This window comes from Arthrobacter sp. Marseille-P9274 (genome assembly GCF_946892675.1).
In the GTDB taxonomy this organism is placed as follows: Bacteria; Actinomycetota; Actinomycetes; order Actinomycetales; family Micrococcaceae; genus Crystallibacter.
The window spans coordinates 1,773,163-1,829,352 of the sequence record NZ_CAMPOV010000001.1 but is presented as its reverse complement, the minus strand read 5'-3'; the positions used below and the strand labels follow the sequence as shown (position 1 = coordinate 1,829,352).

Here is a 56,190-nt window from a genome sequence, read left to right as displayed (position 1 = left end):
GCCGCGTGTCAACGCCGCCCGGGACGCCTGGTACCGGCTCTCCTCCACCCGCGAACGGTTCCGCTCGCTGGGCAGCCTGGCCAACGAGCGGCGCCGGCTGCTGGGCCGTGAGGACACCGGGCCGGAGCCGGGGCGGGACCCCGAGCATTTGGAACAGCAGGCGGCCGCCGTCCGCGAGGAGCAGGCAGAACTCGAGTTCGAGCTCGAAGAACGCCGGATGGCCCTCGACGATGCCGTTGAAGCGCGGGCCGGTGCCGAAGACGCGGCCGCCGCAGAGGAACATCGGCTGACGGCGATCCTGCGCGCCGCGGCGGACCGGCGGGAGGGACTGGCCAAGCTCGCCGGCGCGGTTGGCGCGGCCCGCTCCCGGGTGGAGGCGGCGGAGGCAGAACTCGGCCGCCTGCGGGGATCCATCACCGAGGGCGAGGAGCGGCGGCGCAAGGCGCAGGCCGAGTTCAGCGCCCTTGAGTCGCAGGTAGCCGGTGCCGAGGCCGGCGAAGAGGGGCTGGATGCCGAGTATGAGGACGCCGCGGCGGTAGTGGATGGGCTCGACGTCGAGCTGGAGGCACTGGCGGCCGAGGAACGGGAAGCGGAGCGGGCCCGGGATGCGATGGCCGCGCGCAAGGAGGCGCTGGAGGTCGGCCTCGACCGCCGGGACGGCCGCTCGGCCCTGCTGGCCTCGGACGCCCCTGGCCTCCTCGCACCGCTGGCGGACCTGATCACCGTCCGGCCAGGCTACGAGGCCGCCCTCGCGGCTGCCTTGGGAGCGGCATCGGAGGCCATCGCCGTGGCTGATATTCCCGCGGCGATCCGGGCCGTGGAGCTGATGAAGGCGCAGGACGCGGGCACCGTGGACCTGGTCGTCGCAGGCGGTGCCGTCGGTGCGGACGATGCAACGGAGTCCAGGGGCGGGGAGTCGGCCGGCGGTACGGGCGGAAAGCCTGTGTCCGAGGGGGTGCCGGTGCCCTCGGGCGCGGTGCCGGCTGCCGGCCTGGTCCAGGCCAAAGCCTCGGTCGAGGCGGCGGTGGCCGTGCTGCTGTCCGGCGTCGTCGTCGTCGAGGACATGGACGCGGCGGCGGCCGTCCTCGCGGCCCGGCCGGAACTGACCGCAGTGACGCGGGCAGGAGACGTGTTCAGCGCGCACGCGGCACATGGCGGATCGTCCGGCGGCCCCAGCCTGCTGGAGGTGCAGGCCGCCGTGGAGGAAACCGGCCGGCAGCTTGAAGAGGCGACGGCCCGGGCCGAGCGGGCCAAGTTCGCGATCGCCGCCGCCAAGGCCCGGCGCGAGGAGGCCGCCGTCCGGGCCGACACGGCGCTGGAACAGCTGCACGAATCGGACGCGCGGCTGGCCGCCGTGGCGGAGCGGCTCGGCCAGCTGGGGTCCGCCCTGCGCTCCGCCACCGGGGAAAGCGATCGCCTCGCCCGGCTCGTGCAGGCCGCCGAGGCGAATATCGACGCGGAACAGCAGAAGCTGGCCGAAGTCACTGAACGCCTCGGCGCGGCGCAGGAAGCACCCGCCGAGGAGGAGCCCTCCACCGAACGCCGCGACGCGCTCGCCGCCGCGGCGGCCCGGGCCCGGCAGGCCGAGCTGGAGGCGCGGCTGGCCCTGCGGTCCGGGGAGGAGCAGCTGAGTGCCATGGGCAACCGGGCATCCTCGCTGGAGCGGGCCGCGGCCACGGAACGCCACGCCCGGGCGCAGGCCGCGGAGCGCGCCCGCAGACGGCAACTGCAGGCCGCCAAAGCCGCGTCGGTCGCCGCCGCCGTGGAACAGGTGCTGGCTTGGCTGGACGTGTCGGTCCAGGCTGCAGGGCTGGAACGCGACGCCGCAGAAGAGGTGCGGGCCGAATGGGAGCAGGAGCTGTCCGCCGTCCGCAGCTCCACCGATGCGCTCGCCGTGGAGCTGCGCGAGCTGACGGACTCCGTGCACAAGGATGAACTGGCCAGGGCGCAGCAGCGGCTCCGGATCGAGTCGCTGGAGAACCGTGCCATCGAAGAACTCGGCATGACCGCCGGCCACCTCGTGGAGGAGTACGGGCCGCACCGTCCCGTGCCCGTCGCGGCCGCGGCGTCGACGGACAAATGGGCCGAGCTGCGGGCGGAAGTGGACGAGGACGGCACCCCGATCGTGGAAGGCGTGCCCTTCGTCCGCGCCGAGCAGGAGAAGCGGCTGAAGAAGGCGGAGCGGGACCTGTCTGCGCTCGGCAAGGTGAACCCGCTGGCGCTGGAAGAGTTCGCCGCACTGGAGGAACGCCACCAGTTCCTCAGCAGCCAGCTCGAGGACCTCAAGGCCAGCCGGAAGGACCTGCTGGACATCATCAAAGAGGTGGACGAACGGGTCCAGCAGGTATTCACCGAGGCCTACGCCGACACCGCCGCCCAGTTCGAGCGCGTCTTCGGCCGGCTCTTTCCCGGCGGCGAAGGCCGGCTGGTGCTCACGGATCCGCAGGACATGCTCACTACCGGCATCGAGGTCGAGGCCCGCCCGGCCGGCAAGAAGATCAAGCGGCTCTCCCTGCTCTCCGGCGGCGAACGGTCGCTGACCGCGGTGGCCCTGCTGGTAGCGATCTTCAAGGCCAGGCCGTCGCCCTTCTACGTGATGGACGAGGTGGAAGCCGCGCTGGACGACACCAATCTCCAGCGGCTGATCACGATCTTCGAGGAATTGCGCGAGTCGAGCCAGCTCATTGTCATCACCCACCAGAAACGCACGATGGAGGTGGCAGACGCCCTGTACGGCGTCACCATGCGGGGCGACGGCGTGTCCACCGTGATCTCGCAGCGGCTGGCGGCGCCGGCATAACTCCGCCCCCGGCACTCAAGCCGCGGGAACGCCTTCGTTCGCGGCTTGAGGAGTCGTCCGTGGCTTCAGGAACCGTAGCGCAGGACGAAATTGCGCAGGATCAGCTGCGGCACATGCACCTCGTGGCCGCGGACGGACGCGACGACCTCATCAGCTTCGTCCGGCGGGAAGTAGCCGGCATGGCGGTAGACCGAGATGCGCGTGACCAGCCCGTCCTCGTCCAGTTCCGGGTGGAACTGGGTGGCGTAGACATTGCTGCCCAACCGGAACATGTGCACCGGGCAGGCCGCGGAGCCGGCCAGCCGCACGGCGCCGGCGGGCAGGACCGAGCAGGCCTCCTTATGGCCCGCGAACGCCTTGAACCGCTGCGGCACGCCGGCCAGCAGCGGATCACTGGCCGCCCCGTCGGCCAGTTCCACGTCCACGGCGCTGATCGGCTCGCCGAACCGGCCGTCCACCTGGCCGCCGCGCAGCCGGCCCAGGGTGCCAATGCCGTAGCAGGCGCCGAGGAAGGGAGAGTCGGCGGCGGTCACGCGCTCGACCAGGTCCATCAGCTCCGCTTCGACGCGCAGCTGCACTCCCGACTTGCTCTCCGGCGGGTCGCTCGCCGTGAACGGGCTGCCGCCCAGGATGATGCCGCTGTATCGGTCGAGGTCGACGGCGGGCAGCGGGCCGGCCTCAAGCCGGACCCTGTGCAGCTGGCCGGGCTCGAGTCCTCCGAAGCGCAGGAACGCGGCATACTCCTCGTCGGCCGCCTTGTCCTGGGCTCGAGTGGCCAGCAGCAGGAAGGGCTTCATGCCTCGATGCTACCCATCGGCCGGAACCACCCGCGGCAGGTCACCAGGACTTGGCAGGGAAATCCTTCCAGCGGCGCCAGAACTTCTTCGCCGAACGGGCGGCCCTCGCTTCCTCCAGTGCGTGCAGCCGGCCGTAGCTAAAGCCGTTTTCATGCTGCCCGAAGGCCTCTACGCCCGCTTTCCGCAGCAATTGGCGGGCGACGAAGCTGTCCTGGTGGTCGCCCAGGACCTGCTGGATGCCGTGCGCGTTTTTCTCCAGTTTGAGGGCTCGCTTGCCGAACACAGGTGCCGCGGTCTCGCAGGCGTAGCGCAGCCTCTTGGCCGTCTTGCGGGCCTCGTGCAGCGCAGGATCGGCGGCCTCGGTGCCGCGCGCCCGCTTGGCCTCTTTCACGGCCCGGCGCACCCGTTTCAGGTCCCGCCGGACGGACTTCGGGATGACCTTCGCCGCCGGCCCCTGCGCCTCCTCGGCCAGCGGCGGATCCGCGAGGAACTCGTCCAGGCTGTCCAGCAGGCGGAAATAGCGCTTCTGCTCCAGCGCCCTGAGCACCTTACCGTGGGCAGACTTGTACGTCGTGCCCAGGTCGACGTCGAGCCGTTGGGCGACCGGACCGAGCACCAGATCCGGCGGTTCTTCGCCGACCATCGTGCGCAGCCGCTCATGCATGACCTCGGCATCGCGGGCTTCGCCGAGCAGCCCGCCCAGCAGCCTGAGCTCCTCGCGCAGCGCGGTGGTCCTATCGACGTCGAAGAGCCTGCGGTGCGTGGCCAGCGAGGAGCGCAGCCGACGGGTGGCCACGCGCATCTGGTGGACCGCGTCCGGGGCATCCTGCCGCACCAGCGGATCCTGCTCCTTCAGGGCCGTGACCTGGGCCTGCAGGTAGGCCAGTACGACGTCGGCGGCCGTTCCCTTCCGCTGCGGCCGCGGAAGGCCAGGCTCGGCGGGCGGAAGCTGCTGCCCCAACGCCCTGGCCAGCTTCGAAGCGTGTACGGAGGGCTCCGCGCCCGTGGCACGGAACACCTCCTCGGCGGCGTCGAGCAGGTCCCGCCGGCCGTCGGCCAGCTCGATCTCCCACTCCCGCCACCGCATCGTGGAGCCCTCCGACCGGCCCTCCCGTGGCAGGGCGGTGGCCTCGACCTGGTCGTCGGCGACCTCGGCGAGGACCCCGTCCGCACCCTGCAGCGTATGCACCACGCGCCGCGTTTGGAGGCGGGCAACGGCGGCAAGAGGGCGGTCCCGGACCTGCGAACGGACCAGGCGCAGCAGCGGCAGCGGCACCTTCTCCTGGTCCTTGCCCAGCGGCTCGTGCAGCTCGCGCCGCGCGTCGTCGCCGGCCGGCAGCTTCAGGTGCCAGCCCTCGTCGTCGCCGCCGGTCCTGCGGCGCAGGGTGACCCCGTGGGCCGCCAGCGTCAGGTCCTCGGTATCGAAGTAGGTGGCCTCCAGCTGGTGCTCAACCGGTTGGCCCACCGACTGCACGCCGGGCAGATCCTGCAGCGGTGGCAGGGACACGGACTCGTCGACGTCGTATTTTCGTTCCACCTCGACCGTCTCGTGCACGGTACCGGTATCGGCTTTGGACACGTCAGGACTCCGTTCCCTGGATAATTCGGGTCATCCGACCGGAAAGCGGCGGAAGAGTTAACACGCGGTTCACATCGACGCAGTATCTTTGGTGGAAGGCGCCAACCAACGGAGGGACAGCCATGGAAGCTGCACGGATCGAACAGTGGTGGGGCCGGCTGGATCCGGGCACCCGGGAGTGGCTCATGGACAATCCGGGCACCGTCATCCTGCCGCGCACGGTGGCCAATGCCATCAAAGCCTCGGTTGGCGACGCGCCTGAACAGGACCATTTCGAGGTATCCGACGCCGCCCGGTCCTTCATCCGGATCAAGGCCGAAGAACGCCGCGCCGGTCGGACCGCGGGCTGAGCATGGGGGAGCGGTTCCCGCTGGGGACAGGCTCTCCGGCCGCTGAAGGCCATGCGACGCTCCCGATGGATCAGGCTGACGTGCGTTACGTCACATTGTAGCCGGGGGTCGTGAACACTGCGTGAACGATCGTCATGCCCTGCGCCGCCGGCCGACGGCACGAACCGGGGCCGCAGGTCCGCCGCCGGGACCGCTGTGAGAAGCTAGGGTCTGTGAACGACGTAACCCTCATCATTCTGTACGCTGTCATCGCCATAGCCGTCGTCGGAACCGTTGCCATTCTCCTGTTGAAGGGCCGCAAGACCCCGCCCGGCACCTACACCACGACGCGGGACGCCAATGACCAGGCTCCCGCCGCCGGACAGGGCGCCGGAACGGATGTGCTCGAGGCGCCGCCTGCGCCGCCCGCGCGGCCCGTGCCTTCGGACGAGGCTCCAGCAACGGACGTCGAAGTCGCCGACGACCTGGCCGGGCTGGAAACCGTTGCCGTCGAGACGCCCGCCCCGGTCCAGGGCCGGCTGGCCCGGCTGCGCGCCCGCCTCGTCAAGTCGAACAACGCCCTGGGCAAGGGCCTGCTCGCCCTGCTCTCGCGCGACGACATCGACGAGGACGTCTGGGACGAGATCGAGGAGACCCTGCTGCTGGCCGACCTCGGCACCGAGCCGACCATGGAACTGGTCGACGCGCTGCGCGAGCGGGTCAAGGTTGAGGGCAGCCGCGATCCCGAACACGTCAAGATGATGCTCCGGGAGGAGCTGATCAAGCTCGTCGACCCGGGTATGGACCGCTCGCTTGCCGTTGACCGACACTCGGACCGCCCCGCCGTCGTTATGGTGGTGGGCGTCAACGGCGTGGGCAAGACCACCACCGTGGGCAAGCTGGCCCGCGTCCTGGTGGCCGAAAACAAGGACGTCCTGCTCGGCGCCGCGGACACGTTCCGGGCCGCCGCGGCGGAGCAGCTGGCCACGTGGGGCCAGCGGGTGGGCGTGCCCACGGTGAAGTCCGACGTCGACGGGGCCGATCCCGCGTCCGTCGCCTTCGAAGCGGTGAAGGCGGGCATCGACCAGGAAGTCGACGTCGTTATGGTCGACACCGCCGGGCGCCTGCAGAACAAGGTCGGCCTGATGGATGAGCTGGGCAAGGTCAAGCGCGTCATCGAGAAGCAGGCGACGGTGGACGAGGTGCTGCTGGTCCTCGATGCGACGACCGGCCAGAACGGGCTGAACCAGGCCAAGGTATTTTCCGAAGTCGTCAACATCACCGGCATCGTGCTGACCAAGCTGGACGGCACCGCCAAGGGCGGCATCGTCGTGGCAATCCAGCGCAGCCTCGGGGTGCCGGTGAAGCTCATCGGCCTCGGCGAAGGGGCGGACGATCTGGCCCCGTTCGAAGCCGAGGGCTTCGTCGATGCACTGCTGAACTAGCCGCCGCGGCCTCCGCCGCTGGCCGCCCGCCGCTGGCCGCCCGCCGCTGGCCGCCCGCCGTGCACAGAAGGCGCCTCCTGCGAATTTGAACTGGTCCCCTGAAGCTGGACTGGGTAATTAAGAGCCTAAACCTTGAGGGCCTGAGCACGGTATTGCACCGGGCTCAGGCCCTCAAGCTTTGTGGAGATCCTTTCGGTGTTGTACCAGCGGATGTATTCGTGGATGGCTGATGTGAGTGCGCCGGTGCTGAGGAATCGGACATGGTGGAAGAGCTCTTCCTTGAGGTGTCCGAAGAAGTTTTCCATCACTGCGTTGTCGTAGCAGTTGCCCTTGCGGGACATCGATTGGATGGCGTTGGCGCCCTGCAGGAGTCTCCGCCATGAGGCGTGCTGGTATTGGAATCCCTGGTCTGAGTGCACGATCGGTTTCTGCCCATACTCGAGCGTTGCCAGCGCCATACGCAGTGAGGTGTTGGTGAGCGCCAGGTTCGGGGACAGGCCGACGGTGTAGGAGAGGATCTGCCGGTCGAAAAGGTCCATGACGGGTGAGAGGTAGAGTTTTCGACCGTCGACTCTGAACTCGGTCACATCCGTTACCCACTTCTGGTTCGGGGCATCGGCATCGAAGTCCCGGTTCAGCAGATTGGGGGCAGTTTTGCCCTGTTCGCCTTGGTAGGAGTTGTAGCGTTTCCTTTGCCGGACCTTGCAGACGAGCTGCAGGGAACGCATGAGCTTCAGCACGGTCTTCTTCGCGATCGTCCACCCTTGCCGGGTCAGTTCAGTGTGGATGCGGCGGTGCCCGTATCTGCCATGGTTCTTTGTGAAGATGGTCGTGGCAGCGCTCTTGACTGCTTCCTTCGGGTCGGGAGCCCTGAGTCGGGCCTGGTGGTAGAAGAACGTCGAACGGGCCAAGCCGGCGACCTGCAGCAGAACCGGCAGCGAAAAGTCGGCCTTGAGGGCGATGATGGCCTGAACCTTCACCGTTGTTTTGGTGCCCTCAAGGCCCGCAATTTTCCCAGGTAGGCCACTTCCGCCCGCAGCCGTTCATTCTCCCGGCGCAGCCGCTCCAGTTCAGATGGCTCCGCCGGCGGTGGAGCGCCGGGCTTCCTCGGTCTGCCTTTAGGCTTCGGACGCAGGGCGTCCGCGCCCTGGCGGTGATATACCCGTACCCATGTCTCGAGCAGACGAGGTGAGGACAGGTCCGCCTCAGCCGCGAGGTCCGAAGCGCTCTCACCGGCCAGGAACTTCTCTACCAAGGCGAGCTTAAACTCGAACGAGTACGCCTTTTTTGTCGGTTTGCCCACGAGCGCTCCTCGACCATGGATCCTCCACCGCCGATAAAGGTGCCTAACCGGCCAGCGGGCCACGCCCAGTATGGTTGCGGTCGCCGTATCTGCGATGCCCTTCTCGAACCACGCTACAGCGGCCTCCCGCTGCACAACCGACAACGAACTACGTGCATACATAAAAGTGCTCCCCGGATGTCGGAACTGAATTTCTCAGTCCAACTTCCGGGGAGCACTTCAAATTCGCAGGAGGCGCCTTCAGTATTGAGGGCCTGTTGCCGCACGGTCCCGGGCCGCTGCTAGGTCAGCGTCCAGGAGCGCTTGGAGAGGCCGAACCAGAACCCGTCGATCGCCGTCTTGGCTTCGATGCCGCTGGAGGCGTAGGCGGCTCCGAGGGCAACGTACAGCGGGGCCCAGTGCTCGGAACGCGGATGTGCCTCCCGCGCGGCCGGCGCCTTATGCAGGAAGTCGAGGATTGAATCGACGTCGCCGCGGGCCATCGCCTCCTCGGCCCAGTGGTCGAACTCGCTCGAGGCCGCGGGCGGGGTCGTGTCCGGGCCCGCCGCGGGGTTGAACCAGCGCAGGTTGTGGGTGGTGAAGCCGGAGCCCACGATCAGCGTACCGCGCTCGCGGAGCGGGGCCAGGGACTTACCGAGCTCGAACAGGCCCTGCGGATCCAGTGTCGGCATTGACATCTGCACCACAGGAACGTCCGCGTCCGGGAACATCTCCACCAGCGGAACGTAGGCGCCGTGGTCGAGGCCGCGGGACTCGTCGTGCTCCACGTGATGGCCGTGCACGGACACCAGCCGGTCCACCTCGGAAGCCAGTTCCGGGGCCAGCGGGGCGTCGTAGGTGACGTCGTAGTACTTCTGCGGGAAACCCCAGAAGTCGTAGACGAGGTCGGTCTTCCGCTCGGTGGCGCTCAGCGTGACGGGGGCGTTCTCCCAATGCGCGGACACCATCAGGATGTCCTTCGGCTTGTCGAAGCCGGTGGACCAGTCGGCCAGCTGCCGCGTCCACGTTGCGTCGTCCGCCAGCGGGGGAGCGCCGTGGCTGAGGAAGAGGACAGGGGGGAGAGTGGCGGTTTCAGGCATGGTTCCAGTGTACGGTTTTTTATTGAAGTTTCAAGTATTCACCGACGCTTGATCCGGCGATAGCTCAGAAGGCCGGGGATGCGGCCCCTCTCCTGCAGCGGGACCCCGCGGGAGAAATCGGCCCACAACTGCCGCAGCCGCCGGCCCTGTTCGTCGACGGTCTCCCACGAGACCCCGGCCAGCAACCGCGACGCGGCCCAGGACTGCCGGGTGCCGAGCAGCAGCGGCAGGTCGATTGTGTGGGCAGAGCCGTACGGATTGCCGGGGGCGGCCCAGGAGATCACGTACCTGTGGGCGATGCCGCCGGCACGTGCATGGCGCCTGGCGAACCGGCGGATGGCCCGGGAGTAGACCGCCGCCGTCACGGTCCTGACGATGGCGCGGCGGATCAGGGCACCGATCAGCGGCACCCGAATGGCCCGCTGCAGTGCAGGCACCGTGGGCAGATAGAGCCGCGCCTCTTCGGCAGTGTGGCCGATGAGGATGTCGATCTGCGGGGCTGTGCGGTCCCAGGCCGCATTGATCCCGTGTTCCGCCGGCAGGGGATGGTGCCCGTACTGGGTGCCGAACGCCATCTGCCCCATAAGCCCGAACGAAGCGGCATGCCGCTGGACCTCGGACTGCAGCGCGACGACCTCGTCGGCTGGCATATCGGCGGTGACCGCCTCCGCCGCCCGGGCCATGGCGGCGTGCATCCTGTGCCGGCCGCGGGAGATGCCCAGCGGCGGACTCTGGAGGATGGCCCTGCGAAACAGCGCTTCCGCCCCGGGAGCCGCCATGAGATGGGCGACGGCGTCGCCGCCCGAGGACTGGCCAAACAGGGTGACCCGGTCCGGATCGCCGCCGAAGGCCGGGATGTTGCGCTGCACCCAGCGCAGGGCCTGGAGTTGGTCCAGCAGCCCGAGGTTGGCGGGCCGGGTGTGCCCGGATCCCAGGAAGCCGAAGAGACCCAGCCGGTACGTCACCGCCACCACGATTACGCGTTGTTCGGCGACCAGCCGGGCCGGGTCCATGATCGGAGCGTCGCCGGCCCCGGTGGTATACGAACCTCCATGGATCCAGACCATGACCGGAAGACGCTCGTCGGTTCGCACATTACGCGGCAGCGTGATGGAGAGCCGCTGGCAATGCTCATCCTGGCGGAGGCCCGCCAGCGCGTCGCCAAGGACTTCGGCGAGGAAGCGTGAGCGGACCTGCGGGCAGGCCGGCGACGGTTCCGCCGCCACGAACGGTTCTGTCCGGTCCCGCGACGGGACCGGGACGGCGAAGCGGTCTGCGGTCGCGTAGGGAATGCCGGTGGCCCGGACGACGGCGCCGTCATCCCGCGCGTGCACCGGACCGCAGGGCGGCGCGAAGGTGAGCGTGGCGGTGTCCATGCTTCCCTTCTCTTGCTCCGGCCGGTCCTGCCTTGCCGGCTGGGTTTCCTGCCCATCCAGCCGCGGTTCACTCTTCGGCCGGGCCACTGTCCTCACTACGAAAGCCGCCCAGCGAGGGTGGGCGGCTTTCGTTCGCTGCGGGGTCTAGGCCCAAATATACTCGTCGGCGATCGCGCCGTCCTTCCATTTGGCCACAGTCACCCTTCGGCTGCCGTCTTCGAATTCCCCGATGACGCAGGTCCACTCGCCTGATCCGAAGCGGATGGGTGGGCGGGGATGCGGGGCGGTGTCCCATCTGCGGCCTGCACGCACGCCTTCATCGCGTCAATATGCTCGATGACGCCGTGCGTGGGTTCCTAGCCCTTCCAATCGACGAGGACGTCGTCCGTATGGTGGTGGGCGAAGACGCCGTTCCAGTCGGCCTTGTTCCAGCCGTCGACGTCGAGATCGTCCGTTCCCTTGAGGTTGCGGTCTACCTGATCGTCCTGCATGGGTGCCTTAATGGGTCAGGACTTCGGCGGGGAGGGCCTGGCCAGGGTTTCGCGGCCGAACAGCGCCCACAGCAGCGCCGCGGCCAGCGCGACGGCTCCGGTGGCGGCAAAGGCCCAGTCGTAGCCGAGGCGGTCTGCCAGGACGCCGGCCAGCACCGGGCCGAGGATGGCGCCGCCGTCCGTAGCCATCTGAACGACCGCCAGCACCTTGCCGCCGGTGCGGTCATTGCCGATGATGTCGGCGACCGCGGCCTGCTGGGCCGGACCGAGGAGGCCCGAACCGAAACCCGCCGTTATGGAAGCGGCCACGAAGAGCGGGACGGACTCGGTGAATCCAATGGCGGCTATGGACAGCCCCGCGATGACCAGCCCGACGATCACCAAAGGCCGCCGCCCGGCGGAATCGGAGAGCCTGCCGGAAAATGTCAGGGCCAGTGCGTTGCCCACGGCGAAAACCGCGAGCGCAAGGCCGGCGGTCGCCGGCCCGGCTCCCAGTACGGCCGCGGCGAAAATAGGAATCAGCGCCATCCGGACGCCGAAGGTCGCCCAGCCATTCGCGAACGAGGATACGATCGCCGCCCTGTAGGCGGGGTCCGCCAACGCCTCGCGCACGGCCATCGGCTCGGGAACGGGGACGTCCTCGCCGGTTCCGGCCGGCGGTTTCTTCAGCATCACGGCGACCACCGCGGCGGCAATGACCAGCGCGACGGCATAGACGATGAAGGGCATGCGCAGTCCGAACCCTGCCAGCAGGCCGCCGGCGACCGGGCCGAGGATACCGCCCAGGAGGAAGGTTGACGCGTAGGCGCCGGACACCCTGCCCCGGTTGTTCGGCGGGGCGAGCCTGAGAATGAGGGCGGTTGCGGAGACGGTGAACATGGTGGAACCGGCGCCGCCAAGGCCGCGGAACAGCAGCAGCTGCCAGTAGTCCTGTGCGATGGCGCAGGCGCCGGTCGAGACCGCAACAATCAGCAGGCCAATGAGGTAGACACGGCGCTCGCCCCACTTGCCGACGAGGGCACCGCCGACGGGAGCGAAGACGAGGCGCATGAAGGCGAAGACGCTGACGATGACGCTGGCGGCTGCCACGCCTACGTTGAAACTCGCGGCGAACTGTGGCAGGACCGGCGCGACGATGCCATAGCCAAGGGCGATAACGAACGCGGCGGCGATCAGGACCTTGATGTCCCGCGGTAGCGGGGCGCGGGACACTTTGTCGCGGACGTCTCGAGGGGCGCCCGGAACGGTCACCAACCGGCGGAAGAGGGGCATGGATCAACCCTAGCCGGGTGTGAAACACGTCTGAAACACGCACGACAAGCGGGTTTTACCTGCGCGCATTCCTTGTAACTTTCCCGCAATGTGGCCACCCATCGCAGGAAACACGTGCCCGGCAATCTTGATGCAGATGCGGGAACAGCCCGCCCATGGACGAGAGGACGTGAAAATGGATCTGTCAGCAGGTCACGTCTGGGTAATGATCTCGGCGGCCCTTGTGCTGCTCATGACGCCAGGTTTGGCATTCTTCTACGGCGGCATGACCCGTGCCAAGGCCGCCTTGAACATGATGATGATGAGCTTCATTTCCATCGGTCTGGTCGCCGTGGTGTGGGTGCTGTGGGGCTACTCCATGAGCGGCGGCGACGGGGTGGCGCAGCTGTTCGGCAACCCGTTCGCCTCCTTCGGCATGGAAGGCCTGCTGAACACCGAGGACCTGATCGGTGCAGGCTACGGTGCCACCTTCGCGATCATCACGGTAGCGCTCATCTCCGGAGCCATCGCCGATCGCGCCAAGTTCAGCTCCTGGGCCCTCTTCGTCCCGATCTGGGTCACGCTGGTCTACTGCCCGCTGGCCTTCATGGTCTGGGGCGGCGGCCTGCTCAGCGCAGAGGGCGCCATCGGCTCCTGGGCCGGGGAGGCCATCGACTTCGCCGGCGGCACCGTGGTCCACATCAACGCCGGCATGGCCGGGCTGATCCTCGCCCTGATCCTCGGCAAGCGCAAGGGCTTCGGCAAGGACCCGGCGCAGCGTCCGCACAACATCCCGTTCGTTATGCTCGGCGCTGCGCTGCTGTGGTTCGGCTGGTTCGGCTTCAACGGCGGAGCTGCCGGCACTGCTGAGGAAGCCGGCCTCATCTGGATCAACACCATGGCCGCCCCGGCCGCTGCCATGCTCGGCTGGCTGGTAACCGAACGCATCCGCGATGGCCGCCCGACCTCGCTCGGCGCAGCCTCCGGCGTGGTGGCCGGACTGGTCGCCATCACCCCGGCCTGTGCGAACGTGTCGCCGGTCGGCGCGATCGGCCTCGGCCTGGTCGCCGGTGTCCTCGCCGCCCTGGGTGTTGGACTGAAGTACAAGCTCGGCTACGACGACTCCCTCGACGTCGTCGGCGTCCACCTGGTCGCCGGTATCGTCGGTACGCTCGCCCTGGGCTTCATCGCCCTCCCGGTCGACGGCGCCGGCGGCGGCCTCTTCTACGGCGGCGGCTTCGCCCAGCTGTGGGCCCAGGTTGTTGCTGCAGTCGTCTCCGTCGTCTACTGCGCCATCCTGACGGTCCTCATCGGCCTGGCCATCCACAAGACCGTGGGCTTCCGGGTCAGCGAGGAAGAGGAAGTCACCGGCGTGGACCTGACGCAGCATGCAGAAAGCGCCTACGAGTTCGGCGGCCTGGGCACCGGCGGAACGTTCGTCCCGCACCCGGCCACCGACCGCAGCGCCCACGAAGGTTCCAAGGAAGAGGTAACGGCATGAAACTGGTCACCGCCATCATCCGCCCGGAAAAGCTCGAAGACGTCCGCGGCAGCCTGGAGAGCTACGGCGTCCAGGGACTGACGGTCAGCCAAGCCAGCGGATACGGTCGGCAGCGCGGACACACCGAGGTCTACCGCGGCGCAGAGTACACCGTCGACCTGCTGAAGAAGCTGCGGATCGAGGTCCTGGTGGCCGACGAATGGGCCAACGACATCGTCGACGTCCTCGTCGCCACCGCCAACACGGGCCGCGCCGGCGACGGCAAGGTATGGCTGATCAACGTCGAGGAAGCCGTGCGGGTCCGCACCGGAGAACGGGGCGAAGCCGCCATCTGAGCTATCCGGCAGGCACGCAGGACGGTGAGGCCGGAAGCAGAAGGGCCGCCCCGGGGCGCAGCACGAATATCGTGGCTGTCGTTCCCGGGGCGGCCCTTCTCATTTCCGCGGCAGGGCGCTGTCGGGACGGGAGGTTTCCCAGCCTTGCGGGCCGCGGCTTCCGGCTTGGTACTCCTCGAGCGGGACGTCGCCGGCGGCCCAGGCCTTGAGGACAGGTTCGACGATCCGCCAGCAGTCTTCTGCGATGTCGCCCCGGACGGAGAGCAGGGGGTCTCCACGCAGGACGCCCTCGAGGACTTCGCCGTAGGGGAGCAGGTCCGGGGCGTGCATCGCCGCCTCCAGTGCCACCCGATCGAGGGTGAAGAGGTCGCCCGGGGCGTTCACGTCGATTTCCAGCTGCAGCGTTTCGGGTCCGAAGCCGACCCGCAGCCGGGTCGGAGCATCAACGCCCTTGAACCCCGCCGGGACCTGCACCGGCTTGAAGGTCACGATGGCCTCCTTCTGCTGCTCGCCCAGGGCCTTGCCCGAGCGCAGGATGAAGGGCACGCCGGCCCAGCGGAAGTTGTTGATGGAGACTTCGATTTCCGCGAGCGTTTCCGTGTCGCGCGCCGGGTCGACGCCGTCTTCTGCCGCATAGTCCGGAACGTCGCGTCCGTCGATCTGCCCGGCGGAGTAGCGGGCGCGACGCGTGCTTCCGGCGTAGTCCGGATTGACGGAACTCGCCCGCAGGACACTGCCGATATGGTCCCGCAGGTCCCGTTCGGTCAGCGAGGCCGGCGCGTTGATCGCCATCAGCGCCATGATCTGCAGCAGATGGCTCTGGATCATGTCGCGCAGCGCGCCGGCTTTGTCGTAGTAGCGGGCACGCCCCTCCAGCGCCAGCGATTCGTCGTAGAAGATCTCGACCTTCTCGACGTGCAGGTTGTTCATCAGCGGTTCGAGGAGCCGATTGGCGAACCGCAGGCCAAGGATGTTGAAGACCGTGGCCTTACCGAGAAAGTGGTCGACGCGGTGGATCCGGTCTTCCGGAACCAGCGAGAGCAGCGTGCGGTTGAGCGAAGCCGCGGATTCCTGGCTCGTGCCGAACGGTTTCTCCAGCACCAGGCGGGTCCCCGCGGGCAGGTCCTGCGGCTTCAGCAGTTCGCAGGCCTTCTGGCTAACGGCCGGCGGCAGCGCAAAGAAGACCGCCACCGGTGCCTCGACGGAGTCGATCAGGCGTGCGAGGGCCCCGTCCGCCGTGACATCCACCACGTGGTATTCCGTGCTCTCCTGGACGGAGCGCAGGTCCTGCCTGCCGGCGTCGTTAGCGTTCCCCGCACAGTCGGTGAACGCCGCCCCAACCCGGTCCCGCCACCTGGCCGTGTCCCAGTCGTCCGAGCCCGCGCCGACCAGTTTCAGGCCGTGCGTCCGCCCTTGGGCGATCAGCTTGCCCAGTCCGGGCAGCAGCAGCCGCCCCGTCAGGTCGCCGGACGCGCCCAGGATCAGCAGCGTCCGCACCGGCTCCGGGCCGGGATTCTGGTTGGTGGTTGGCGTGCTCGCGGGGTTCGTCACATTCACACCATGCCACCGGATGGGCGAACTGTCGCCCGCTTGGCCCGATTTCGGATCCGCCATCGGGGCGTCCGGGACCAACCTCAAGTCCATACTTGGTACGCTGGAAAAGCTGTACTCCGGCCATGCCCGCCGGATCTGACCGAAGATCGACGAAAGAAGTGCACGGCACGTGTTCAATTCACTCTCTGACCGGTTGGCCTCAACCTTCAAGAACCTGCGCGGCAAGGGACGCCTGTCCGAAGCCGACGTCGACGCCACCGTCCGCGAGATCCGCCGCGCCCTCCTCGATGCCGACGTCGCCGTTTCCGTGGTGCGTGAGTTCGCCGCCCATGTGAAGGAACGGGCGCTGAGCGAGGAAGTTTCCGCCGCCCTCAATCCCGGCCAGCAGGTCGTCAAGATCGTCAATGACGAGCTGGTCCGCATCCTTGGCGGCGAGACCCGGCGCATCCGGCTGGCAAAGAACCCGCCGACCGTCATCATGCTGGCCGGCCTGCAGGGTGCCGGCAAGACCACCCTCGGCGGCAAGCTGGCCAAGTGGCTCAAGGGCCAGGGCCACAGCCCCATTCTCGTGGCGGCGGACCTCCAGCGGCCCAACGCTGTCACGCAGCTCCAGGTCAACGGCCAGCGCGCCGGCGTCCCGGTCTTCGCGCCGCACCCGGGAGTCCAGTCCGAGTTCGAGGCACCCACCGGCGATCCGGTGGCTGTAGCCCGCGACGGCGTGGCGGAGGCGCGCGCGAAGCTGCATGACGTGGTGATCGTGGACACCGCCGGCCGGCTGGGCATCGACGCCGAAATGATGCAGCAGGCAGCCGACATCCGCGCCGCCATCAACCCGGACGAAGTCCTCTTCGTCATCGACGCCATGATCGGCCAGGACGCGGTCAACACCGCGCAGGCCTTCAACGAGGGCGTCAACTTCACCGGCGTGGTGCTCTCCAAGCTCGACGGCGACGCCAGGGGCGGTGCGGCGCTGTCGGTGGCCTCCGTCACCGGCAAGCCCGTGATGTTCGCATCCACCGGCGAGAGCCTGGACGACTTCGAGATCTTCCACCCGGACCGCATGGCCAACCGCATCCTGGACATGGGCGACATCCTGTCCCTGATCGAGCAGGCCGAGAAATCCTGGGACAAGGGCGAAGCCGAACGGATGGCGAAGAAATTCGTCGACCAGGAGGACTTCACGCTCGAGGACTTCCTCGCGCAGATGCAGCAGATCCGCAAGATGGGCTCGATGAAGAAGATGCTCATGATGATGCCGGGCGCCGCCGGCATGCGGCAGCAGCTGGAGAACTTCGATGAGCGGGAGATCGACCGGGTCGAGGCGATCGTGCGCTCCATGACGCCGCACGAACGCCTGGCGCCCAAGATCATCAACGGCTCCCGGCGTGCCCGCATCGCCCGCGGTTCCGGCGTCCACGTCTCCGAGGTCAACGGCCTGCTGGAGCGCTTCGGCCAGGCCCAGAAGATGATGAAGAAGATGGCCCAGGGCGGCGGTATCCCAGGCATGCCCGGGATGGCGGGTCCCGGCGGCTTCGGCGGTGCGCGCAAGGGCAAGCAGGTGGCCAAGGGCAAGAAAAAGGCCCGCTCTGGCAACCCGGCCAAGGCCGCCCAGGAGCTGCGCGAGGCCGAGGAGCGCCGGGCGAGCGCCCGGAACGCGCTGCCCACGGGCGCCGCCTTCGGCCAGCAGCAGGAGGAGTTCGACCCATCGGCGCTGAACCTGCCGAAGGGTTTCGAGAAATTCCTCGGTAAGTAGCTTTCAACGCAAGGTCCGGCGGCTTTGCCGGATCCTGCTGCAGCGCGCCGAGGCAGGCCGAGCAGGGAGGGCAGTTGTGACCAAGCAGCACCTGGATGGATTCTACGGTTCCGTCTGGAAACGGCCTGCCTCGGTGGCCGTCATCGTCCGCACGGTCGGCGGGTCGGTCCTGCTGGCCCCGGACCCCAAGGGCGGCTTGGCCTTGCCGGCCGGCCTGGTCAAGAGCGGCGAAGATCCCCGCGGGGCGGCCGCTCGAGTCCTGGACGGGACGTCACTGCAACTGCCGCTGGGCCGGATTCTGGCCATCGATTACCAGCAGGTGCCGGACTCGCCCGCCGAGGCCTTCACCTTTATTTACGACGGCGGTACGTACGAGGGCGGTGAACTCGCGGCGGCGGCCGGGGGACAGGCGGGCTTCCTGGACTTCCAGCTCGCGCTGATGGAGCTGGACCGGACGCAGGCGGCACAGCTGAAGGCCGCGCTGGACGCCCACGAGCTGCTCACGGTCCTCGAACTGCGGAACGGTCAGCCGCTGGAAACCGTGCAGCGGGACGTGCCGCGGCGGGAACTCATCGCCGGTTTCGATGGGACGCTGAGCCCTGGCCGCTAGATGGGCCTCCCGGTCCGCCGGGAAGACGCGCGTGGTGTTCGTGCACGGACCGGGCCGCTTCGGCGCCGCCGCCTGGCCGTACCAGCATCGGCTGGCAGGGAAGTACGACTGCCTGTTCCTGCGCCGGCACGGCTTCGCGCCCACGGCCGCGCCGCTGCCGACGGATTTCCAGGCCGACATGCACATCGTGCTTGCCAATCTCGGGGAAGGCGGACACGTCGTCGCCCATTCCCACGGTGCGATCTCCGCGATGATGGCCGCCGTCGAGCGGCCGGACCTGGTGCGGTCGCTGACGCTCTTCGAGCCCGCCTGCCTGTCCCTGACGGCAGACCTGCCGGCCACCCGGGCGCAGCGGGAGCGGTTGGCACCGCTGTATGCTGCCCGGGCCGAGCTGACGGACGAGCAGTACCAGCGGGAGTTCAGCTGGCTCATGTTCGGCTCCCGTCCCGGGCCGCTGCGCACCCGGCAGGAGCGCCGGGAGGCCCGGCGCCTGCGGTTGCAGGAGGCGCCCTGGGCCGCGCCGCTCAGCATCGTCCCCGGCCTTCCGACCCTGGTCGTCACCGGAGGCTGGGAGCCGCTCTACGAAGAAGTCGGCGAGTACCTGGCCACCACTGGGGCGGTGCACCGGCATGCGCCCGGCCATCATCGGCCCCAGGATCGTGCCGAGGGGCACGGGTTGCTGACAGAATTCCTGCTGAACTTCGAACAGTAGCCGCGGCTACCGCCGCTCTTGCTAGCGTTGTGTCATGAACGCATTTGGCTGGGAGCCGGTATCCGGGCAGCTTTGGTGGCCGTGGCCCCTGGACGGACCCGGCGCCCGGGCCCTGCTCCGAGAGTTCGCGGACCGTTCCCTGCTCGGCGCCTTCGCAGCGGGTAACCCGGCGGCCGGCCAGACCGTCGTCGAGTTCCTGCTGGCCCGCGACCCCTCGGGCCGGGTCGCCGTCCTGGATCCGGAGGGGGCGGCGGTGGCCGGCCCTGACTACCGGATGCTGGCCCAAAGCCTCTCGTTGGCCGCCGGTGGCGCCGTGGACATCGACGGCTTCGAATACGAGGCGCCGGCGGCGGACGCGGCCCTCGAGCTGGACCCCTCCGAAGGCGGGACGGCGCTGGACTCCGTGGAAGTTGCGGAGCCACCCGTGCTGCGCACCGTTATGGTCGGACGGTTCCGGCGCGAGGACCTGCTGATGTTCGGTGCCCTGAACTCGGCGCCGCTGGACGTCTTCGAGGACGACGGCGAACGCGGGCGCCGGATCGTCGTCGTTCATGGCGGTGCCTCGCCCGGGCTGTACAACTGGCCGGAGCAGGCAAAGCCGATGGCCGCCTTCATGAACTTGGACGGCCTGCGCGCCGTCGAGGCCTGGCTGCCGGGGACACGGAAGGATCCGGCCAACAATTTCTGGCATGCGTGGCAGCCGCAGCCCAAGCCCTTCCCGAGCACGGACCGGGCTTCGGCCGAGGCGCTTCGGCTCCTCGGCACGCTCATTCGTTCGGCGGATCCGCATACGGGAGACCTCGCGCGGGCCTTCGGGCTGGACCGGCAAGCCGAGGCCCGCCTCTCCGGGCTGCTGCTGGGCGAGGAGTCGGAAGACGTGCTCGCGCAGACCGCCGAAGCCCTGGGCCTGCCGCGGCTGGCAGGGGAGCTGGCGGAATCGGGCCAGTCGGCCCGCGCCGTCCCGGAACACATGCCGGCGCTTCCCCTGGGCAAGGCCGTGCTGGAACTGATGGCTACGCCCATGACCGGCAGTTCTCCGCTGGCCCGCTGGCACCGCCGCATCCTCGCTCATCCGGAGCTGCTCGCCGGCAGCGCCGCCGTCGCGGCAGGGGCGGCAGTCGTTCTGCTGCGGGCCTCCGGCCGTCCCCTGCGCCGGAACGGCGGCCTGCTGCGTGCCGGCGCCCTCTCTCTCGCGGCCGAGGCCGCCAGCGAACTGGCCCTCTACGGCTACCTGAAATTCCGCCGCCGCTGACCTGGAACGCCCGTGAGCCGGGGACTGGAACAAACGTGAAGCTTCAAGTATTGTTACTTGTATGAATCTTCAAGTAAATGCCCAGGACCTGCTGCCCGCCGACCTCAGCATGGGCACCGTGATGCTCAAGGTCGGCGATATGAAGACCATGGCTTCCTACTACCAGCAGGCGCTCGGACTGGAACCGCTGAGCGAGGGCCTCGGCGGCGTCTATCTGGGCCGCGGCTCCACCCCGCTGGTCCATCTGGCCCCGGCGGCGGGCCTCCAGCTGCCTTCCCGAGGCGAAGCGGGCCTGTTCCATACCGCGTTCCTCTTCGAGGACCGTTCCTCCCTTGCCGCCACGGTCGCAACCGCGGCCCAGTATGACCCGCGCCGGTTCGCCGGCAGTGCGGACCACCTGGTCAGCGAGGCGTTCTACTTCACCGATCCCGAAGGGAACGGCATCGAGCTGTACTTCGACAAGCCCCGCGAGAGCTGGCAGTGGAACACCGGCGCCGACGGCAGCCGCGAAGTCCACATGGACAACGTGGCCCTGCCGCCGCAGCTGTACCTGCAGAACCACCTGACCGAGGCCTCCCTGGCCGGGCAGCGCGAGGCGGGGGCGGAGATCGGCCACGTGCACCTCCAGGTCGGCGACACCGAGGTTGCCGAGGACTTCTACGTCAAGACCCTCGGCTTCGAGCGCACCGCGGGCTGGCACGGCCAGGCCCTGTTCGTTTCCGCCGGCGGCTACCACCACCACATGGCCATGAACGTCTGGAACAGCCGCAGCGCCGGTCCGCGCAAGGATACTCTGGGGCTCGGCGAGGTCGTGATCCAGGTGCCGAGCGAGGACGAAGTCGGCGCGCTGGCCGAGCGGCTCTCCAGCGCCAAGATCGGCCACCACCACACCGGCGCCGAGCTCCGCTTCGAAGACCCGTGGCGCAACCAGCTGCGCGTCGCCGTCGGCTAGGCTGAAGACGCACCAGCCTGCCTAACCGCGAAGGGACGCCCAATGCCCGGTACAACTGAAGTCTTCGTCGCCACCCATGATGCGGCCGTGCGGCGCGCCGCCGCCCTGGAAGCCAGCTTCGATGCCCGTGCGGACACGGATGCCTCCAGCGTAGCCATCGAGGACGCCCCGAATGCGCGGATCAACGGGATCACGGACCTGGAGATCGAGATCCTCGGGGGGCTGGCGGCCAAAGCCATCGGTGCCGCCGGCGATGCCACTCTGGACATGGCAGACGTCTCCAGCGATTACCTGATGGTGGCCCCGGATTCCATGGTGGAGTCCTTGGCGGAACTGCTGACGTACGTTGACGACGGCGGAGAATCCGCGATCCCGGAGGTCGCCTCCCTGTGGGCCTCGGAGGAGGACATGCCCTTCAGCGGGGACGTCGCCGAGGAATACGTCCGCCGCCTGGCGGAACTGGCCCGGCAGGCCGAAGAGGGGGACCGTCTCCAGCTGTACGTCTGGAGCAGCACGGCGGAAGCCTGACCGGCGCGGAGCCAATCCGCCGACTCGCGCGGATTGGCTCCCGTCTGGCACAATAGACAGGTACTCGATCTGCGCGGCCCCTCTCTCCGTGCATGCATCTTGTCCTTTGAACCCCAACCATGGCCCGCCCCACGGGAGCAGACATACGGGTTCGCCCATTTTCAGAACCAGGAGTGACCACAAAAGTGGCCGTAAAGATTCGCCTTAAGCGCTTCGGTAAGAAGTTCTCTGCCCACTACCGCGTCGTTGTCATGGATTCCCGCGCCAAGCGCGACGGTCGTGCCATCGAAGAGATCGGGCAGTACCACCCGACCCAGGAGCCCTCGTTCATCGAGATCAACTCCGAGCGCGCCCAGTACTGGCTCGGTGTCGGTGCCCAGCCGACCGAGCAGGCCGAGGTTCTGCTCAAGATCACCGGTGACTGGCAGAAGTTCAAGGGCATTGAGGGCCAGGAAGGCACCCTCAAGACCAAGGCTCCGAAGGAGGCCTTCGTGGCCCCCGAGAAGGAATCTGTCATCATCCCCGAGGCCATCACCCCGAAGGCCAAGAAGGAAGACGCTGACGAGGCTGCTGCTGAAGCTCCGGCCGAGGAAGCTGACGAGACCGCTAAGGCTGAGTAATGCTGGCCGAAGCGCTCGAACACCTGGTCCGTGGCATCGTTGACAGTCCCGAGGACGTCAAGGTCACGGTCAAAAGCAACCGCCGCTCGGAAATCATCGAGGTGCGGGTCAACCAGGATGATTTGGGCCGCGTGATCGGCAGGCAGGGCCGCACCGCCCGCGCACTGCGGACCGTCATCTCTGCCCTGGCAGACGGTGAACCGGTCCGCGTGGACGTGGTGGACACGGACCGCCGCCGCTGATCCACCGGCGACACCAGTCGAGCCATCCGGCCCCGGCACCAGATATGGTGGCGGGGCCGGACGCATTTCACCAGACCGTTCAGTACCTATCCGACAGGAGAGTCCATGCACGTCCAGGTTGCCAGGATCGGCAAACCGCACGGGATCAGAGGAGAAGTCACCGTCCAGGTCCTCACCGATGCGCCCGAGGAACGGTTCACTCCCGGTGCCCGGCTTGTGGTGGAGCCGGAACGGCTCGGTCCTCTGACCGTCCGGTCGGCGCGGTGGAACAAGGAGATCCTGCTGCTCGGTTTCGACGAAGTGGGCGACCGCAACGGCGCCGAGGAACTGCGCGGCGTGAAGCTCTTCGTGGACAGCGATGACCATGAGGACGAGGACGCGTGGTACGAACACGAGCTGGTGGGGCTGAAGGCACTCGTCGGCGACGAAGAGGTCGGCCGTGTGACCGGCCTGAACACCTTGCCCGCACAGGACCAGCTGGTCATTGAGGCAGCCAACGGCGAAGAGATCCTGGTGCCGTTCGTAGAACAGATCGTGCCGGAAGTCGACGTCGACCAAGGCTTCGTCCGCCTGACTCCGCCGCCCGGACTTTTCGAAGTCAACAGCCCGGAACACCGGACCGAACCGGACGACGGCGAGGGGGAGCGCTAGGTGCGCATCGACGTCGTCAGCATTTTTCCCGAGTATCTGGACGCGCTGGAGCTCTCCCTCATCGGCAAGGCGCGGCAGGACGGGCTGCTGGAACTCAACGTTCGCAACCTGCGCGACTTCACGACGGACCGGCACCGGACGGTGGACGACACCCCGTACGGCGGCGGGGCCGGCATGGTGATGAAGCCCGAGCCGTGGGCGCTGGCGCTCGAAGCGGTGCTGGAATCGGCGGGGGCAGGGGCCCCCGCCGACGGTGCCGAACCTGGCCCGGACAGCGCGGCGGACGACCGCCGCCCCGTGCTGATCGTTCCCTCGCCCGCCGGCGAGGTCTTCACGCAGTCGATCGCCCACGAGCTGGCGGCCGAGCAGCACCTTGTGTTCGCCTGCGGCCGCTACGAGGGAATCGATGAGCGTGTCCTCGAGTGGGCCGCGGGCTCCTTCCGGGTCAGGCCCATGAGCCTGGGCGACTACGTGCTCAACGGCGGCGAAGTGGCTGTCCTGGCAATGGTCGAGGCGATCGGCCGGCTGATTCCGGGTGTCGTGGGGAATCCCGAGTCCCTGGTCGAAGAGTCCCACGCCGACGGGCTGCTCGAGTACCCTGTCTACACCAAGCCCTCGGTCTGGCGCGGCCGGGCCGTGCCCGAGGTTCTGCTCAGCGGCAACCACGCCAAAATTGCGCGCTTCCGCCGCGATCAACAGCTACGCCGCACGGCCCTCCGCCGGCCGGACCTGGCCGGCGCCCTGGCGCCGGAGCAGCTGACTGCGTCGGACCAGTCCGTCCTGGCCGAAGCCGCCGGTCGGCAGGAGCTGCAGGACTCGCAGGAACGGTAGTCCGGATTGGCGGCGCAGGACTGCTCTGTGGCAGAATAGGTCATTGTGTTTGCTGGGCTTGCGCCTGCCACAGGGGGCGTACGTGCCAACAGCCAGACACGCCGGCGGCCAAATCCCGGACCCGCCGGTCCACTGATTTTCGGTGCTGGAAGAAGCGGCGGTTGCCGGCTTCCGCGCCGTGACCAACGTGAATGACCTGTGGCGTTCACCAGGAGTGACAAGCATGCACATCCTCGACTCCGTCGACGCAGCCTCGCTGCGCAGCGACATTCCCGAGTTCCGCGCCGGTGACACCGTCAAGGTCCACGTGAACATCGTTGAAGGCAAGAACGCTCGTATCCAGGTATTCCAGGGCTTTGTCATGGGCCGCCAGGGCGACGGCGTTCGCGAGACCTTCACCGTCCGCAAGGTTTCCTTCGGCGTCGGCGTCGAGCGTACGTTCCCGGTCCACTCTCCGATCATCGACCGGATCGAAGTTTTGACCAAGGGCGACGTCCGCCGCGCCAAGCTGTACTACATGCGCGACCGCCATGGCAAGGCCGCCAAGATCAAGGAAAAGCGCGACTTCGGCTCCGCCAAGTAGCACCTTCCTCGACTTCACGGTGCAAGACCATGCAGCTCCCCGCCTAAACGCCGGGGAGCGCTCAGAACGCCGGCCCGGGTTTCCGGGCTGGCGTTTTGTCTTCACGGCCCTGGTTGCCGCCATCGTGCTGAGCGCGGTGGTCCGGGCAACCTTTGTTGACGTCTACTACATTCCGTCGGCGTCGATGGAACCCGCACTGACAGAGGGCGACCGCGTCCTGGTTTCGCGGACCGACTACCACTACGGCCCGATCCGCAGGGGGGACCTGGTTGTTTTCGACGGCCGCGGCTCGTTTGCCCCGCTCCGCAGCGGGAATCCGGCCTACGTCGATGCTTTGCTGCAGGTGGGGCAGTGGTTCGGGTTCGCGGGAAACGGCACAACCTACGTGAAGCGGGTCATCGGGCTGCCCGGCGACTCCGTGGAATGCTGCACTGCCGAGGGCCTGCTGGAGGTCAACGGCGAGGCCTTGGCCGAGCCCTATATCCAGCCGGGAGACGCGCCGAGCGACCTGGAGTTCTCCGTCCGCGTGCCACAGGATAGGTTGTGGTTGATGGGGGACCACCGGTCGGTGTCTGCCGATTCCCGGGGCCTTCTCGGAGCACCCGGCGGCGGCATGGTTCCGACGGACCGGGTGATCGGGAGGCCGACACACATTATCTGGCCGCTGGACAGGTCCGGCGAGCTGGAACGAATCGCCCTGGGAACAGGGTCGGATGAAGGAAAATAGACATGGAGCAGGCGGCAGAAAAGCGCAGGAACCCGGCTTTGGCCTGGCTGAAGGAAATCGGGATCATTGTCGTCGTCGCACTGTTGCTGTCCTTCCTGATCAAGACTTTCCTCTTCCGGGCCTTCTATATCCCGTCCACCTCGATGGAAAACACCCTCGAGGTCAATGACCGCATCTTCGTCAACCTTCTGGTGCCCCAGCCCATCGGCCTCGAGCGGGGCGACGTAGTGGTCTTCCGCGACGACCTGGGGTGGCTGCCGGCCAACGGTGCCAGCAACGACGGCGGGAACTGGTTCCAGCAGGCGCTCACCTTTGTCGGGCTGTTGCCGGACAGCTCCGAGCAGCACCTCGTCAAGCGCGTGATCGGCATCGGCGGAGACCGGGTGGTCTGCTGCGACGCGGACGGCCGGATCACGGTGAACGGGGCGGCATTGGAGGAGCCCTACCTGCACCCCGAGTCTACGAACGAAAGCCAGCCATTCGACGTCGTGGTTCCCGACGGTAAAATCTGGGTCATGGGGGACAACCGGAACCATTCGGCCGACTCCCGGGAACACCGCGATGAAGCCTCCGGAGGCTTCATCGACCTCGACGCGGTGGAAGGCAAAGCCGCCGTCATCGCCTGGCCACTGGACCGGATGGGCGTGATCGGCAACTATCCGGAGGTGTTCGATACCGTACCGCCTGCCGAGGGCGGCGGTTCAGCACCGGCCAACACGCCTTCCGGACGATCGGAGCAGGAGGGCGCAGAGTGACACCCAAGAACCCGCATCTGCGGTTCGAACGCTCCCTGACGTCACAGGGGTTCCGCATGGTTGCCGGCGCCGACGAGGTCGGCCGGGGCGCGCTGGCCGGGCCCGTCACCGTCGGAATGGTGCTCATTGATGCCGGCGCCGTCAAACCGCTGAAAGGCGTTCGGGACAGCAAGCTGCTCAACCCCAGGGACCGCGAGCTGCTGGTCCCCCGGATCCGCACCTGGGCGGTCGCCTACGGAGTCGGCCACGCCTCCCCGGACGAGATCGACTCCATGGGCCTGACGGCGGCGCTCAGGCTCGCCGGCACCCGCGCGTGGCAGGCGGTGCTGGAAACGTCCCGCCCCGACGTCGTGATCCTCGACGGAAACTTCAACTGGCTCTCGCCGGTCGAGCAACCCACCCTCTTCGATGCGGGCACCGGGACCGGATGCGACGCACCGGTACAGACGAAAATCAAGGCGGACCTGAACTGCCTCAGCGTCGCGGCGGCCAGCGTGCTGGCCAAGGTGGAGCGCGACAACCTCATGGCCGAGCTGGCCCGGACTCATCCCGAGTACGGCTGGGAAATCAACAAGGGATATGCGACGGCCGCCCATCGGACGGCGTTGACCGCGCACGGTGCGTCGGCCGTCCACAGACGCAGCTGGCGCCTGATTCCGGCGGAGCTGCTGGACGTCGCCGGCGAGCCGGATGTCGAGGCCGCCGGTCTGGGGGCGGCAGGGGAGGCACCCGTCGCTCCAGCTGTGCGGAATGTCGAGGCCGCACTGGCTCCCGGGGCGCAGGGCGGCGAGCACTCCGAGCGGGTGGCTCCCGGCGCCGACCCGGAGGCTGAAGCGGTGTATCCCGGCACGGGCCCGGAGTCTGCGGCAGCCTCTCCCGCCGCCGACCCGGAGGCTGAAGCGGAGTATCCCGGCACGGTCCCGGAGCAGGCGGCGCCCGCCCCCAGCCTGGCTTAGCACCGCCAGCGGTATCCCGCGCCGCCGGCGGCATCCCCTACCGATCTGCGAGAAGATGGATTCATGAGCGCTGAAGACCTTGAGAATTATGAAACGGACATGGAGCTGCAGCTCTACCGGGAATACCGCGACGTCGCGGGGCTCTTCAGCTACGTTGTGGAGACGGAGCGGCGGTTCTATTTGGCCAACCACGTCGATCTCCAAGCTCGTTCTGCCGACGGCGAGGTCTACTTTGACCTAACGATGCAGGATGCCTGGGTTTGGGACATCTACCGGACGGCCCGGTTCGTCAAGAAGGTCCGCGTCTTGACCTTTAAGGACGTCAACATCGAAGAACTGACCAAGTCGGACGACCTGACCCTGCCGAAGGACGGCAACTTGGGCAACTGAGGCCAGTCCTCCTCCACAGCCCGCCTTGCTGACGGGCTTTCCACATAGGCGAATGGGTTCCCGCGGAGCGCCGATAAGCGGCGCACGCTGGAGCCTATGAGAGCTAAAGACAAACTCGGCAGGTCCGGCGAAACGCTGGCCGCGGCCTACCTGGAACAAGCGGGACAGCGGGTGGTGGACCGCAACTGGCGTGGACCCGCCGGGGAAATCGACATCGTAGCCCTGGAAGGGGCCACAGTCGTCGTCTCCGAGGTCAAGACGCGAAGGTCGGTGGACTACGGCCATCCGCTGGAAGCCATCACCCCGGCCAAAGTCGAGCGGCTGCAGATCCTCGCGAGGCAGTGGCTGCGGGCCCACGGAATGTCCTCCAACGGCTACCGCATTGACGCGGTTGCCGTCCTGGATGACGGCGACAATCCGCCGGTCATTGAGCACCTCAAGGCTGTCGGCTGATGGGGCTGGGCAGGTCTTTCTCGGTCGCGCTCGTCGGGCTGGCCGGCCACATTGTCGAGGTGGAGGCGGATATCGGCCAGACGCTGCCGGCCTTTGTGCTGCTTGGGCTTCCCGATGCGTCCCTTACTGAGGCCAAGGACCGGATCCGCTCGGCCGCCAAGAACGCCGGTATACCGCTGAGCCGCCGCAAGCTCACTATCAACCTGATTCCGGCATCGCTGCCGAAGAAGGGCTCGGGGTTCGACCTGGCGATGCTGATGGCCGCCCTCCAGGCCGCAGGGGACGTCGGTCCCAGCGGCAGCACCGTTTTCCTCGCGGAGCTGGGGCTGGACGGCAGGCTGCGGCCGGTTCGCGGCATCCTCCCGGCGGTTATGGCCGCCGTCGAGGCGGGACGCCCCGACGTGGTCGTGGCCGACAGGAACCGTGCCGAGGCGGACCTTGTGCCGGGTGCCTGCGTCCGCAGCTTCTCCACGGTGGCCGAACTGCTGCTGGCCTTCGGCGCCGATCCGGCCCGGATAGTCCTGCCGCCGGAGGAACCGGAGGAGGGCGTGGGTCCCGATGCGCCGGCCGCGGCCGCGGGACGGGCTCCCGACATGGCAGATATCGCCGGCCAGCATGAGGCCAGGACCGCGCTCGAGGTGGCCGCCGCCGGAGGGCACCACATCATGCTGGTCGGTCCGCCGGGCGCCGGAAAGACGATGCTGGCCGAACGGCTGCCAGGGCTTCTGCCGGACCTGCCGGACCATCATGCGATGGAAGTGACGGCGGTGCATTCCCTGAGCAGCACGGCCGCAAGGCTGACCGCGCTGCTGCGCCGCCCGCCGTTCGAGAATCCGCATCACACGGCGACCGCCGTGTCCATTATCGGCGGAGGTTGCGGAATGCCCCGTCCAGGGGCGGCTTCCCGCGCCCACCGCGGCGTGCTCTTCCTCGACGAGGCGCCCGAATACGACCGCGCGGTGCTTGACGCGCTGCGGCAGCCACTGGAGAGCGGAGAGCTGGTGCTTCACCGTGCCGCGGGGACCGCCACATATCCGGCCCGTTTCCAACTGGTGCTGGCCGCCAACCCGTGTCCCTGCGGCCGGTCGGACGAGAAGGGTATCGACTGCACCTGTACCCCTACCCAGCGCCGCCGGTACTTCGGCAAGCTTTCCGGCCCGCTGATTGACAGGATCGACCTTCAGCTGTCACTGACGCGCCTGCGACGGAGCGATATGACTTCCGCAGAGGGCCAAGAGAGTACGGCGATGGTGGCGGCCAGAGTCGGCCGGGCGCGGCAGGCCCAGCGCGATCGTCTGGGTCGGTGGGGCCACGCTCTGAACGCCGAGGTGCCCGCCGAGCTCTTCAAAGGTCCCCTGCGCCTGCCGCGTCGGACGTCAGTGGACCTCGACCGGGCCATGGACAACAACGTCCTCACGGCCCGCGGTTACAACAAAGTCCTGCGGGTGGCCTGGACCATCGCCGACTTGGCCGGTCAAGCCGCCCCGGACCGGGACTGCGTCGGCATGGCCTTGGCCTACCGCCAGAACGAAAGGATGGCCGCGTGATGGCCGAAGCGTTGGAGGAGCGACGGGCCCGGGCGGCCCTGGCCCGACTCATGGAACCGTCGGACTGGGTGGGCCTGGCCCTCATCGCGGCCCTCGGTCCGGTCGACGCACTCCGGGTTGCCACCGGGGCGATCGGACCAGGCCAGGAGCTGGAAGGCGAGCTGCGGCGGGTGCTCGACCGGCAGGCGGGCGGGCCCCAACAATCATTGCTGGTGGATGCACTCCAGCGATGGGCTCCTCGGGTGAAGGACCTGGCTCCGGAGCGGGACCTTGCCACCATGGAACGGCTGGGCGGGCGGCTGGTTATTCCATCCGACGACCTCTGGCCTCCGGCGCTGGGCGATCTGGAACTGGGGGAGCCGGTATGCCTGTGGATGCGCGGAAGCGTTGACCAAGGTGTTCCGGCCTTGAACCGCAACGTTGCCGTGGTCGGATCCCGGGACAGCACCAACTACGGCAATTCCGTGACCGGAGACATGGCTGCCGGCCTGGTCCAGCGCGGCTACTGCGTCATTTCCGGAGGAGCGTACGGCATCGATGCCCAGGCCCACCGATCCGCGCTCGCGGCAGCAGATGACTCCAATGGTGTGCCGACCATGGCTGTCATGGCGTGCGGCCTGGACCGCTACTACCCTGCGGGCAACGAGGACCTGCTGCGGTCCATCGCTGCTCGCGGAATCATCCTCGCAGAGGTACCGCCGGGCTCGGCACCGACCAGATGGAGGTTTCTCCAGCGCAACAGGCTGATCGCGGCCCTGGCCGGTGCCACCGTTGTGGTGGAAGCGCGATGGCGCTCGGGCGCCTTGAACACCGCGCATCACGCGGCCGGCCTCGGCCGTCCTGTCGGCGCCGTGCCGGGGTCCGTGTACTCCGCGAATTCGGCCGGCACGCACCGGCTGTTGCGCGACGGCAGCGCCACGTGTGTCACGGATGCGGCGGAAGTAGCCGAGCTGGCCGGCCCCTTCGACGCCACGGGTGCGCCGCCTCAGCAGGAAGCGCTGGCCGACCATGACGGCCTTGGCGTGGAAGACCTGCTGCTGCTGGATGCCCTGCCGATCCGGCAGGGCGTCAGCGTCGACAAGCTCGCCCCCGTGGCAGGGCTGCCCGCACGCAGTGTCCTGGCCGGACTCGGCAGGCTTGAGTCGCGCGGCCTGGCACGGCAGGATGGCTTCGGCTGGCGCCGTGCGCGCAGACCGTAGACCCCGGGCTGGCGCCGGTCCCGCCGAGCGTAGACCCCGGGCTGCCCGCGGGTCCCGCCGAGCGTAGACCCCGGGCTGCCCGCGGGTCCCGCCGAGCGTAGACCCCGGGCTGCCCGCGGGTCCCGCCGAACGTAGACCCCGGGCTGCCCGCGGGTCCCGCCGAACGTAGACCCCGGGCTGCCCCGGGGGCGCGGAGGCATGATCGCATGTGGTTGCCTGCCTGATCCCCGCCGCAATGACATGGAACTCGAGCCGTTTCGGGATGCTGGCCGGTGGACCTGGGAGAGTGCTTCCAGTCGATGATCCGCGCGCCTGCTTGAGCCGGGTCGCCGGATCCACCAAAGTTGGAGAGTGACTGAACGGGACGACCCAGCGGCTGCCGCCGACGGGATAGAAGGCGAGGAACTGCCGGCGGAGTTCGCCGCCGCCCTTGAAGCGTTCGGCCGGTACCTGCAGGCGGAACGGGCGCGGTCGGAACATACAATCCGTGCCTATCTGGGCGACGTGGCGAATCTGCTGGGTTTCGCGGCCGCCGGATCGGCGCAGCACCTGGCGGATCTCAGCCTGTCCGTCTTGAGGTCCTGGCTGGGGAGCATGAATACGGCCGGCATGGCCCGCGCGACCTTGGCGAGGCGAGCCGTCGCTGCGCGGACTTTCATGGCCTGGGCGTTGCGGGAAGAGCTGATTGCCGAGAATCCTTCACAGCGGCTGAAGGCCCCGCGACGCCAATCCGCGTTGCCGGAGGTGCTTCAACGGCGCCAGATGGACCAGCTCTTCGCAACGCTGTCGGACCAGGCCGCGGAGGGTGATCCGGTAGCGCTGCGGGATCGGGCCATGGTGGAACTGCTGTATGCCACGGGCATTCGAGTCAGCGAGCTGGCCGGCTTGGACGTCGACGATGTCGACCACGACCGTCGTCTCGTGCGGGTCCTGGGTAAGGGCAATAAGGAGCGCTCCGTCCCTTTCGGAGTCCCGGCGGCGACGGCCCTGGATGACTGGCTCCGGCGCGGACGCGGCCGCCTGGTGGTAGCGGGGAGCGGCCCGGCGCTCTTCCTGGGCCGGCGGGGTGGCCGCATTGATCCCCGGCAGGTCCGATCCGTGGCCGCCGGGCTGCTGGCGGCTGTTCCCGACACGGCGGCCAGCGGGCCACATGCCCTGCGGCACAGCGCGGCCACGCACCTGCTCGACGGCGGTGCGGATCTGCGCGCCGTCCAGGAAATCCTCGGGCACACCTCGCTCGCAACCACCCAGCTCTACACCCACGTATCGGTGGAACGGCTGAACTCCAGCTACCGGCAGGCCCATCCCCGGGCCTAAGATGCGTCCGTTTCGGGACGCCAGTGGAGTTACAGTGGCGCAATTCGAGGACATGCGGCAGAATGAGTCGGGAATCAAACGATTTGACGAAATAGAATTCCCGTAGCTGCTGCTACCGGAACGTATACGGTACCGCACCAGAGTTCTATCCGCGGGCTGAAGGTCGTTGGGGAAGACGTACCTACAGCAAATGGAGGATGGGATGTCTGTTGTGATGACGCGTGGTGTGCTATTCGTGCACTCGGCGCCGACCGCGCTATGCCCGCATATCGAGTGGGCTATCGGGTCGGTGGTTGATAAGCGCACGGATCTTGAGTGGACGCAGCAGCCTGCCGCGCCCGGGATGTACCGCGCGGAATTGTCGTGGGTTGGTGCCCAGGGTACCGGGGCCCTGCTGGCTTCCGCATTGCGGGGCTGGGCCCATCTGCGGTACGAAGTGACGGAAGAGCCCAGCGCAGGTGTGGACGGCGGACGCTGGTCGCACACCCCCGAACTCGGTATTTTCCATGCCGTCACGGACGTCCACGGCAACATCATGGTCTCGGAAGACCGCATCCGCTACGCCTACGAATCGGGCGCGGGGGATCCGGCCGCCGTTTACCACGAGCTCTCGCTGGCACTCGGCGAGGCGTGGGACGAAGAACTCGAGCCGTTCCGGCACGCCGCCGAAGGCGCGCCGGTCCGTTGGCTCCACCAGGTGGGCTAAGCCACTGGCGGAGCTTCCGCATCCTCCTTTAAATAACGATGAGGCGGCCGGGCTTTCAGCCCGGCCGCCTCATCGTGCCCGTACGCCCGTGCGGGCGGTACGGTCAGACGTTGCGGAAAACGACGACGGCGTTGTGGCCGCCGAAGCCGAAGGAGTTGTTCAGCGCGACGACGTCGCCGCTGGGCATGTCCCGAACCGACGTGACGACGTCCAGGGGAATTTCGGGGTCCTGGCGTTCCAGGTTGATGCTCACCGGCATCTTGCGCTCGTAGATGGCCATGACCGTCAGCACTGATTCGACGGCGCCGGAGGCCCCCAGGAGGTGGCCGGTCTGCGACTTGGTAGCCGAGACGGCGACATTGTCCACGTGGTTCCCCAAGGCGGCCCTGAGGGCCGTGTACTCGGGCTTGTCGCCCACCGGGGTCGAAGTGGCGTGCGCGTTGACGTGCACGACGTCGGTGGCCTGGGCCCGCGCGTCGAAGAGGGCGGCCTTGAGCGCCCGTGTAGCGCCCAGGCCTTCGGGATCGGGGGCGGTGATGTGGTAGGCATCCGCGGTCACGCCGGAGCCGGCCAGCTCGGCGTAAATACGGGCGCCCCGGGCCAGCGCATGTTCTTCGGCTTCGAGGACGAGAGCGCCTGCGCCCTCGCCCATCACGAATCCGTCGCGGTCGATGTCGTAGGGACGGGAGGCGTGCTCCGGATCGTCATTCCGCCTGGACAGAGCCTGCATGGCGCTGAAAGCGGCGATCGGCATCGGATGGATGGCAGCCTCGGCGCCACCCGTCATGACCACGTCTGCCTTGCCGGCCCGGATGAGTTCAATACCCATCGACATTGCTTCCGTTCCGGAGGCACAGGCCGAGACGGGCGTGTGGGCACCGGCGCGGGCACCGAGATCCATGCTGACTGCCGCCGCAGGACCATTGGGCATGAGCATCGGCACCGTCATCGGGAGCACCCGGCGGGGGCCGCGTTCGCGCAGGGTATCCCAGGCGTCGAGGAGAGTCCAGACACCACCGATGCCGGTTGCAAAGGCAACAGCCAGCCGGTCATGGTCGATGTCCTCGATGCCCGAGTCCTTCCACGCCTCACGTGACGCGACGACGGCGAACTGGGTGGACGGGTCCATGCGCTTGGCTTCGACCCGGCTGAGGACCTCGTCGGGTTTGTTGCTCGCCCGGCAGGCAAAAGTCACCGGCAGTTCGTACCGGGCAACCCACTCGTCCTCAAGCGTGCGGGCTCCCGAGACACCCTTGAGCGAATTCTGCCAGGTGGTGGGGACGTCGCCGCCAATGGGCGTGGTGGCGCCGAGGCCGGTGATGACTACTTTGCGTGCCATGTACTCAATCTCTCAGGGGGATGGGCGGAAAAAGCAATGGGCGGCGGCCGGAACTGCTGTGGCGGGTGTCCGGCCGCCGGCTTCCCTGCGGGAGGCTAGGCCTGGGCCTTGGCGATGAAGTCGACGGCGTCGCCAACGGTCTTGAGGTTCTTGACCTCTTCGTCCGGAATCCGGACACCGAACTTTTCCTCGGCGTTGACGACGATGGTCATCATGGAGATGGAGTCGATGTCCAGGTCGTCGGTGAAGGACTTATCCAGTTCAACCGCTTCGGGAGCCAGGCCGGTCTCCTCGTTCACGATCTCTGCCAGTCCTGCCAGGATTTCTTCGTTGCTAGCCATGGAAGGCTCCTTTTCTTGTAGCCGGCGCGCTGTCCGGCGTGGGTTGTCAAACCGCAGACTGCGGTTTGGATCGGCAAACTTTCCTGCTGTGCCGCGACGCTGCGATATTACGGCAGAACCACGACCTGTGCACCGAAGACGAGGCCTGCGCCGAAACCAATCTGGAGGGCAAGCCCGCCGCTGAGTTCCGGGTGCTCCTTGAGCAGTCGGTGCGTAGCCAGGGGGATGGACGCCGCCGACGTGTTGCCGGCCTCGGCGATGTCACGGGCCACCACGACATTTTCGGGCAGCTTCAGCTGCTTGACCATTTCATCGATGATGCGCATGTTCGCCTGGTGCGGGACGAACGCTGCGAGGTCACCGGGTTCGACGCCGGCAGCCTCCAATGCACGCTTGGCCACCTTGGCCATTTCCCAGACGGCCCAGCGGAAGACGGATTGGCCGTCCTGCCGGAGGGTCGGCCAGAGCTTGTGGTCCGGCTCTCCGCGCTCGGCCACGGCGGCACTGAGCGACCCGGCTGCTTCGGCGGCGAGTGAGAGATCCCGGACCTCGTTCAGCGAGTGGGTCATGCTGATGACATCCCACTTGCTTCCATCAGAGCCCCAGACCGACGGGCCGATGCCCGGCGTGTCGGAGGGGCCGATCACCACGGCGCCGGCGCCGTCGCCGAGCAGGAACGAAATCGTGCGCTCGGTGTTGTCGATGACATCCGAGAGTTTTTCAGCGCCCACTACCAGCACGTATTCGGCCGCTCCTGAACGAACCAGCGCGTCGGCCTGCGCGATGCCATAGCAGTAGCCGGCGCAGGCAGCCGATATATCGAAGGCGGGAGCCGGCGTCGCGCCGATGCGGTCCGCCAGGGCCGCTGCCGCCGAGGGCGTAGCGTAGGGATGCGAAACCGTCGAGACGATGACGGCACCCAGCTCGGACCCCTCGATGCCGGCCTTTGCCAGGGCCTCCGTCGCAGCGCCTTCTGCCATGTCCAGCAGCGACGTGTCCGCTCCGGCGCGGTGGCGGGTGACGATGCCGGTGCGCTGGCGGATCCACTCGTCGGAGGATTCGATCCACTGGCAGACATCTTCGTTAGTGACGACGACGTCCGGACGGTAGGCACCGTATCCGAGGATGCGTGAATGATCGTGCAGCTGTGACTGGCGCAGAACGGGGGTGCTCACTGGTGGATGTCTCCAGACTTTTCTTCGACAGTTGTTGCGGCCTGAGGCGTTTGCCGCGTGTGCTCGGCCACGAAGTCCCGCGCCGCTTCCAAATCCTCGGGCGTCTTGAGCGCCAGCGTTGCCACGCCCTTCATGCCGCGTTTCGCCAGGCCCGTCAGGGTCCCTGCCGGCGTCAGTTCAAGCAGGCCGGTGATGCCCACGGAGAGCATCTCCTCCATGCAGAGGTCCCAGCGGACCGGGCGGGAAACCTGGGCGATGAGGCTGTCAAGGTTCTGCTCGCCGCCCGCCACGGGTTCGCCGTCGTAATTGGATAGCAGCGTCAGGGCGGGGGAGGAGGGGGACAGCTGCGGCCGCAGCGCCTCCAGCGCTCCGACGGCGGGCTCCATGTGGGTGGTATGGAAGGCGCCGGCCACCTTCAGGGGGATAACACGGGCCTTGGCCGGCGGGTTGGCCGCGAAGGCCTGCAGCTGCTCGAGGGTGCCGGCTGCCACTACCTGGCCGCCGCCGTTGGCGTTCGCCGGAGTGAGGCCGGCAGCCTCGATGGCGGCGAACACCTCCGCCTGGTCCCCGCCAAGGACAGCGCTCATTCCGGTGGGGGTCTGCGCGGCGGCACGGGCCATGGAGTTAGCACGCTCACGGACGAAAGCCATTGCGTCGTTTTCGCTGAGGGCGCCCGCGATGGCGGAGGCAGTGATCTCGCCGACTGAGTGCCCGGCGATGACGGTTGACAAGTCCAGCGGGTCATTCGCGGTGAGCGCCTTGGCTGTGACGAGTCCGGCCGCGACGATCAGCGGCTGGGCGACAGCGGTGTCCTTGATGGTTTCCTCGTCGGAAGTCGTTCCGTGGGCCACGAGGTCCAGTTGCGCGATATCGCTCAGCAAGCCGAGATGGTCTGCAACCCCGGGAACTTCGAGCCACGGGGACAGGAAACCGGGCGATTGGGACCCCTGGCCGGGGCAGACGATAGCAAGCACGTTATCCAGCTTTCCAAAAAGGGTGCAGTTCCAAGGGTGTTTCGGCGGACGAAGCTCACCGGGCCGCTTTGTAGGAAGTCTACAAGGCGGCGAAGTTACTGCCGAGTAGGTGGACGGTCCTGCGTGGCGCGCGAACCGACCAGCCGGCCGACAACGAGGGCCGTCTGCAGGACGAAGGCTTCGCGGGGCAGCAGCGGGTCCCAGCCCGTGACATCGCTGACCCGCCGGAGCCGGTAACGGACGGTGTTGGCGTGGACGAAGAGCTCCCGGGCCGTGGCTTCGAGCGAATGTCCGAGGGCCAGGTAGCTGGAGAGGGTTTCGACGAGGCCGTTGCCCGCGTTAAGCAGCGGAACGTAGATGTGCTTGTACAGGTCGCGGCGGGCGGCCTCGTCGCCGGACATCACCCGTTCGGGCCACAGATCGTTGGCGGCCACGGGCCGCGGCGCCGCGGGCCAGGCCCGAGCGGCGGTCAGGCCGGCGAACGCTGCCTGGGCGGAGAGGCTGGCGTCCACCAGGGAGCCGGACTCCGGGCCGTAGACAACGGGGCCGGGGCCAAAGAGCTCGCTCAGCCTCAGGAAGGCGGGGCCCTGGTCGGAGATGCCGCCGAGGACGAGGATCAGGCGGTCACCCTGGATCCCGACGAGCGTGTCGTCGGCGAAGCGGGACCCGGCGCGGCGCACCTCCGCAACGAATGTGGGGCTGGGCTCGCCCGGCGAGCTGCCCACCATGACCGTGATCCGGCCGGAGGACTTCCAGCCGACGGCGGCGATGCGCGATCGCAGAGCATCGGAGGACTCACCGCGCAGGATGGCGTCCACGACCAGCGCTTCCAGTCGAGTGTCCCAGGCGCCGCGCGTCTCCGCCGCCCTGGCGTACACGTCGGCCGCGGCGAAGGCGACCTCGCGCGAATACCGCAGCACGGCCTCCCGAAGGCCCGCTTCATCGTTCCCGCCCGCGAGATCCGGCACCTGGTCCTCAACGGCCTCGACGACCACCCGGATGAGCTGCAGGGCCCGTTGCAGGCTGATGGAGCGGGTTAGCTCGGTCGGGGCGGTGCCGAAGACATCGTTCATGACCCAGGCGGGGGAGGCCGGTCGTTCGTACCAGGTGACGAAGGAGGCGATGCCTTTCTGCGCCACGAGGCCGAGGGCTGCCCTCTCATCCGGACGCAGGCTGCGGTACCAGGGCAGATCGTTCTCTAGCCGCTTGAGGGTGGTGGTGGACAGCGCCCCGATCCGGGAGCGCAGTCTGTCCAGGGTGGCGGTGTTGGCCGGGGCGGCCTTGTCCGGCGCACTTTTGGTGCTGCGGGACACCGCCCGCCGCGCACCGGAGGGTGCAGCGGAGGAATCGGTCCGAGGGCGGGGCATGCATTGAGCATACGCAGTTGCCGGTCCCGGCTCCATTCAGGGCTTTGTGCGTTTCCTACTAAATCACCGGCGGGCAGTAGCTGCGGGAGGCCGGAAAATGCCTGCGGCGGACACCCGTTCAGGGGTGTCCGCCGCAGCCTTGCTGTCCGGGCTAAGCCGGCCGCGAGGTCAGGATTCGCCGCCGGCGTTTCCTGTGGTTCCCGCGTTGACGTCGGTGAGCTTGTAGCGCTCAAAGGCTTCACGCGGTGCGTTCTGGTCCACCTCGCCGCGGCGGGCGAGCATCTGCAGTGCCCGCACCACGATCGAATGGCTATCGATCTTGAAGAAGCGCCGTGCCGCCGCGCGGGTGTCGGAGAAACCGAACCCGTCGGCGCCGAGCGTCGCGAATTCGTTGGGCAGGAACTGGCGGATCTGGTCCGGCACCGACTTCATGTAGTCGGTGACGGCCACGATCGGGCCGGTGGCTCCCTCAAGCTGCTGGGCGACGAACGGCTTGCGCGCTTCCTGGCCGGGGTTGAGGAACGCTTCCTCCTCCGCGGCGACCGCCTCGCGGCGCAGTTCGTTCCAGCTGGTGACGGACCAGACGTCGGCGGAGACGTTCCAGTCCTCGGCCAGGATCTGCTGCGCCTCGAGGGCCCACGGAACGGAGACACCGGAGGCCAGCAGCTGGGTGCGGGGACCATCGATCTTCGCCGGCGCCAGCAGGTAGATGCCCTTGACGAGCCCCTCGACGTCCAGTTCTTCGGGCTCGGCAGGCTGCACGATCGGCTCGTTGTAGACGGTCAGGTAGTACATGACGTTGGGATCCGGGTGGTTCCCGCCGTACATCCGCTCCAGGCCGGACTTCATGATGTGCCCGATTTCGTAACCGTAGGCCGGGTCGTAGGTGACGACGGCTGGGTTGGTCGAGGCCAGCAACGGCGAGTGGCCGTCCGCATGCTGCAGGCCTTCGCCGGTCAGGGTGGTACGGCCGGCGGTCGCGCCGATGACGAAGCCACGGGCCATCTGGTCCGCGGCGGCCCAGAAGAAGTCGCCCGAGCGCTGGAAGCCGAACATCGAGTAGAAGATGTAGATCGGCACAAGCGGCTCGCCGTGCGTGGCATAGGACGTGCCGGCAGCGGTGAGGGCGGAGGTAGAGCCGGCCTCATTGATGCCAGTGTGCAGGATCTGGCCCTGCGGCGATTCCTTGTACGCGAGCACCAGGTCGCGGTCGACCGAGAGGTAGTTCTGTCCCTTTGGGTTGTAGATCTTGGCCGTGGGGAAGAATGAGTCCATGCCGAAGGTCCGGGCTTCGTCCGGGATGATCGGGACGACGCGGGCGCCGAAGTCCTTATCCCGCATCAGGTCCTTCAGCAGCCGGACGAATGCCATGGTCGTCGCCGCCTGCTGCTTGCCCGAACCGCGCTTGGCGACTTCGTAGGCTTTGTCTCCGGGCAGATGCAGCGCTGTGTGCTTCGTCCGCCGCTCCGGTACGGCGCCGCCGAGGGCGGCACGCCGCTCCATCATGTACTTGATCTCGGGAGCGTCCTGTCCCGGGTGGTAGTACGGCGGGCGGTACGGGTCGGCCTCGAGCGCCTCGTCGCTGATCGGGATGCGCAGGTGGTCGCGGAACCCCTTCAGGTCGTCGAGGGTCAGCTTCTTCATCTGGTGGGTTGCGTTGCGGCCCTCGAAGTGGGTTCCGAGGCCGTAGCCTTTGACCGTCTGGGCCAGGATGACCGTCGGCTTTCCCTTGAACTCGGTGGCAGCCTTATAGGCGGCGTAGACCTTGTGGTAGTCGTGGCCGCCGCGCTTAAGGTTCCAGATCTGCTCGTCGGTCATGTCCGCGACCATGTCCTTGGTCTGCGGGGTCTTGCCGAAGAAGTGCTCGCGCACGAATCCACCGGATTCGGCCTTGTAGGTCTGGTAGTCCCCGTCCAGTGTGGAGTTCATGATGTCCACGAGGGCGCCGTCGTTGTCCTTGCCCAGCAGGCTGTCCCACTCGCGGCCCCAGACGACCTTGATGACGTTCCAGCCGGCGCCGCGGAAGAAGGCTTCGAGTTCCTGGATGATCTTGCCGTTGCCGCGGACCGGTCCGTCGAGCCGCTGAAGGTTGCAGTTGATCACGAAGGTGAGGTTGTCGAGCTTTTCGTTCGCCGCCAGCTGCAGGAAGCCGCGCGAGTCCGGCTCATCCATCTCGCCGTCACCCAGGAAGGCCCAGACGTGCTGGTCGGACGTGTCCTTGATGCCGCGGTTGTGCAGATAGCGGTTGACCTGCGCCTGGTAGATGGCGTTGGCCGGGCCGATGCCCATCGAGACGGTCGGGAATTCCCAGAAGTGCGGCATGTTCCGCGGGTGCGGATAGGACGGCAGCGCATGCCCCTCGCGGGACTTCTCCTGGCGGAAGCCGTCCAGGTCTTCCTCGGTCAAGCGGCCTTCCATGAAGGCGCGGGCGTACATGCCGGGGGAGGCGTGGCCCTGGAAGAAGATCTGGTCGCCGCCGCCGGGATGGTCCTTCCCGCGGAAGAAGTGGTTGTAGCCGACTTCGTAGAGCGTCGCGGCGCCGGCATACGTGGAGATATGTCCACCTACGCCGATTTCGGGCCGCTGGGCCCGGTGCACGAGCATGGCGGCGTTCCAGCGCATCCATGCACGGTAGCGCCGCTCGATTTCCTCGTCGCCGGGGAAGGCGGGCTCCTGGTCCACGGGAATGGTGTTCACATAGTCCGTGGTCGTCACCATGGGTACGCCAACGCTCTGAGCGCCGGCTCGCTGCAGCAGCGAACGCATGATGAACTGTGCCCGCTCAGTGCCTTGGGACTGGATCAGCTGGTCCAGAGACTCCACCCATTCGGCGGTCTCTTCGGGATCACGGTCCGGCAGCTGGCTTGTCAGGCCGCTCAGGATGTGCGAGGTGTCTTCTCCTGCGCTCACGTCCAACCTCTCTGATGTGCAGATTGTGTCTGCGCCTTTTCTGATTAAGCGTCCCGGCCGATGGTACGGCGGGTTCGGCCTCTTCGCCGGAGGCGTCGGCTGTTGTTTCCTGCGGCCGGTTCCGCCGACGGTACAACTGGTGCAACTCTAACCGTTTGCCTAACCACTATGCAGTACGTGACGGCCTTCACGCAGGCGCGGGGCCGCCGTCGGTTTTGACTGCTGCCCGTCATGCGGCTTGAAGCAACCACAAATAGGGTGTTGGCTTGTAATATCCATAACAGCGTCCGTACCGGGCGCAGCGAATTGCAACGAGGAGGAGCACAGTGAGCGAGGCCGAGACCGCCGCGGTTGACAATGTGGCGGGCAGATTGGGTTTCAAAAAAGGGGACCTGATACAGGAGTTCGGCTACGACGACGACGTGGATTTTGATCTCCGCGACGACATTGAGGAACTCACCGGCTCCGAGTTGCTGGCGGAAGACGACCAGGAGGCCGTCGACTCCGTCATAATTTGGTGGCGTGATGGGGACGGCGACCTCGTCGACGCGCTGATGGATGCCCAGACCACGCTTGACGCCGGAGGCCAGGTGTGGGTCCTCACGCCTAAGTCGGGGCGCGACGGTTATGTACCGCCCTCGGAAATCCAGGAGGCCGCTCCTACCGCCGGCCTGCATGCCACGTCCTCCGCGGGTGTCTCCGACGACTGGGCAGCGGCGCGGCTGGTCAGCAAGCGGAACAAGGGGTAGCGCCGTGGCGGAACTCACAGTTGGCCAGCCTGCACCGGATTTCGAGCTTTCCAACCAGTTCGGGGAGCCCGTCAGGCTGTCGGCACTGCGCGGCGAAAAGATCGTCCTGGTCTTCTACCCGTTCGCGTTCTCGGGCATCTGCACCGGTGAACTGTGCGAACTGCGCGATGATCTCGAGTCGTTCAAGAGCGAGAATGCCCGCGTCCTGGGCATTTCGGTCGACCACAAGTTCGCGCTCCGCGCCTTCGCGGAGAAGGAAAACTACGACTTCGACCTGCTGGCCGACTTCTGGCCGCACGGCGGCGTTGCCAGGACATACGACGTGTTCGACGACGAATCCGGCATGGCGACCAGGGGCACCTTCATCATCGACGCCGAGGGAATCCTTCGGCACATCATCGTGAACCCGCGGACCCAAGCGCGCGACATTCAGGAATACCACCGCATCCTCAAGGAACTCTGAGCGGGGTCGGCCCATGGACCGCGGCCAATTGCTTGAGGTGCTGGAGCTGCTCTCCGGGCGGCACCTGGCCGTCCTGACCGGGGCAGGGCTCAGCACGGACTCCGGCATCCCGGACTACCGCGGACCGGGGTCGGTGCCGCGCAATCCCATGACCTACCAGCAGTTCGTCTCCGATGAGGCGTTGCGCCGGAGGTACTGGGCGCGGAATCATGCCGGCTGGCGGCACATGCGGCGGGCGGAGCCCAATAGCGGGCATTTCGCCCTCGCGGAGCTGGAGCAGCGGGGCGTGCTGACCGGCTTGATCACCCAGAACGTTGACCGGCTGCACCAGGCCGCAGGCAGCCGAAAGGTCATCGACCTGCACGGGCGTTTCGACCGGGTAATCTGCCTCAACTGCCGGACAACGGTGGATCGCGCCGCCCTGGCGCTCCGGCTCGAGGAACTGAACGCGGGCTGGATGGCCGGTCGGTCCGATGCCGGGGACGTCGCTCCCGACGCCGATGCGGACGTCTCCGATACCGAGGGTTTTGTGGTTGCCGCCTGCGAAATCTGCGGGGGGATGCTCAAACCCGACTTCGTGTACTTCGGCGAGAACGTTCCCAAGGACCGTGTAGCGGCCGCCTACGCACTGGTGGACGCGGCGGCGGCGCTGCTGGTGGCCGGGTCGTCGCTGACCGTGATGAGCGGCCTGCGCTTCGTGCGGCACGCGGCCAAACAGAACAAGCCGGTCGTGATCATCAACCGCGGCCGGACTCGCGGAGACGACTTGGCCACGGTCAAGGTCGAGGCCGGAACCTCGGAATCGCTGCAGGCGTTGTCCGCCGAACTTCCGGAGCCCGCTGAACCTGCTTCGGGCGCGTCCGATTGGCAAGCGGGTCCGGTTATCAGGTAAGGTATTTCCTTGTGATGTTGCGGCGGATAACGCATTGCGGCACTGTACAAGACATCGCAACGGGTCTTTAGCTCAGCTGGTAGAGCGCCACGTTTACACCGTGGATGTCATCGGTTCGATCCCGGTAGGACCCACCCGCCAGGACCTCGGAGACGGGGTCCTGTTCGCGTTTAAGCGCGGCGCCCGTTTAGTGTGTCACGGCGGCCCGTCCCGGCGACACACCGTCCTCCCGGTTGGCCAAGGCACGCCCCGGCTTGATACCAAGGTAGAGGAAAATTTCCGACCCTAGGTTGATATGCCCAAACGCATTGCCCCGCCCATAGCCGGAACCCTGGCCGCCGCGACGGCCGCCACGCTCACGGCGTCCTCCGTGGGATTGGCTGGTCACGATGGCCGTTCCATCCTCGCGTCGACCGCCCACGCTGCCCAGGACGTCGTGGCGGATCAAGTGGCGACCGAGCCTCCGGCCGCCGAGCCGCAGGCTGCCGATGGCTCCGGCACCCGGGAGGAGAAGTTCCGCGCGGCCATGGCTGAGCAGGCGGCGGGGGCCGGCCAGACGTTCTCTGTGGCAGTCCGTGATGATGCCACCGGCCAGACCTGGACCTACGAGTCCGAGCGGCGCTACATGGAGGCCAGCGTGGTGAAGGTCTCCATCGTCCTGTCGCTGATCCGCCAGGCCACCGAAGAGGGCAGGGGGCTCTCGGCCGAGGAAATCGAGCTCTCGAGGCAGATGATCACGAAGAGCGACAACGACGCAACGAACGAGCTGTACGCGAGGATCGGCGGAAACGTCGGACTGGACGAGACCTACCAGCTGCTCGGGATGTCCAGTACCGAATCCGGCCCCGGCTGGGGCGGCTCGCTGACCACGGCCGAAGACCAGCTCAAGGTCGTCGAGGCGGTCACCAAAGGCACGGACTGGCTCGACGAAGACCAGCGCGGCTATCTGGTCGAGCTCATGAACTCCGTGGAGGGATCGCAGTACTGGGGCGTTCCCGCGGGAACACGCGACGCCGCCGTCGCTGTCAAGAACGGATGGCTGCAGGACGAGGACGGTCTGTGGAACGTCAACAGCATTGGCCATGTCAGCGAGGGCAACGCTGAATACAGCATCGCCGTGCTCTCGGCCGGCAGCGCCGAAATGGACGACGGCGTCTCCCTCGTGGAGGACGTAGCCGCGATCGTCCACGACCTCTAGCAAGGCCGCCGCCGTCCGCGCGGACAAACGCGGACAAAATAGTGCAACCGCTTTTCCCTCGTGCCGGGGCTCCCATTAGGCTGGACGCAGGAATCCCACTGTCCGGCACAACCGCTGCCGGACCGCAGAGCAGCAATGGAGACTTAATGAGTGCACACATCGGCGTGACCGGCCTGGCCGTCATGGGCGCCAACCTTGCCCGCAACTTCGCCCGCAACGGCTACACCGTGGCGCTGCACAACCGCTCGGCAGCCAAGACGGACGCACTGCTGGAGAACCACGGCGATGAGGGCGACTTCATCCGCACGGAGACCCTCGCCGAACTGGTCGAGGCCCTCGAAAAGCCCCGCCGCGTGCTGATCATGGTCAAGGCCGGAGGGCCGGTGGATTCGGTGATCGACCAGTTGGTCCCGCTGCTGGACGAGGGCGACATCGTCATCGACGCCGGCAACTCCCATTACGAGGACACCCGGCGGCGCGAGGCGGCCCTTGCGGAGAAGGGCCTGCACTTCGTCGGCATCGGCGTCTCCGGGGGCGAGGAGGGCGCCCTGCTGGGGCCGTCCATCATGCCGGGCGGCTCGCGCGAGTCCTACGATTCCCTCGGACCGATGCTGGAGAAGATTGCCGCGAAGTACGACGGCGATCCCTGCTGCCGGTGGGTGGGTACCGACGGTGCAGGGCACTTCGTCAAGATGGTGCACAACGGCATTGAGTATGCGGACATGCAGGTCATCGGCGAGGCCTCGGACCTGCTGCGCTCGGCTGCCGGACTGGAGCCGGTCCAGCAGGCTGAGGTCTTCACCGAGTGGAACAAGGGACCGCTATCCTCGTTCCTGATCGAAATCACCGCCGAGGTCCTGGCCCACCAGGATGCGAAGACCGGGAAACCGTTTATCGACGTCGTTGTCGACTCCGCGGGCCAGAAGGGTACCGGGCGCTGGACCGTAGTGTCCGCCCTGGAACTGGGGTCCCCGGTGTCCGGGATCGCCGAGTCCGTGTTTGCCCGCGGGCTGTCCTCGCAGCGCGACCAGCGGGAACTGGCGCAGGACATCCTCGTCGGCCACGAGGACCGGGTCCAGGTGCCGGAGGGCTTCGTCGACGACGTCCGGCAGGCCTTGTTCGCCTCCAAGCTGGTCAGCTATGCGCAGGGAATCGACATGCTCACCGCCGCCGCCACCGAGTACGGCTGGGACCTGAAGCTGGATGAGATCGCCTCCCTGTGGCGGGCCGGCTGCATTATCCGCGCTGAGCTGCTGGACGACATCATGAAGGCGTACGCGGACGAGGACAAGCCCGCGAACCTGCTGTTCGACCCGGCCTTCGCCGCCGCAATCGCCGACGCCGTTCCGGCCTGGCGGCGCGTCGTCGCCACGGCGGTACAGCTGGGGATTCCGGTGCCGGTCTTCTCCAGTTCGCTGGCGTACTACGACGGCCTGCGCCGCAAGCGGCTGCCGGCCGCGCTGACGCAGGGCCTGCGCGACCTGTTCGGGGCGCACACCTACCGCCGGATCGATACCGGGGGCACCTTCCACACGCTCTGGAGCGGGGACAAGTCCGAAGTATCAGCGGTCGACACGCACTAGGACACGGGATTCCGGAACAATGAGGCCCCGGGCCGCTCTGAACTGGTCCCCAGAAGCTGGACCGGATAAATAAGAGCCTAAGCCGCGAGGGCCTGAGCACGGTATTGCACCGGACTCAGGCCCTCAAGCTTTGTGGAGATCCTTTCGGTGTTGTACCAGCGGATGTAGTCGTGGAGTGCTGATTCCAGTGCGCTGGTGCTGAGGAATCGGACGTGGTGGAAGAGTTCTTCCTTGAGGTGTCCGAAGAAGTTTTCCATCACTGCGTTGTCGTAGCAGTTGCCCTTGCGGGACATCGATTGGATGGCGTTGGCGTGCTGTAAGAGTCTCCGCCATGAGGCGTGCTGGTATTGGAATCCCTGGTCTGAGTGCACGATCGGTTTCTGCTCATGCTCGAGCGTTCTCAGCGCAATACGCAGTGAGGTGTTGGTGAGCGCCAGGTTCGGGGACAGGCCGACGGTGTAGGAGACGATCTGCCGGTCGAAGAGGTCCATGACGGGTGAAAGGTAGAGCTTTCGGCCGTCGACTCTGAACTCGGTCACATCCGTTACCCACTTCTGGTTCGGGGCATCAGCGTCGAAGTCCCGGTTCAGCAGGTTGGGGGCAGTTTTGCCCTGTTCGCCTTGGTAGGAGTTGTAGCGTTTCTTTTGCCGGACCTTGCAGACGAGCTGCAGGGAGCGCATGAGCTTCAGTACGGTTTTCTTCGCGATCGTCCAGCCTTGCTTGGTCAGTTCAGTGTGGATGCGGCGGTGCCCGTATCTGCCGTGGTTGTTGGTGAAGATCTTCGTGGCGGCGGTCTTGATGGCTTCCTTCGGGTCGGGAGCCCTGAGTCGGGCCTGGTGGTAGAAGAACGTCGATCTTGCAAGGCCGGCGACCTGCAGCAGAACCGGGAGTGAAAAGTCGGCCTTGAGGGCGATGATGGCCTGAACCTTCACCGTTGTTTTGGTGCCCTCAAGGCCCGTAATTTTCCCAGGTAGGCTACTTCTGCCCGCAGCCGTTCGTTCTCCCGGCGCAATCGTTCCAGCTCAGATGGCTCCGCAGGCGGTGGAGCGTCGGGTCTCCGTGGTCTGCCCTTAGGCTTCGGGCGCAAAGCGTCGGCACCCTCCCGGCGATACTTCCGTACCCAGTGATCGAGCAGGCGAGCCGAGGACAAGCCCGTCTCCGCGGCGAGGTCCTGAGCGGTCTCACCAGCAAGGAATCGTTTGACCAATGCGATCTTGAACTCGAACGGGTACGACTGCCGTGTCGGTTTGGCCATGAGCGCTCCTCGACCGTGGATTTTCCATCGCCGATAGAGAAGCTTGACTGGCCAACGAGACACACCCAGTAGTCTCGCCGCCGCACTGTCGGCGACACCCTTCTCAAACCACGCTACAGCGGCCTCCCGCTGGTTCTCCGACAACGAACTACGTGCATCCATAAAAACTGCTCCCCGGAAGTGGAACTGAATTTCTCAGTCCAACTTCTGGGGAGCAGTTCACTCAGTTTAGAGCGGCCCGGGGCCTCATGCTGCAGTGGTCAGATCCACATCGCGGGGTCGATGTACTCGGCCGGGTCCACGGCCGGCTTCGTTTCCTTCTGCGGGTCGCGATGCCGGAACGTTGCCGGGATGCCGGTGATGATCGACTCGGCCGGTGCGTCCTTGACCACGACGGCGTTGGCGCCGATGGCGCTGTCGGCCCCGATGACCACCGGTCCGAGGACCTTGGCGCCGGCGCCGATAACCACGCGGTCGCCGATGGTCGGGTGCCGCTTCACCTTGGCCAAGGAGCGGCCGCCGAGGGTCACGCCGTGGTAGATCATGACGTCCTCGCCGATTTCGGCCGTTTCGCCGATCACGACGCCCATGCCGTGGTCGATGAAGAACCGCCGCCCGATCACGGCGCCGGGGTGAATTTCAATGCCGGTGAGGAACCGGCCGAACTGCGACAGCAGGCGGGCGGGGAACCGCAGGTTCTGGTTAGCCCACATTCGGTGGGTGAGCCGGTGGATCCAGATCGCGTGCAGACCGGAATAGGCCAGGACGTTCTCGATCTGGCCGCGGGCCGCCGGGTCGTGCGACCTCGCAGCCTCAAGGTCTTCCCGCAGGCGCGCTGTGAATCCCATTGCCACTTCCTCTTCAGCGGTGACCGCCGCCGTTGCCGTTACGGATAATCAGCCGCGGATGTCGTCGTACAGGATCGTGGAGATATAGCGCTCTCCGAAGTCCGGGACCACGGCCACAATCAGCTTACCCGCGTTCTCTTCGCGCTTCGCGACCTCCAGGGCGGCCCAAACGGCGGCGCCGGCCGAGATGCCGCCGAGGATGCCCTCCTTGATGCCGAGTTCGCGGGCCGTGCGGACCGACGCGTCGGTGGGGGCGTCCAGCACCTCGTCGTACACCTCGGTGTCCAGGATTTCGGGAACGAAGTTGGCGCCGAGGCCCTGGATCTTGTGCGGGCCCGGGGTTCCACCGGTCAGGATCGCGGAGTCCTGCGGTTCCACGGCGACGACCTTAAGGCCCGGCTTGCGCTCCTTCAGCAGTCCGCCGGCGCCGGTGATGGTGCCGCCGGTGCCGATACCCGCCACGAAGATATCGATCGCGCCCTCGGTATCGGCCCAGATCTCCTCGCCCGTGGTGCTGCGGTGGATGGCGACGTTCGCCTGGTTCGCGAACTGCTGCGCCCAGATGGAGTTTTCCGTGCTCGCGACGATCTCCTTGGCCTTTTCCAACGCGCCGCGCATGCCCTCGGAACCGGGGGTCAGGACGATTTCCGCACCGAAGGCGCGAAGCATCACCCGGCGCTCGGTGGACATGGTTTCCGGCATGGTCAGGATGACCTTGTAGCCGCGGGCGGCTCCAACCATGGCCAGCGCGATGCCGGTGTTGCCGGACGTGCCTTCCACAATCGTGCCGCCGGGGTGCAGGGCTCCGGCCTTTTCCGCGGCGTCGACGATGGCTACGCCGATGCGGTCCTTGACGCTGTTGGCGGGGTTGTAGAACTCAAGCTTGACCGCCACCTTGCCGGGGAGGCCTTCGGCCAGCCGGTTGAGCCTGACCAGTGGCGTGCCTCCGACAATCTGGGTGACGTCGTCGTAAATTCTTGCCATGAAAGGTGCCTCTTCCCGCCCAGTGGGCTTAGTGCAGTGACGTGCCTCGGCAGAGGCCGGCAGGCCGCCAAGGCACAGTTGAAGCCAGCCTAGCCAGCGCCGCCCGCGGCCGTTAAGCCGAGAGCCATTGGGCGTAATATTTACGGGCCTTGGCCAGCTTGGGGTTGATGATCACCTGGCAGTAGCCCTGCTCCGGGTGCTTGGCGTAAAAGTCCTGGTGGTACTCCTCGGCGCGGTGGAACGGGCCGAGCTGCACAACCTCGGTGACGATCGGGTCGCGCCAGTCATCCTGCGCTCGGGTGATGGCGGCCTCGAAGAGTTCCTTCTGCTGTTCATCGCGGTAGAACATGGCCGACCGGTACTGCGTGCCGACGTCGTACCCCTGCCTGTTCAGCGTGGTCGGATCGTGGGACACAAAGAACAGGCCCAGGATGACGTCCTCGGGGACCACCTCTTCATCGAAGGTGACGGCGACGACTTCCGCGTGTCCCGTCGTTCCCGAACATACCGCTTCATAGAACGGGTCCTTGGTGTGGCCGCCGGTATAGCCGGAAACCACCTCCGAGACTCCCTTGGTCTTTTGGTAAATTGCGTCCAGGCACCAGAAGCAGCCTCCACCGAGCACAAAAGTTTTCATGGTTTTAACAATGTCAGAGTGTTCGCTAAGATTCCCGGCGCGGGGGACCGCCCCGAAATGATCGCGCGGGGGCGCAGTCGTTTGGGGTAGAAAAGGATCTATGAACGACGACGATCGAGCGCAGAATGGCGCGGATGCCCAGGAACCGGCCGCCGAAGCCCAGCCGGGCGGCACACCCGTCCTGGGAGACGTGCTGCTGGCCATTGAAGAGCTGTGGCCCCAGTCGCTCTCCGAGCCCTGGGACGCAGTGGGACCGGTGGTCGGCCGGACGGCGTCCGAGGTGAAGCGGGTCCTCTTCGCCGTCGATCCGACGGCCGAAGTCATCGACGAGGCGCTGGCCTGGCAGGCGGACCTGCTGGTCACGCACCATCCGCTGCTGCTCAAGCCGGTGAATTCCGTGGCGGCGTCACACTTCAAGGGGGAGGCCGTGCACCGGCTGATCGAGGGCGGCTGCGCCCTGGTGACGGTGCACACGAACGGAGACAGCGCCGTCGGAGGCGTTTCGGATGTGCTGGCGGACGCGATGGGACTCCAGGGGGTCAAGCCGCTGGTGCCGGCCGACAAGGGGCTGCCGGAAGAAGGCATCGGTAGGGTCGGCGAGCTATCGGAAGCGACGACGCTGGGCGACTTCGCCGCCGTCGTTTTCGGCATGCTTCCGGCGGTTGCCGGGGGAGTGAAGGTAGCAGGGGACCGCAACGGGCTGGTCCGCACGGTCGCCGTCTGCGGAGGCGCCGGAGATTCCCTGTTCGACGCCGTCCGCGCCGCGCAGGCCGACGTGTACGTCACGGCGGATCTGCGCCACCACCCGGCCTCGGAGGCACGCGAGGGAGCTGTGGAGGGGAGGCCGTATCTGATCGACGTCTCGCATTTCGGCAGCGAATGGCTCTGGCTGACGCCGGCGGCCGAGGCGCTGGACAACGTGCTGCGCGACCAGGGGTACGACGTCGAGGTCAGCGTCAGCGGGATCAACACCGACCCCTGGGACTTCATCCTCACACCCGGCTGAGCCGACGGGGCGAGGCGATAGGCTAGGACAATGCCGGCCGCGAGGGCACGGCCGCATTCGGAAGGAAATCCATGGCGAAGGCACCAGCATCCGAGCAGCTGAGGCTGCTTGACCTTCAGGCGTTGGACAGCAAGCTGACGCAGCTGGACCGGCGTGCCGCCGCGGTTTCGGCCAACGCGGACATCGCGGCGCTGAAGGAAAAGCTCGCCGCCGCGGACTCCGGGCTCGTGGCCATCAACACCGAAGCCAGCGATACGGCGATGCAGCTCAAGCGGGCGGAGACTGACGTCGAAGTGGTCCAGGCCCGCATCGACCGGGACCAGCAGCGCCTGGACAGCGGGACCGGGTCGCCCAAGGACCTGTCCGCGCTGCAGAACGAGCTGGTGTCGCTGAATAAGCGCCGTTCGGACCTTGAGGACGCGGAGCTGGAGATCATGGAGCGCCTGGAAGCCGTACGGGTCCGCCAGGCGGAACACCAGCAGTCGAACGATGCCCTCGCGCAGGAGCTGGTGGCGCTGGAAAAGACCCGCGATGACGAGCTGGCCGGCATCGCCGCTGAACGCCAGGATGTCGAGGCCGCCCGAACGGAGCTGGCCGCCACTTTCGAGGCGCCGCTGCTCGCTGTCTACGAGAAGACCCGCGCGCATCGGGGGATCGGCGCCGCGCGGCTGTTCCACGGCAAGTCGGAAGGTTCCGGCATGCAATTGAGCCCGGGCGACTTGAACGAGATCCGCGGCGCTGCCGCGGATGAGATCGTGTTCTGCCCGGACTCCGGCTGCATCCTCGTACGCTCGGCCGACTGGAGCTAGTTAGGCGTCCCGCCCGCTTGGCTTCTTCCTCGCACCCGGTCCGCCCTGCGCTTCACCGCGCGGATGAGCCGCCGGGCACGGACCCGCTTGGAAACGGCCGGACGAGGACCGAGCAGGGAAGCCTCGAGGCTCCCATCCGGCGCCTCCCGAAGCCTGATCCGCCGGCCCGTGGCGATCGTGTGGAGGGCCCCGCCGGCGCTGAGCGAGACGTGGGCCTCGTAGAGCCCGGGCTCCACGCCTGCCAGGGACACCCCGGCGAAGCGTGGAGTGGCGAAGCGGGCGTGGGTGTGACTGTTCCTGCCGTCGCCGAAATAGTCGGCGGGATCGGTGACCCGGGCACCGGCCAGCGGCACGGACCGGACGCCCGCACCGGAGGCCAGCACGAGGTAGTAGCGGCCGGATTCCCAGCCGGTCATCGATGTACCCCGGACAGCGAAGGTACCTTCGAAATGGACCCGGTCCCCGCGCGCCCACTGGCTCCTGATGTTGAAGACGGCCTGGTGCGGCGCGGTCCCGAGGATCGGGCGCTTGCGGAGTACGCTGCCTCTGCTGTCGGACGCGAAAGTGATGAGGTCGCCGCCGTCGTTGCTCTCCGCGGTGGTCCGTTTGGTGGAGACACAGGCGGCCGTCCGCTCGGCTGATTCCGCCGTGAGCGCCAGCGAGGCCTCGTAGTCACCGCGGGGCAAGCCGGAGAGGTCCACTCCGTCGCTGGACGCCTGGAACTTTCCGAAGCGGTAGTCGCAGAAATAGTCCTCGTAGTGCGTCTGGTAGATGCCGCGATCCTGGACCTGGACCAGCGGATATTCGTACCGCCCCGCGTCGCCCGCGAGGACCAAGGACGTCGCCAAGGCCGCGGGCCGGTCCGCGGCATGGCCGCGCAGGAATGCCACTCCCTGCGGGAAGAATTTCGGACCGGCCATCCTGCCGGCCCGCAGGTCCACGACAGCCGCCGAGGAGCTTCGCTGCGTCCGCAGGCCGGCCGCCGCTACCTCCGGATCCTGCCGGAAGCCGTTGCGCACTTCGCCGTACCGGGGTGCGACGTTCTCGCCGAGCGCGTACAGCACGGACAGCAGCAGCGGCATGTTGTAGCGGGTGATGTCCGAATGCTCGTTGACGAGGTCGGAATCCGTCTCGATGTAGTTGAAGTTGGAGTATCGCCGCAGCAGGGGCAGCGCGGGCTCCACCTGCTCGGCGTGGAACTGGTCCTGTACCGAGCTGAACAGATAGATATTCCGGTCGCGGCGGGCGTCCTTGGCGACCGCATGGGGCAGCAGGCTGTCGAGCAGCTGCAGCTCTTCGTCGCTTCCGGTGCGGGTCAGGTGCCGGTGGATGACCGGCCGGTGCTTAGCCGTGTGGCTGCCGACGTAGATTTGGGGAGCGCTGGCGACAATGTTCGGGAAGTCGTACTTGATGCCGTAGTAGAGCGCGGCGAACCCGCCCTTCGAAAAGCCCACCAGCGTGCAGTTTTCGTGTCCCAGCCCCAGCCGCTCCAGTTCCCGGTCGATGGCGGCGATCACCGCCCGCTCGACGGAGAAGTCCAGGCCGTTGCAGAGGTAGTAGGAGTACTGGCCGCCAAAATCATCCTTCAGCCACAGCCAGTTCGCCTGGCTGTCCCGCGAACCCCGGCCGTCGAACTCGTAGCTGTCGATCGGCCGGATTCCGGCGAACATGACCACCAGATGCCGCCGGTCGAGCTTGGCGGGGCGGCTCTTGCAGTGGACCGTCACGCCCTCGTGGACCAGCGTGTGCTCGGTTTGTTCCCTCGTCATCCGTTCAGCCCTCCAAAATGATGCTCAGGGCGTGCGGCTTCCGTCCGGAGCCGGGGGTGAGTTCGGCCCGCCACTTCTCCGTCGCGGCCTTGAGCAGCGCCGCAGGCGTCGCGGGAGCCTTGCCGCGGCGGGTCAGGAGGTGCCGGGCGAGTTCTCCGCGGGTGTGCTTGGCGAAGTGCGAGACGACGGTGCGCTTTCCGGCCCGCTCCTGGAAGACGTTGACCGCTACCGTGCTATCCGCCGGCGGCGCCCAGGCGGCGGCATAGCTGCTCGAGCGGCAGTCGACGACCAGCTGGCCGTCGGCGCGGCCGTCCAGCGCGGCGGGCAGGTGCTTTTTCCAGTAGCTGGCGAGCTTGCCCGTCTCGGGGAGCCCAACGGACATGGACAGCCGGTAGGCGGGAATGCGGTCGGCGAAGCCGATTGCGCCCCAGAGCGCGGAGATAACGACGACGGCGGCATCCGCCTTGCGCTTCTGCGCGGAGGTCATGCTGGCGTAGCCGAGCGCGTCGTACAGGACCCCTGAGTAGACCGTGTGCGCCGGCGCCGATGGCTCGGCCTCCAGGCGCCTGTTCCGCTCGACCTCTTCGGCCAGCGACGCCCCTACTCCCAGCAGCGCCAGGGCTTCCGGATGGGAACTCGCGCTGGCCAGCGCGCCAAGGACGTCATGGCGCGGACCGTTCAGTTCGGCAAAGCTCAACTCGGAGAGTTCGAACGGTTGGCCCGTCTCAGCGGCCGTCTTTCCTTCGGAGGGTGGGAGCAGAATCAGCACCATAAGAGCTTACAGACCCGCAGCCGCGACCCCCGGGTCCGGCCCCCGCGGATGACGGGCCGGGACGCGGGCGGCTGTATTGTGGGACAAGGACAGGTTGGCTGGGCGATCGCGTTGGCTGCCCGCGGGCAGCTGCCGAGGAAAGTCCGGGCTCCACAGGGCAGGGTGGTGGGTAACGCCCACTCGGGGAAACCCGCAGGCAAGTGCCACAGAAAACAGACCGCCAGGGCCGCTTGCGCGGCGCCTGGTAAGGGTGAAACGGCGGTGTAAGAGACCACCAGTGTCCCGGGTGACCGGGACAGCTAGGTAAACCCCACCCGGAGCAAGGCCAGACAGGGCACGTTTGAGGGCCGCCCGCCCGAGTGCCCGGGTAGGCCGCTTGAGGGCATCGGCAACGGTGCTCCTAGATGGATGATCGCTACCCTGCAACGGGGAACCGGTGCAGGTGACAGAACCCGGCTCACAGGCCAACCTGTCCCACTTTGTGCGGCCGCTGTGAGTGACTTCACACGTAACCGACTCGTGGGTGTGACCGGATTCCCTAAAATGGAACTGGGCAACGCCCAACAGCACTGAGCCAGCCGAGGCGACTGTGTATTCTGCGCGGAGTGGATTCGACTTCGCTGCGGGGTTTCGCCGCGGAATTCGCGGCGGGTACAACCGGGATCGAGGAAGACCCCGGCTGATGTAGGAAGGTAACTCTGTGAACCAGAAGTCTGAAGCGGCCTTGGATACGTGGATCAACCGCGAAGCGCTCGCTGAAACGATGATTCCGCTGATTGGCCGTTTGTACCGCGAAAACAATGTGGTCACGTCCATCCACGGCCGCAGCCTGATCAACCAGTCCGTCGTGGGCATTCTCAAGGCCCACCGCTTCGCCCGGCAGATCGACGAGGTGGAGCTGCCGCTGGAAGAAACCTTCCCCGTGCTGCAGGCTCTGACCGAACTCGAGCTTGGCGCAGGCTCGGTCGACCTGGCCCGCCTGCTGGGCAAGTTCAAGGACGAAGGTGCAGGCCGCGACCTCAAGGAGTTCCTGCGCGGGGAACTCTCCGGGATCGTGGGCAAGCGCGGTGAAGACACCCGCACCAGTACCGACGTCGTGCTGTACGGCTTCGGCCGCATTGGCCGCCTGCTCGCCCGGATCCTGATCGGGCATTCCGGCGGCGGACATGGCCTGCGGCTGCGCGCCGTGGTGGTCCGCAAGGGCAGCGAGAACGACCTGGTCAAGCGTGCCAGCCTGCTGCGCCGCGACTCGGTCCACGGACCCTTCGAGGGCACCATCTCGGTGGACGAGGAAGCCAATACCATCCTCGCCAACGGCACCCTGATCCAGTTCATCTACTCCAACGATCCGTCCACGGTGGACTACACCCAGTACGGCATCGAGGACGCGATTGTCGTCGACAACACCGGCAAGTGGCGCGATGAGGCCGGGCTGTCCCAGCACCTGCAGTGCCCGGGCGTATCCCGCGTTGTTCTCACGGCCCCGGGTAAGGGCAACCTGAAGAACATCGTCCACGGCGTGAACCACAAGGACATCACCGCCGAGGACAAGATCGTCTCGGCCGCATCCTGCACGACCAACGCGATCACCCCGGTGCTCAAGGCGCTCAACGACAAGTACGGCATTATCCACGGCCACGTCGAAACCGTGCACTCGTACACCAATGACCAGAACCTGATCGACAACTTCCACAAGGGTTCCCGCCGCGGCCGTTCGGCAGCGCTGAACATGGTGCTGACCGAGACCGGCGCCGCCAAGGCCGTGGCCAAGGCGCTGCCCGAGCTGGAGGGCAAGCTGACCGGCAACGCCATCCGTGTTCCCACCCCGGACGTCTCCATGGCCATCCTGAACCTCAACCTGGAGCAGGAAGCAACCAAGGACGAGCTCAACAGCTACCTCCGCGCGGTGTCGCTCGATTCCGACCTGCACAAGCAGATCGACTACATCGCTTCTCCGGAGGTCGTCTCCACGGACTTCGTCGGATCGCGCCGCGCCGGCATCGTGGACGGCCTGGCGACAATCGCCAACGGCAAGAACGCCGTGCTCTACGTCTGGTACGACAACGAGTTCGGCTACAGCTGCCAGGTCATCCGCGTCCTCGAGGAAATTGCGGGCGTCCACCCGCAGCAGTTCCCCGTGGTCGCCAACGAGCCGCTCGCCGAGGCTATCGGCTGACCTGACCCTCGCAGGTCAGGCTGAAAGTGCCGGCCGCGCCCCTGTGGCGCGGCCGGCACTTTCGTATGTGGCTATGGCTTTGCCGCAGCCGTGTTCCTAGAATGTCCCCATGACTGAGACACAGCTCACGCGTTGGGAAAAGGCGCAGGCCAACCACAAGGAAGCCGTCCGCCTGCTGGAGGATGCCAAGGCGGCGTTTGCCCGGGGGGAAGTCCCGCAGAAGCGCGTGGACGAGCTCACCAGGCTCAAGGAGATCGCCACGGAGGACTATCTCCGGTGCGAAAAGGAACACCGCTCCGGCTTCACCGACTACTGACGG

The 56,190-nt window shown here is 67.2% G+C and carries 57 protein-coding genes, 1 tRNA gene and 1 other RNA gene (1 of these 59 only partly in view); 37 read left to right on the top strand and 22 right to left on the bottom strand.

The features are described 5' to 3' along the window. Nucleotides 1–2,800, top strand: partial view of a chromosome segregation protein SMC gene (gene smc, locus OC550_RS08355; protein WP_262105076.1) — the 3' portion only. 839 nt of this gene lie to the left of the window's left edge; the window shows 2,800 of its 3,639 coding nt (coding positions 840–3,639); its start codon lies beyond the left edge, outside the window; its stop codon occupies nt 2,798–2,800. Nucleotides 2,801–2,865: 65 nt separating this feature from the next. Here the strand turns inward: smc and OC550_RS08350 are convergent, their stop codons facing one another. Both OC550_RS08350 and OC550_RS08345 read right to left on the bottom strand, forming a co-directional pair. Beyond that, entirely contained in the window at nt 2,866–3,597 is a 732-nt protein-coding gene (locus OC550_RS08350) for a glutamine amidotransferase (protein ID WP_262105074.1), read from the bottom strand. Nucleotides 3,598–3,637: 40 nt separating this feature from the next. After that, nucleotides 3,638–5,176, bottom strand: coding sequence for a CYTH and CHAD domain-containing protein (locus OC550_RS08345; protein ID WP_262105072.1), 1,539 nt, complete (start codon nt 5,174–5,176; stop codon nt 3,638–3,640). A gap of 122 nt (nt 5,177–5,298) precedes the next feature. On the opposite strand from OC550_RS08345, the gene OC550_RS08340 reads away from it, so the two are divergent. After that, a complete protein-coding gene (locus OC550_RS08340) occupies nt 5,299–5,526 on the top strand; it encodes a hypothetical protein (RefSeq protein WP_262105070.1) in 228 nt (75 codons plus the stop codon). Between the two features lie 212 nt (nt 5,527–5,738). Continuing rightward, nucleotides 5,739–6,950, top strand: coding sequence for a signal recognition particle-docking protein FtsY (gene ftsY, locus OC550_RS08335; RefSeq protein ID WP_262105068.1), 1,212 nt, complete (start codon nt 5,739–5,741; stop codon nt 6,948–6,950). Nucleotides 6,951–7,075: 125 nt separating this feature from the next. Here ftsY and OC550_RS08330 read toward each other — a convergent pair whose 3' ends face one another. From OC550_RS08330 to OC550_RS08305, 6 genes are all read right to left on the bottom strand, one after another. Next, on the bottom strand, nt 7,076–7,930 hold the full coding sequence (locus OC550_RS08330; RefSeq protein ID WP_262104266.1) for an IS3 family transposase: 855 nt from the start codon (nt 7,928–7,930) through the stop codon (nt 7,076–7,078). Then, nucleotides 7,927–8,253, bottom strand: coding sequence for a helix-turn-helix domain-containing protein (locus tag OC550_RS08325; protein ID WP_262103508.1), 327 nt, complete (start codon nt 8,251–8,253; stop codon nt 7,927–7,929). The genes OC550_RS08330 and OC550_RS08325 overlap by 4 nt, the downstream gene beginning before the upstream one ends. Before the next feature lie 281 nt (nt 8,254–8,534). Continuing rightward, nucleotides 8,535–9,332: a dioxygenase gene (locus tag OC550_RS08320; RefSeq protein WP_262105066.1), complete on the bottom strand. Its 798-nt coding sequence runs from the start codon at nt 9,330–9,332 to the stop codon at nt 8,535–8,537. A 38-nt stretch (nt 9,333–9,370) separates the two neighbouring features. Further along, a complete protein-coding gene (locus tag OC550_RS08315) occupies nt 9,371–10,708 on the bottom strand; it encodes a carboxylesterase family protein (RefSeq protein WP_262105064.1) in 1,338 nt (445 codons plus the stop codon). A gap of 356 nt (nt 10,709–11,064) precedes the next feature. Then, complete coding sequence (locus tag OC550_RS08310; RefSeq protein ID WP_262105062.1) at nt 11,065–11,199, bottom strand: hypothetical protein; 135 nt, start codon at nt 11,197–11,199, stop codon at nt 11,065–11,067. A 15-nt stretch (nt 11,200–11,214) separates the two neighbouring features. Next, nucleotides 11,215–12,471: an MFS transporter gene (locus OC550_RS08305; RefSeq protein ID WP_262105060.1), complete on the bottom strand. Its 1,257-nt coding sequence runs from the start codon at nt 12,469–12,471 to the stop codon at nt 11,215–11,217. A 175-nt stretch (nt 12,472–12,646) separates the two neighbouring features. Here OC550_RS08305 and OC550_RS08300 point away from each other — a divergent pair, with 175 nt between their 5' ends. Both OC550_RS08300 and OC550_RS08295 read left to right on the top strand, forming a co-directional pair. After that, nucleotides 12,647–13,951, top strand: a complete 1,305-nt coding sequence (locus OC550_RS08300; RefSeq protein WP_262105058.1) for an ammonium transporter — start codon at nt 12,647–12,649, stop codon at nt 13,949–13,951. Then, the gene (locus tag OC550_RS08295; protein ID WP_262105056.1) at nt 13,948–14,286 is read left to right on the top strand and encodes a P-II family nitrogen regulator; all 339 of its coding nucleotides are present in this window, start codon (nt 13,948–13,950) and stop codon (nt 14,284–14,286) included. Before OC550_RS08300 ends, OC550_RS08295 begins: the two co-directional genes overlap by 4 nt. 99 nt (nt 14,287–14,385) lie before the next feature. Here OC550_RS08295 and OC550_RS08290 read toward each other — a convergent pair whose 3' ends face one another. Further along, nucleotides 14,386–15,837: a glucose-6-phosphate dehydrogenase gene (locus OC550_RS08290; protein ID WP_262105054.1), complete on the bottom strand. Its 1,452-nt coding sequence runs from the start codon at nt 15,835–15,837 to the stop codon at nt 14,386–14,388. A 19-nt stretch (nt 15,838–15,856) separates the two neighbouring features. Here OC550_RS08290 and OC550_RS08285 point away from each other — a divergent pair, with 19 nt between their 5' ends. The 21 genes from OC550_RS08285 to OC550_RS08185 all read left to right on the top strand — a co-directional run bounded on the left by OC550_RS08285 (nt 15,857) and on the right by OC550_RS08185 (nt 32,624). After that, complete coding sequence (locus OC550_RS08285; protein ID WP_262105052.1) at nt 15,857–15,979, top strand: hypothetical protein; 123 nt, start codon at nt 15,857–15,859, stop codon at nt 15,977–15,979. Between the two features lie 30 nt (nt 15,980–16,009). Next, nucleotides 16,010–17,593: a signal recognition particle protein gene (gene ffh / locus OC550_RS08280; protein WP_262105050.1), complete on the top strand. Its 1,584-nt coding sequence runs from the start codon at nt 16,010–16,012 to the stop codon at nt 17,591–17,593. Nucleotides 17,594–17,669: 76 nt separating this feature from the next. Further along, nucleotides 17,670–18,203: an NUDIX domain-containing protein gene (locus tag OC550_RS08275; RefSeq protein ID WP_262105048.1), complete on the top strand. Its 534-nt coding sequence runs from the start codon at nt 17,670–17,672 to the stop codon at nt 18,201–18,203. Between the two features lie 31 nt (nt 18,204–18,234). Further along, nucleotides 18,235–18,915 (top strand): alpha/beta fold hydrolase, encoded by a 681-nt coding sequence (locus OC550_RS08270; RefSeq protein ID WP_262105046.1) that lies wholly within the window; start codon nt 18,235–18,237, stop codon nt 18,913–18,915. 34 nt (nt 18,916–18,949) lie between these two features. After that, complete coding sequence (locus OC550_RS08265) at nt 18,950–20,167, top strand: hypothetical protein (RefSeq protein WP_262105045.1); 1,218 nt, start codon at nt 18,950–18,952, stop codon at nt 20,165–20,167. A gap of 61 nt (nt 20,168–20,228) precedes the next feature. Beyond that, nucleotides 20,229–21,119: a VOC family protein gene (locus OC550_RS08260; RefSeq protein WP_262105043.1), complete on the top strand. Its 891-nt coding sequence runs from the start codon at nt 20,229–20,231 to the stop codon at nt 21,117–21,119. A 42-nt stretch (nt 21,120–21,161) separates the two neighbouring features. Then, nucleotides 21,162–21,647 carry a hypothetical protein gene (locus OC550_RS08255; protein WP_262105041.1) on the top strand — a complete coding sequence of 162 codons (486 nt, stop codon included), beginning with the start codon at nt 21,162–21,164 and terminating at the stop codon, nt 21,645–21,647. Nucleotides 21,648–21,832: 185 nt separating this feature from the next. Then, complete coding sequence (gene rpsP, locus OC550_RS08250; protein WP_262105040.1) at nt 21,833–22,267, top strand: 30S ribosomal protein S16; 435 nt, start codon at nt 21,833–21,835, stop codon at nt 22,265–22,267. Further along, a complete protein-coding gene (locus OC550_RS08245; protein WP_262105034.1) occupies nt 22,267–22,509 on the top strand; it encodes an RNA-binding protein in 243 nt (80 codons plus the stop codon). Before rpsP ends, OC550_RS08245 begins: the two co-directional genes overlap by 1 nt. A 105-nt stretch (nt 22,510–22,614) precedes the next feature. Continuing rightward, nucleotides 22,615–23,160: a ribosome maturation factor RimM gene (gene rimM, locus OC550_RS08240; RefSeq protein WP_262105032.1), complete on the top strand. Its 546-nt coding sequence runs from the start codon at nt 22,615–22,617 to the stop codon at nt 23,158–23,160. Then, the gene (gene trmD, locus OC550_RS08235; protein WP_262105030.1) at nt 23,161–23,991 is read left to right on the top strand and encodes a tRNA (guanosine(37)-N1)-methyltransferase TrmD; all 831 of its coding nucleotides are present in this window, start codon (nt 23,161–23,163) and stop codon (nt 23,989–23,991) included. A gap of 223 nt (nt 23,992–24,214) precedes the next feature. Then, a complete protein-coding gene (gene rplS, locus OC550_RS08230) occupies nt 24,215–24,574 on the top strand; it encodes a 50S ribosomal protein L19 (protein WP_262105029.1) in 360 nt (119 codons plus the stop codon). Between the two features lie 19 nt (nt 24,575–24,593). Further along, on the top strand, nt 24,594–25,301 hold the full coding sequence (gene lepB, locus OC550_RS08225; RefSeq protein WP_262105027.1) for a signal peptidase I: 708 nt from the start codon (nt 24,594–24,596) through the stop codon (nt 25,299–25,301). A gap of 2 nt (nt 25,302–25,303) precedes the next feature. After that, nucleotides 25,304–26,056, top strand: coding sequence for a signal peptidase I (gene lepB, locus OC550_RS08220; protein WP_262105025.1), 753 nt, complete (start codon nt 25,304–25,306; stop codon nt 26,054–26,056). Then, nucleotides 26,053–27,012, top strand: coding sequence for a ribonuclease HII (locus OC550_RS22300; protein ID WP_306556915.1), 960 nt, complete (start codon nt 26,053–26,055; stop codon nt 27,010–27,012). The genes lepB (OC550_RS08220) and OC550_RS22300 overlap by 4 nt, the downstream gene beginning before the upstream one ends. Nucleotides 27,013–27,075: 63 nt before the next feature. Then, entirely contained in the window at nt 27,076–27,402 is a 327-nt protein-coding gene (locus tag OC550_RS08210) for a DUF2469 domain-containing protein (RefSeq protein ID WP_262105023.1), read from the top strand. Nucleotides 27,403–27,489: 87 nt separating this feature from the next. Next, on the top strand, nt 27,490–27,855 hold the full coding sequence (locus OC550_RS08205) for a YraN family protein (protein WP_262106293.1): 366 nt from the start codon (nt 27,490–27,492) through the stop codon (nt 27,853–27,855). Continuing rightward, complete coding sequence (locus OC550_RS08200) at nt 27,855–29,402, top strand: YifB family Mg chelatase-like AAA ATPase (RefSeq protein WP_262105021.1); 1,548 nt, start codon at nt 27,855–27,857, stop codon at nt 29,400–29,402. The genes OC550_RS08205 and OC550_RS08200 overlap by 1 nt, the downstream gene beginning before the upstream one ends. Further along, nucleotides 29,402–30,601 carry a DNA-processing protein DprA gene (dprA, locus tag OC550_RS08195; RefSeq protein ID WP_262106292.1) on the top strand — a complete coding sequence of 400 codons (1,200 nt, stop codon included), beginning with the start codon at nt 29,402–29,404 and terminating at the stop codon, nt 30,599–30,601. The genes OC550_RS08200 and dprA overlap by 1 nt, the downstream gene beginning before the upstream one ends. Before the next feature lie 390 nt (nt 30,602–30,991). After that, nucleotides 30,992–31,918, top strand: a complete 927-nt coding sequence (locus tag OC550_RS08190; protein WP_262106291.1) for a tyrosine recombinase XerC — start codon at nt 30,992–30,994, stop codon at nt 31,916–31,918. A gap of 202 nt (nt 31,919–32,120) precedes the next feature. Continuing rightward, nucleotides 32,121–32,624, top strand: a complete 504-nt coding sequence (locus OC550_RS08185; RefSeq protein WP_262105019.1) for a DUF3145 domain-containing protein — start codon at nt 32,121–32,123, stop codon at nt 32,622–32,624. A gap of 103 nt (nt 32,625–32,727) precedes the next feature. Here OC550_RS08185 and fabF read toward each other — a convergent pair whose 3' ends face one another. From fabF to aceE, 6 genes are all read right to left on the bottom strand, one after another. Next, nucleotides 32,728–33,963, bottom strand: a complete 1,236-nt coding sequence (gene fabF / locus OC550_RS08180; protein ID WP_262105017.1) for a beta-ketoacyl-ACP synthase II — start codon at nt 33,961–33,963, stop codon at nt 32,728–32,730. Between the two features lie 95 nt (nt 33,964–34,058). Then, complete coding sequence (locus OC550_RS08175) at nt 34,059–34,304, bottom strand: acyl carrier protein (protein WP_005266827.1); 246 nt, start codon at nt 34,302–34,304, stop codon at nt 34,059–34,061. A gap of 107 nt (nt 34,305–34,411) precedes the next feature. Then, nucleotides 34,412–35,479, bottom strand: coding sequence for a beta-ketoacyl-ACP synthase III (locus OC550_RS08170; protein ID WP_262105012.1), 1,068 nt, complete (start codon nt 35,477–35,479; stop codon nt 34,412–34,414). After that, nucleotides 35,476–36,453 (bottom strand): ACP S-malonyltransferase, encoded by a 978-nt coding sequence (locus tag OC550_RS08165; protein WP_262105010.1) that lies wholly within the window; start codon nt 36,451–36,453, stop codon nt 35,476–35,478. Before OC550_RS08165 ends, OC550_RS08170 begins: the two co-directional genes overlap by 4 nt. A gap of 95 nt (nt 36,454–36,548) precedes the next feature. Next, entirely contained in the window at nt 36,549–37,820 is a 1,272-nt protein-coding gene (locus OC550_RS08160) for a CdaR family transcriptional regulator (protein WP_262105008.1), read from the bottom strand. Between the two features lie 168 nt (nt 37,821–37,988). Then, nucleotides 37,989–40,730 (bottom strand): pyruvate dehydrogenase (acetyl-transferring), homodimeric type, encoded by a 2,742-nt coding sequence (aceE, locus tag OC550_RS08155; RefSeq protein ID WP_262105006.1) that lies wholly within the window; start codon nt 40,728–40,730, stop codon nt 37,989–37,991. 326 nt (nt 40,731–41,056) lie between these two features. Here aceE and OC550_RS08150 point away from each other — a divergent pair, with 326 nt between their 5' ends. From OC550_RS08150 to gndA, 6 genes are all read left to right on the top strand, one after another. Further along, nucleotides 41,057–41,479 (top strand): DUF3052 domain-containing protein, encoded by a 423-nt coding sequence (locus OC550_RS08150; RefSeq protein WP_262105004.1) that lies wholly within the window; start codon nt 41,057–41,059, stop codon nt 41,477–41,479. A 4-nt stretch (nt 41,480–41,483) separates the two neighbouring features. Next, nucleotides 41,484–41,942, top strand: a complete 459-nt coding sequence (locus OC550_RS08145; RefSeq protein ID WP_262105000.1) for a peroxiredoxin — start codon at nt 41,484–41,486, stop codon at nt 41,940–41,942. A gap of 13 nt (nt 41,943–41,955) precedes the next feature. Then, nucleotides 41,956–42,834, top strand: coding sequence for an NAD-dependent protein deacetylase (locus tag OC550_RS08140; protein ID WP_262104998.1), 879 nt, complete (start codon nt 41,956–41,958; stop codon nt 42,832–42,834). A gap of 61 nt (nt 42,835–42,895) precedes the next feature. Further along, nucleotides 42,896–42,968 (top strand) — tRNA-Val (locus tag OC550_RS08135). Between the two features lie 161 nt (nt 42,969–43,129). Then, nucleotides 43,130–44,032, top strand: coding sequence for a class A beta-lactamase-related serine hydrolase (locus OC550_RS08130; RefSeq protein ID WP_262104996.1), 903 nt, complete (start codon nt 43,130–43,132; stop codon nt 44,030–44,032). 146 nt (nt 44,033–44,178) lie between these two features. Next, nucleotides 44,179–45,615: an NADP-dependent phosphogluconate dehydrogenase gene (gene gndA / locus OC550_RS08125; RefSeq protein ID WP_262104994.1), complete on the top strand. Its 1,437-nt coding sequence runs from the start codon at nt 44,179–44,181 to the stop codon at nt 45,613–45,615. 77 nt (nt 45,616–45,692) lie between these two features. Here gndA and OC550_RS08120 read toward each other — a convergent pair whose 3' ends face one another. From OC550_RS08120 to msrA, 5 genes are all read right to left on the bottom strand, one after another. Then, a complete protein-coding gene (locus OC550_RS08120; protein ID WP_262104992.1) occupies nt 45,693–46,547 on the bottom strand; it encodes an IS3 family transposase in 855 nt (284 codons plus the stop codon). After that, nucleotides 46,544–46,870, bottom strand: a complete 327-nt coding sequence (locus tag OC550_RS22360; protein ID WP_368736933.1) for a helix-turn-helix domain-containing protein — start codon at nt 46,868–46,870, stop codon at nt 46,544–46,546. Before OC550_RS22360 ends, OC550_RS08120 begins: the two co-directional genes overlap by 4 nt. Before the next feature lie 260 nt (nt 46,871–47,130). After that, nucleotides 47,131–47,718 (bottom strand): serine O-acetyltransferase EpsC, encoded by a 588-nt coding sequence (epsC, locus tag OC550_RS08115; protein ID WP_262104990.1) that lies wholly within the window; start codon nt 47,716–47,718, stop codon nt 47,131–47,133. Between the two features lie 48 nt (nt 47,719–47,766). Then, on the bottom strand, nt 47,767–48,702 hold the full coding sequence (gene cysK / locus OC550_RS08110; protein ID WP_262104988.1) for a cysteine synthase A: 936 nt from the start codon (nt 48,700–48,702) through the stop codon (nt 47,767–47,769). A 112-nt stretch (nt 48,703–48,814) separates the two neighbouring features. Then, on the bottom strand, nt 48,815–49,339 hold the full coding sequence (gene msrA / locus OC550_RS08105; RefSeq protein WP_262104986.1) for a peptide-methionine (S)-S-oxide reductase MsrA: 525 nt from the start codon (nt 49,337–49,339) through the stop codon (nt 48,815–48,817). Nucleotides 49,340–49,439: 100 nt separating this feature from the next. On the opposite strand from msrA, the gene OC550_RS08100 reads away from it, so the two are divergent. After that, nucleotides 49,440–50,345 carry a Nif3-like dinuclear metal center hexameric protein gene (locus OC550_RS08100; protein ID WP_262104983.1) on the top strand — a complete coding sequence of 302 codons (906 nt, stop codon included), beginning with the start codon at nt 49,440–49,442 and terminating at the stop codon, nt 50,343–50,345. Between the two features lie 71 nt (nt 50,346–50,416). After that, entirely contained in the window at nt 50,417–51,154 is a 738-nt protein-coding gene (locus OC550_RS08095) for a zinc ribbon domain-containing protein (protein WP_262104981.1), read from the top strand. On the opposite strand, the gene OC550_RS08090 is transcribed toward OC550_RS08095, so the two are convergent. Then, nucleotides 51,151–52,923 (bottom strand): accessory Sec system protein Asp2, encoded by a 1,773-nt coding sequence (locus tag OC550_RS08090; protein WP_262104979.1) that lies wholly within the window; start codon nt 52,921–52,923, stop codon nt 51,151–51,153. The two genes, OC550_RS08095 and OC550_RS08090, sit on opposite strands and share 4 nt — an antisense overlap. Before the next feature lie 4 nt (nt 52,924–52,927). Then, entirely contained in the window at nt 52,928–53,692 is a 765-nt protein-coding gene (locus tag OC550_RS08085; RefSeq protein ID WP_262104976.1) for a YaaA family protein, read from the bottom strand. Nucleotides 53,693–53,785: 93 nt separating this feature from the next. Here OC550_RS08085 and rnpB point away from each other — a divergent pair. From rnpB to OC550_RS08070, 3 genes are all read left to right on the top strand, one after another. Further along, nucleotides 53,786–54,171, top strand: an RNA gene (gene rnpB, locus OC550_RS08080) — RNase P RNA component class A. A gap of 224 nt (nt 54,172–54,395) precedes the next feature. Continuing rightward, the gene (locus OC550_RS08075; RefSeq protein WP_262104974.1) at nt 54,396–55,871 is read left to right on the top strand and encodes a glyceraldehyde-3-phosphate dehydrogenase; all 1,476 of its coding nucleotides are present in this window, start codon (nt 54,396–54,398) and stop codon (nt 55,869–55,871) included. Nucleotides 55,872–55,980: 109 nt separating this feature from the next. Next, a complete protein-coding gene (locus OC550_RS08070; RefSeq protein ID WP_262104971.1) occupies nt 55,981–56,187 on the top strand; it encodes a hypothetical protein in 207 nt (68 codons plus the stop codon). Nucleotides 56,188–56,190 lie beyond the last annotated feature (3 nt).

What these genes read in the sequence shown, in the direction of transcription:
- OC550_RS08175 (WP_005266827.1), bottom strand. Translation starts at nt 34,304, where the DNA reads ATGGCTAGCAACGAAGAAATCCTGGCAGGACTGGCAGAGATCGTGAAC.
- OC550_RS22360 (WP_368736933.1), bottom strand. Translation starts at nt 46,870, where the DNA reads ATGGCCAAACCGACACGGCAGTCGTACCCGTTCGAGTTCAAGATCGCA.
- OC550_RS08160 (WP_262105008.1), bottom strand. Translation starts at nt 37,820, where the DNA reads ATGCCCCGCCCTCGGACCGATTCCTCCGCTGCACCCTCCGGTGCGCGG.
- OC550_RS08265 (WP_262105045.1), top strand. Translation starts at nt 18,950, where the DNA reads ATGAACGCATTTGGCTGGGAGCCGGTATCCGGGCAGCTTTGGTGGCCG.
- fabF (WP_262105017.1), bottom strand. Translation starts at nt 33,963, where the DNA reads ATGGCACGCAAAGTAGTCATCACCGGCCTCGGCGCCACCACGCCCATT.
- OC550_RS08295 (WP_262105056.1), top strand. Translation starts at nt 13,948, where the DNA reads ATGAAACTGGTCACCGCCATCATCCGCCCGGAAAAGCTCGAAGACGTC.
- OC550_RS08130 (WP_262104996.1), top strand. Translation starts at nt 43,130, where the DNA reads ATGCCCAAACGCATTGCCCCGCCCATAGCCGGAACCCTGGCCGCCGCG.
- rimM (WP_262105032.1), top strand. Translation starts at nt 22,615, where the DNA reads ATGCACGTCCAGGTTGCCAGGATCGGCAAACCGCACGGGATCAGAGGA.
- OC550_RS08100 (WP_262104983.1), top strand. Translation starts at nt 49,440, where the DNA reads ATGAACGACGACGATCGAGCGCAGAATGGCGCGGATGCCCAGGAACCG.
- OC550_RS08255 (WP_262105041.1), top strand. Translation starts at nt 21,162, where the DNA reads ATGCCCGGTACAACTGAAGTCTTCGTCGCCACCCATGATGCGGCCGTG.
- OC550_RS08200 (WP_262105021.1), top strand. Translation starts at nt 27,855, where the DNA reads ATGGGGCTGGGCAGGTCTTTCTCGGTCGCGCTCGTCGGGCTGGCCGGC.
- lepB (WP_262105025.1), top strand. Translation starts at nt 25,304, where the DNA reads ATGGAGCAGGCGGCAGAAAAGCGCAGGAACCCGGCTTTGGCCTGGCTG.
- OC550_RS08320 (WP_262105066.1), bottom strand. Translation starts at nt 9,332, where the DNA reads ATGCCTGAAACCGCCACTCTCCCCCCTGTCCTCTTCCTCAGCCACGGC.
- rplS (WP_262105029.1), top strand. Translation starts at nt 24,215, where the DNA reads ATGCACATCCTCGACTCCGTCGACGCAGCCTCGCTGCGCAGCGACATT.
- OC550_RS08340 (WP_262105070.1), top strand. Translation starts at nt 5,299, where the DNA reads ATGGAAGCTGCACGGATCGAACAGTGGTGGGGCCGGCTGGATCCGGGC.
- OC550_RS08315 (WP_262105064.1), bottom strand. Translation starts at nt 10,708, where the DNA reads ATGGACACCGCCACGCTCACCTTCGCGCCGCCCTGCGGTCCGGTGCAC.
- OC550_RS08095 (WP_262104981.1), top strand. Translation starts at nt 50,417, where the DNA reads ATGGCGAAGGCACCAGCATCCGAGCAGCTGAGGCTGCTTGACCTTCAG.
- OC550_RS08300 (WP_262105058.1), top strand. Translation starts at nt 12,647, where the DNA reads ATGGATCTGTCAGCAGGTCACGTCTGGGTAATGATCTCGGCGGCCCTT.
- dprA (WP_262106292.1), top strand. Translation starts at nt 29,402, where the DNA reads ATGGCCGAAGCGTTGGAGGAGCGACGGGCCCGGGCGGCCCTGGCCCGA.
- gndA (WP_262104994.1), top strand. Translation starts at nt 44,179, where the DNA reads ATGAGTGCACACATCGGCGTGACCGGCCTGGCCGTCATGGGCGCCAAC.
- epsC (WP_262104990.1), bottom strand. Translation starts at nt 47,718, where the DNA reads ATGGGATTCACAGCGCGCCTGCGGGAAGACCTTGAGGCTGCGAGGTCG.
- OC550_RS08090 (WP_262104979.1), bottom strand. Translation starts at nt 52,923, where the DNA reads ATGACGAGGGAACAAACCGAGCACACGCTGGTCCACGAGGGCGTGACG.
- OC550_RS08140 (WP_262104998.1), top strand. Translation starts at nt 41,956, where the DNA reads ATGGACCGCGGCCAATTGCTTGAGGTGCTGGAGCTGCTCTCCGGGCGG.
- OC550_RS08260 (WP_262105043.1), top strand. Translation starts at nt 20,229, where the DNA reads ATGAATCTTCAAGTAAATGCCCAGGACCTGCTGCCCGCCGACCTCAGC.
- OC550_RS08310 (WP_262105062.1), bottom strand. Translation starts at nt 11,199, where the DNA reads ATGCAGGACGATCAGGTAGACCGCAACCTCAAGGGAACGGACGATCTC.
- OC550_RS08305 (WP_262105060.1), bottom strand. Translation starts at nt 12,471, where the DNA reads ATGCCCCTCTTCCGCCGGTTGGTGACCGTTCCGGGCGCCCCTCGAGAC.
- OC550_RS08070 (WP_262104971.1), top strand. Translation starts at nt 55,981, where the DNA reads ATGACTGAGACACAGCTCACGCGTTGGGAAAAGGCGCAGGCCAACCAC.
- OC550_RS08210 (WP_262105023.1), top strand. Translation starts at nt 27,076, where the DNA reads ATGAGCGCTGAAGACCTTGAGAATTATGAAACGGACATGGAGCTGCAG.
- OC550_RS08350 (WP_262105074.1), bottom strand. Translation starts at nt 3,597, where the DNA reads ATGAAGCCCTTCCTGCTGCTGGCCACTCGAGCCCAGGACAAGGCGGCC.
- msrA (WP_262104986.1), bottom strand. Translation starts at nt 49,339, where the DNA reads ATGAAAACTTTTGTGCTCGGTGGAGGCTGCTTCTGGTGCCTGGACGCA.
- OC550_RS08185 (WP_262105019.1), top strand. Translation starts at nt 32,121, where the DNA reads ATGTCTGTTGTGATGACGCGTGGTGTGCTATTCGTGCACTCGGCGCCG.
- OC550_RS08245 (WP_262105034.1), top strand. Translation starts at nt 22,267, where the DNA reads ATGCTGGCCGAAGCGCTCGAACACCTGGTCCGTGGCATCGTTGACAGT.
- OC550_RS08285 (WP_262105052.1), top strand. Translation starts at nt 15,857, where the DNA reads ATGGGCGAACTGTCGCCCGCTTGGCCCGATTTCGGATCCGCCATCGGG.
- cysK (WP_262104988.1), bottom strand. Translation starts at nt 48,702, where the DNA reads ATGGCAAGAATTTACGACGACGTCACCCAGATTGTCGGAGGCACGCCA.